This is a genomic window from Pseudanabaena mucicola FACHB-723, from assembly GCF_014696385.1.
GTDB lineage: Bacteria > Cyanobacteriota > Cyanobacteriia > Pseudanabaenales > Pseudanabaenaceae > Pseudanabaena.
Genome location: NZ_JACJQB010000010.1, coordinates 56,193 through 113,221, shown reverse-complemented (window position 1 = coordinate 113,221; position 57,029 = coordinate 56,193). Strand labels below are relative to the sequence as shown.

At 43.6% G+C, this 57,029-nt stretch carries 50 protein-coding genes and 1 pseudogene (1 of these 51 only partly in view); 28 read left to right on the top strand and 23 right to left on the bottom strand.

Features of this window, described 5'->3' with window-relative positions; translation table 11 throughout:
* The 4 genes and pseudogenes from H6F41_RS07720 to H6F41_RS07705 form a co-directional block, all read left to right on the top strand.
* Window positions 1-445, top strand: a pseudogene (locus H6F41_RS07720) (NAD(P)H-quinone oxidoreductase subunit F); the annotation flags it as partial.
* A gap of 34 nt (window positions 446-479) precedes the next feature.
* Window positions 480-2,015, top strand: a complete 1,536-nt coding sequence (locus H6F41_RS07715; protein WP_190402891.1) for an NADH-quinone oxidoreductase subunit M — start codon at window positions 480-482, stop codon at window positions 2,013-2,015.
* A gap of 36 nt (window positions 2,016-2,051) precedes the next feature.
* The gene (locus tag H6F41_RS07710) at window positions 2,052-3,368 is read left to right on the top strand and encodes a CO2 hydration protein (protein ID WP_190402890.1); all 1,317 of its coding nucleotides are present in this window, start codon (window positions 2,052-2,054) and stop codon (window positions 3,366-3,368) included.
* Between the two features lie 380 nt (window positions 3,369-3,748).
* Window positions 3,749-4,207, top strand: coding sequence for a fasciclin domain-containing protein (locus H6F41_RS07705; RefSeq protein ID WP_190402889.1), 459 nt, complete (start codon window positions 3,749-3,751; stop codon window positions 4,205-4,207).
* A gap of 4 nt (window positions 4,208-4,211) precedes the next feature.
* On the opposite strand, the gene H6F41_RS07700 is transcribed toward H6F41_RS07705, so the two are convergent.
* A complete protein-coding gene (locus tag H6F41_RS07700) occupies window positions 4,212-6,455 on the bottom strand; it encodes a molybdopterin cofactor-binding domain-containing protein (RefSeq protein ID WP_190402888.1) in 2,244 nt (747 codons plus the stop codon).
* Window positions 6,442-7,881 (bottom strand): FAD binding domain-containing protein, encoded by a 1,440-nt coding sequence (locus H6F41_RS07695; protein ID WP_190402887.1) that lies wholly within the window; start codon window positions 7,879-7,881, stop codon window positions 6,442-6,444. The genes H6F41_RS07700 and H6F41_RS07695 overlap by 14 nt, the downstream gene beginning before the upstream one ends.
* Window positions 7,882-8,105: 224 nt before the next feature.
* Between H6F41_RS07695 and H6F41_RS07690 the strand changes: the two genes are divergently transcribed.
* Window positions 8,106-8,738: a CD3072 family TudS-related putative desulfidase gene (locus tag H6F41_RS07690; protein WP_190402886.1), complete on the top strand. Its 633-nt coding sequence runs from the start codon at window positions 8,106-8,108 to the stop codon at window positions 8,736-8,738.
* Window positions 8,739-8,760: 22 nt separating this feature from the next.
* On the opposite strand, the gene H6F41_RS07685 is transcribed toward H6F41_RS07690, so the two are convergent.
* The 3 genes from H6F41_RS07685 to H6F41_RS07675 all read right to left on the bottom strand — a co-directional run bounded on the left by H6F41_RS07685 (window position 8,761) and on the right by H6F41_RS07675 (window position 15,214).
* Window positions 8,761-9,732, bottom strand: coding sequence for an XdhC family protein (locus H6F41_RS07685; RefSeq protein ID WP_190402885.1), 972 nt, complete (start codon window positions 9,730-9,732; stop codon window positions 8,761-8,763).
* Window positions 9,733-9,816: 84 nt separating this feature from the next.
* Entirely contained in the window at window positions 9,817-11,349 is a 1,533-nt protein-coding gene (locus tag H6F41_RS07680) for an NAD(P)H-hydrate dehydratase (RefSeq protein WP_242022960.1), read from the bottom strand.
* Window positions 11,350-11,617: 268 nt separating this feature from the next.
* Window positions 11,618-15,214, bottom strand: a complete 3,597-nt coding sequence (locus H6F41_RS07675; RefSeq protein ID WP_190402884.1) for an N-6 DNA methylase — start codon at window positions 15,212-15,214, stop codon at window positions 11,618-11,620.
* A 98-nt stretch (window positions 15,215-15,312) separates the two neighbouring features.
* Here H6F41_RS07675 and H6F41_RS07670 point away from each other — a divergent pair, with 98 nt between their 5' ends.
* A complete protein-coding gene (locus H6F41_RS07670; protein ID WP_190402883.1) occupies window positions 15,313-15,582 on the top strand; it encodes a DUF3387 domain-containing protein in 270 nt (89 codons plus the stop codon).
* A 125-nt stretch (window positions 15,583-15,707) separates the two neighbouring features.
* On the opposite strand, the gene glyA is transcribed toward H6F41_RS07670, so the two are convergent.
* Window positions 15,708-17,006 carry a serine hydroxymethyltransferase gene (glyA, locus tag H6F41_RS07665; RefSeq protein ID WP_190402882.1) on the bottom strand — a complete coding sequence of 433 codons (1,299 nt, stop codon included), beginning with the start codon at window positions 17,004-17,006 and terminating at the stop codon, window positions 15,708-15,710.
* A gap of 238 nt (window positions 17,007-17,244) precedes the next feature.
* On the opposite strand from glyA, the gene H6F41_RS07660 reads away from it, so the two are divergent.
* Window positions 17,245-19,269, top strand: a complete 2,025-nt coding sequence (locus tag H6F41_RS07660) for a PAS domain-containing hybrid sensor histidine kinase/response regulator (RefSeq protein ID WP_190402881.1) — start codon at window positions 17,245-17,247, stop codon at window positions 19,267-19,269.
* Window positions 19,270-19,580: 311 nt separating this feature from the next.
* Here H6F41_RS07660 and H6F41_RS07655 read toward each other — a convergent pair whose 3' ends face one another.
* Window positions 19,581-19,844 carry a hypothetical protein gene (locus H6F41_RS07655; RefSeq protein WP_190402880.1) on the bottom strand — a complete coding sequence of 88 codons (264 nt, stop codon included), beginning with the start codon at window positions 19,842-19,844 and terminating at the stop codon, window positions 19,581-19,583.
* Window positions 19,845-20,060: 216 nt separating this feature from the next.
* Between H6F41_RS07655 and H6F41_RS07650 the strand changes: the two genes are divergently transcribed.
* The 6 genes from H6F41_RS07650 to H6F41_RS07625 all read left to right on the top strand — a co-directional run bounded on the left by H6F41_RS07650 (window position 20,061) and on the right by H6F41_RS07625 (window position 25,807).
* Window positions 20,061-20,822, top strand: coding sequence for a DsbA family protein (locus H6F41_RS07650; protein WP_190402879.1), 762 nt, complete (start codon window positions 20,061-20,063; stop codon window positions 20,820-20,822).
* A gap of 2 nt (window positions 20,823-20,824) precedes the next feature.
* On the top strand, window positions 20,825-22,237 hold the full coding sequence (locus tag H6F41_RS07645) for a phospholipid carrier-dependent glycosyltransferase (protein ID WP_190402878.1): 1,413 nt from the start codon (window positions 20,825-20,827) through the stop codon (window positions 22,235-22,237).
* Window positions 22,238-22,353: 116 nt separating this feature from the next.
* Window positions 22,354-23,325 (top strand): DnaJ C-terminal domain-containing protein, encoded by a 972-nt coding sequence (locus tag H6F41_RS07640; RefSeq protein WP_190402877.1) that lies wholly within the window; start codon window positions 22,354-22,356, stop codon window positions 23,323-23,325.
* 31 nt (window positions 23,326-23,356) lie between these two features.
* Window positions 23,357-23,839, top strand: coding sequence for a CRR6 family NdhI maturation factor (locus H6F41_RS07635; protein ID WP_190402876.1), 483 nt, complete (start codon window positions 23,357-23,359; stop codon window positions 23,837-23,839).
* A 168-nt stretch (window positions 23,840-24,007) separates the two neighbouring features.
* Entirely contained in the window at window positions 24,008-24,343 is a 336-nt protein-coding gene (locus tag H6F41_RS07630; RefSeq protein ID WP_190402875.1) for a hypothetical protein, read from the top strand.
* Between the two features lie 288 nt (window positions 24,344-24,631).
* The gene (locus H6F41_RS07625; protein WP_190402874.1) at window positions 24,632-25,807 is read left to right on the top strand and encodes a HEAT repeat domain-containing protein; all 1,176 of its coding nucleotides are present in this window, start codon (window positions 24,632-24,634) and stop codon (window positions 25,805-25,807) included.
* 47 nt (window positions 25,808-25,854) lie between these two features.
* On the opposite strand, the gene H6F41_RS07620 is transcribed toward H6F41_RS07625, so the two are convergent.
* The gene (locus tag H6F41_RS07620; protein ID WP_190402873.1) at window positions 25,855-27,069 is read right to left on the bottom strand and encodes a lipid-A-disaccharide synthase-related protein; all 1,215 of its coding nucleotides are present in this window, start codon (window positions 27,067-27,069) and stop codon (window positions 25,855-25,857) included.
* Between the two features lie 122 nt (window positions 27,070-27,191).
* Between H6F41_RS07620 and H6F41_RS07615 the strand changes: the two genes are divergently transcribed.
* Window positions 27,192-27,803, top strand: a complete 612-nt coding sequence (locus H6F41_RS07615) for a Uma2 family endonuclease (protein WP_190402898.1) — start codon at window positions 27,192-27,194, stop codon at window positions 27,801-27,803.
* A 44-nt stretch (window positions 27,804-27,847) separates the two neighbouring features.
* Here the strand turns inward: H6F41_RS07615 and H6F41_RS07610 are convergent, their stop codons facing one another.
* The 7 genes from H6F41_RS07610 to H6F41_RS07580 form a co-directional block, all read right to left on the bottom strand.
* Entirely contained in the window at window positions 27,848-28,975 is a 1,128-nt protein-coding gene (locus H6F41_RS07610) for a glycosyltransferase family 4 protein (RefSeq protein ID WP_190402872.1), read from the bottom strand.
* 7 nt (window positions 28,976-28,982) lie between these two features.
* Complete coding sequence (locus tag H6F41_RS07605) at window positions 28,983-29,723, bottom strand: energy-coupling factor ABC transporter ATP-binding protein (RefSeq protein WP_190402871.1); 741 nt, start codon at window positions 29,721-29,723, stop codon at window positions 28,983-28,985.
* Window positions 29,724-29,782: 59 nt separating this feature from the next.
* Entirely contained in the window at window positions 29,783-30,589 is an 807-nt protein-coding gene (gene cbiQ, locus H6F41_RS07600) for a cobalt ECF transporter T component CbiQ (protein ID WP_190402870.1), read from the bottom strand.
* 14 nt (window positions 30,590-30,603) lie between these two features.
* The gene (locus tag H6F41_RS07595) at window positions 30,604-30,924 is read right to left on the bottom strand and encodes a PDGLE domain-containing protein (protein ID WP_190402869.1); all 321 of its coding nucleotides are present in this window, start codon (window positions 30,922-30,924) and stop codon (window positions 30,604-30,606) included.
* Between the two features lie 149 nt (window positions 30,925-31,073).
* A complete protein-coding gene (locus H6F41_RS07590) occupies window positions 31,074-31,799 on the bottom strand; it encodes an energy-coupling factor ABC transporter permease (protein ID WP_190402868.1) in 726 nt (241 codons plus the stop codon).
* Window positions 31,800-31,851: 52 nt separating this feature from the next.
* Window positions 31,852-34,284 carry a potassium channel family protein gene (locus tag H6F41_RS07585; protein WP_190402867.1) on the bottom strand — a complete coding sequence of 811 codons (2,433 nt, stop codon included), beginning with the start codon at window positions 34,282-34,284 and terminating at the stop codon, window positions 31,852-31,854.
* Window positions 34,285-34,564: 280 nt separating this feature from the next.
* Window positions 34,565-38,239, bottom strand: coding sequence for a PAS domain S-box protein (locus tag H6F41_RS07580; protein WP_190402866.1), 3,675 nt, complete (start codon window positions 38,237-38,239; stop codon window positions 34,565-34,567).
* Between the two features lie 378 nt (window positions 38,240-38,617).
* Here H6F41_RS07580 and H6F41_RS07575 point away from each other — a divergent pair, with 378 nt between their 5' ends.
* From H6F41_RS07575 to H6F41_RS07560, 4 genes are all read left to right on the top strand, one after another.
* On the top strand, window positions 38,618-39,688 hold the full coding sequence (locus tag H6F41_RS07575; RefSeq protein WP_322095892.1) for a hypothetical protein: 1,071 nt from the start codon (window positions 38,618-38,620) through the stop codon (window positions 39,686-39,688).
* 73 nt (window positions 39,689-39,761) lie between these two features.
* Entirely contained in the window at window positions 39,762-41,987 is a 2,226-nt protein-coding gene (gene recQ, locus H6F41_RS07570) for a DNA helicase RecQ (protein WP_190402896.1), read from the top strand.
* A gap of 207 nt (window positions 41,988-42,194) precedes the next feature.
* Entirely contained in the window at window positions 42,195-43,112 is a 918-nt protein-coding gene (locus H6F41_RS07565; protein ID WP_190402865.1) for an NAD(+) kinase, read from the top strand.
* Window positions 43,113-43,175: 63 nt separating this feature from the next.
* Window positions 43,176-43,937, top strand: coding sequence for a pentapeptide repeat-containing protein (locus H6F41_RS07560; RefSeq protein ID WP_190402864.1), 762 nt, complete (start codon window positions 43,176-43,178; stop codon window positions 43,935-43,937).
* Between the two features lie 38 nt (window positions 43,938-43,975).
* Here H6F41_RS07560 and pdhA read toward each other — a convergent pair whose 3' ends face one another.
* From pdhA to H6F41_RS19335, 3 genes are all read right to left on the bottom strand, one after another.
* Entirely contained in the window at window positions 43,976-45,004 is a 1,029-nt protein-coding gene (gene pdhA / locus H6F41_RS07555; protein ID WP_190402863.1) for a pyruvate dehydrogenase (acetyl-transferring) E1 component subunit alpha, read from the bottom strand.
* A gap of 158 nt (window positions 45,005-45,162) precedes the next feature.
* Window positions 45,163-45,369 (bottom strand): DUF2283 domain-containing protein, encoded by a 207-nt coding sequence (locus tag H6F41_RS07550; RefSeq protein ID WP_190402862.1) that lies wholly within the window; start codon window positions 45,367-45,369, stop codon window positions 45,163-45,165.
* A gap of 2 nt (window positions 45,370-45,371) precedes the next feature.
* Entirely contained in the window at window positions 45,372-45,629 is a 258-nt protein-coding gene (locus H6F41_RS19335) for a DUF4258 domain-containing protein (RefSeq protein WP_190402861.1), read from the bottom strand.
* A gap of 581 nt (window positions 45,630-46,210) precedes the next feature.
* Between H6F41_RS19335 and H6F41_RS07540 the strand changes: the two genes are divergently transcribed.
* The 4 genes from H6F41_RS07540 to H6F41_RS07525 all read left to right on the top strand — a co-directional run bounded on the left by H6F41_RS07540 (window position 46,211) and on the right by H6F41_RS07525 (window position 48,223).
* Window positions 46,211-46,981 (top strand): hypothetical protein, encoded by a 771-nt coding sequence (locus H6F41_RS07540; RefSeq protein WP_190402860.1) that lies wholly within the window; start codon window positions 46,211-46,213, stop codon window positions 46,979-46,981.
* A 138-nt stretch (window positions 46,982-47,119) separates the two neighbouring features.
* Window positions 47,120-47,527 (top strand): hypothetical protein, encoded by a 408-nt coding sequence (locus H6F41_RS07535; RefSeq protein ID WP_190402859.1) that lies wholly within the window; start codon window positions 47,120-47,122, stop codon window positions 47,525-47,527.
* Window positions 47,528-47,594: 67 nt separating this feature from the next.
* A complete protein-coding gene (locus tag H6F41_RS07530) occupies window positions 47,595-47,831 on the top strand; it encodes a type II toxin-antitoxin system Phd/YefM family antitoxin (protein WP_190402858.1) in 237 nt (78 codons plus the stop codon).
* Between the two features lie 5 nt (window positions 47,832-47,836).
* Window positions 47,837-48,223, top strand: a complete 387-nt coding sequence (locus tag H6F41_RS07525; RefSeq protein WP_190402857.1) for a type II toxin-antitoxin system VapC family toxin — start codon at window positions 47,837-47,839, stop codon at window positions 48,221-48,223.
* A 14-nt stretch (window positions 48,224-48,237) separates the two neighbouring features.
* Here the strand turns inward: H6F41_RS07525 and H6F41_RS07520 are convergent, their stop codons facing one another.
* Entirely contained in the window at window positions 48,238-49,686 is a 1,449-nt protein-coding gene (locus tag H6F41_RS07520; protein WP_242022958.1) for a GTP-binding protein, read from the bottom strand.
* Between the two features lie 287 nt (window positions 49,687-49,973).
* Between H6F41_RS07520 and H6F41_RS07515 the strand changes: the two genes are divergently transcribed.
* Complete coding sequence (locus tag H6F41_RS07515) at window positions 49,974-50,786, top strand: Tic22 family protein (protein ID WP_190402856.1); 813 nt, start codon at window positions 49,974-49,976, stop codon at window positions 50,784-50,786.
* Between the two features lie 77 nt (window positions 50,787-50,863).
* On the opposite strand, the gene H6F41_RS07510 is transcribed toward H6F41_RS07515, so the two are convergent.
* From H6F41_RS07510 to H6F41_RS07495, 4 genes are all read right to left on the bottom strand, one after another.
* Window positions 50,864-52,360: a DUF3086 domain-containing protein gene (locus tag H6F41_RS07510; RefSeq protein ID WP_242022957.1), complete on the bottom strand. Its 1,497-nt coding sequence runs from the start codon at window positions 52,358-52,360 to the stop codon at window positions 50,864-50,866.
* 66 nt (window positions 52,361-52,426) lie between these two features.
* Window positions 52,427-52,765: a type II toxin-antitoxin system PemK/MazF family toxin gene (locus H6F41_RS07505; RefSeq protein ID WP_190402855.1), complete on the bottom strand. Its 339-nt coding sequence runs from the start codon at window positions 52,763-52,765 to the stop codon at window positions 52,427-52,429.
* Window positions 52,762-53,028, bottom strand: a complete 267-nt coding sequence (locus H6F41_RS07500) for a hypothetical protein (protein WP_190402854.1) — start codon at window positions 53,026-53,028, stop codon at window positions 52,762-52,764. The genes H6F41_RS07505 and H6F41_RS07500 overlap by 4 nt, the downstream gene beginning before the upstream one ends.
* Window positions 53,029-53,075: 47 nt before the next feature.
* Window positions 53,076-53,579 (bottom strand): helix-turn-helix transcriptional regulator, encoded by a 504-nt coding sequence (locus H6F41_RS07495; protein ID WP_190402853.1) that lies wholly within the window; start codon window positions 53,577-53,579, stop codon window positions 53,076-53,078.
* Between the two features lie 145 nt (window positions 53,580-53,724).
* On the opposite strand from H6F41_RS07495, the gene H6F41_RS07490 reads away from it, so the two are divergent.
* The 5 genes from H6F41_RS07490 to H6F41_RS19250 all read left to right on the top strand — a co-directional run.
* Window positions 53,725-53,892: a hypothetical protein gene (locus H6F41_RS07490; protein ID WP_190402852.1), complete on the top strand. Its 168-nt coding sequence runs from the start codon at window positions 53,725-53,727 to the stop codon at window positions 53,890-53,892.
* 103 nt (window positions 53,893-53,995) lie between these two features.
* Window positions 53,996-54,418 (top strand): hypothetical protein, encoded by a 423-nt coding sequence (locus tag H6F41_RS07485; protein ID WP_190402851.1) that lies wholly within the window; start codon window positions 53,996-53,998, stop codon window positions 54,416-54,418.
* On the top strand, window positions 54,415-54,864 hold the full coding sequence (locus H6F41_RS07480; RefSeq protein WP_190402850.1) for a hypothetical protein: 450 nt from the start codon (window positions 54,415-54,417) through the stop codon (window positions 54,862-54,864). The genes H6F41_RS07485 and H6F41_RS07480 overlap by 4 nt, the downstream gene beginning before the upstream one ends.
* 198 nt (window positions 54,865-55,062) lie before the next feature.
* Window positions 55,063-55,659, top strand: a complete 597-nt coding sequence (locus tag H6F41_RS07475; RefSeq protein WP_190402849.1) for a Uma2 family endonuclease — start codon at window positions 55,063-55,065, stop codon at window positions 55,657-55,659.
* An 87-nt stretch (window positions 55,660-55,746) separates the two neighbouring features.
* A protein-coding gene (locus tag H6F41_RS19250; RefSeq protein ID WP_190402848.1) for a GH36-type glycosyl hydrolase domain-containing protein crosses the window boundary here: on the top strand, window positions 55,747-57,029 show its 5' portion. The gene runs 1,135 nt beyond the window's last position; 1,283 of the gene's 2,418 nt are visible here — the first part of the coding sequence; the start codon lies at window positions 55,747-55,749; the stop codon falls past the right edge of the window.

Genomic DNA, 57,029 nt, shown 5'->3' with positions numbered 1-57,029 from the left:
TGGAGTGGTTTTACATGTGCCGCAAATGCTTACGAGTTGGGGAATCATCCCAGATTGGTCTGTGGCTTTGAGTACCGATGCACTCCTCGTATCTGGGGCTAGTTTGTTGGGACTAAGTACAGGAGCATACCTCTATCTCAATCCCCAAATTGCTCAGCCAATTCAATTGCCTTGGGCTGGTTTACAAAGTTTCTTTGCCAATGACTTCTACACACCTAAGCTTTACAAAGTAACAATTGTGGGCTTAGTTGATGGTATTTCTCGTGGCATGTATTGGTTTGATCGCTTTTTTGTCGATGGTGTTGGTAATTTCTTTGGACTAGCGACGCTATTTAGTGGTCAAAACCTTCGCTACAGCACCTTCGGACAGCTCCAACTCTATACCCTAACGATCATGGTTGGCATTGGAGTTCTCCTTTTGCTGCTCTTTAATCGCGCTATTTGATCTCTTTTTAAATTTCGTTAATCTTGAAAAAACTATGCTCAGTGCTTTAATTTGGTTGCCAGTCTTTGGCGCTTTTGCGATCGCATTTTTGCCGCAAACCCAAGTCAAAAAAGGATCGGCAATAATTGCCTCGATAATCTTGATTCTCGATTTTCTACTACTACGCCAATTCGACATCAATCTTGCTGGTTTTCAATTATCTGAAAACTTACCTTGGCTCGACAATATCGGTCTTAACTACAGCCTCGGCGTGGATGGTCTATCTTTACCGCTCTTGGTGCTGAATGGTTTATTGACTTGGTTGATTGTTTGTTTTTGTGATCGACAAATCAAAGACCGCAACCAATTGTTCCATATCCTCATGCTGCTGATCCATGCAGGCGTGAGCGGTGCAATTCTCTCCACCAATACGCTTCTGTTTGTTCTATTTTACGAAATCGAACTAATTCCCCTTTATCTAGTTATCGCTGTATGGGGTGGCGCACAGCGTGGATATGCCGCCACTAAATTTCTAATCTTCACAGCAATATCAGGAATTTTAGTATTAGTTGGCTTCCTTGGTCTTGGTTGGCTTGCTTCCAGTTCTACGCCTTCCACGCCAATTTTTGACTATGCCACATTACAAAATCTCTCCCTACCGATCGAAATTCAGGTTACTCTGCTTGTCATTCTATTATTAGGCTTTACAATCAAAGCTCCCTTTGTTCCTTTCCACACATGGCTACCCGATGCCTATGTGGAGTCCACTACGCCCACAGTGATGATGCTTGGTGGTGTGGTCGCCAAGTTAGGTACTTATGGTTTATTTCGCTTCTGTTTAGGTTTGTTCCCTGATGCTTGGTCATTGCTATCACCTTGGATTGCTGTTTGGGCAGGTTTAGGAATTCTCTATGGGGCGATGGTGGCGATTGCTCAAAAAGATATCAAGCGCATGGTTGCCTATAGTTCCATTGGTCACATGAGCTACATCTTGCTTGCTGCTGCTGCTGCCACACCCCTAAGTATGGTTGGTGGCATCATTCAAATGGTGAGTCATGGTTTGGTACTTGCCCTCTTGTTCTATCTCGTTGGTGTCATCGAAGAAAAGGTCGGCACGCGAGATCTTGATGTTCTCAATGGATTACTGAATCCTATCCGAGGATTACCAACCACCAGTGCTCTATTGATTTTAGGCGGCATGGCTAGCGCAGGGATTCCCGGACTGGTGGGATTTATTTCCGAATTTCTAATTTTCCAAGGCAGTTTTAGCAAGTTCCCCATCCCGACGATCTTTTCGATCATTGGTACTGGACTGACGGCTGTTTACTTCGTAATTTTGCTCAACCGTACCTGTTTTGGCAAGTTAGATAATCACACTGCCTACTATCCCAAAGTATCAGGACTTGAACAGCTACCCGCCTTGATTTTGACAGTCTTGATTATCGTTTTAGGTGTACAACCATCATGGCTAGTGCGTTGGAGCGAAACTAGTGCGACAGCAATCATCGCCCGTGTCCCTGATAGCACTGTGATCACAAGGGGAATCAGTCCTCAAGTTCCCGTTGCAGCAATTGTGCAAGATGTTGATTGAGTGAATATTAATTTAGTAAAGACAGAGGAATAAATCATGACTGCCACCCTAATTGAATCGGCAACCAAATTACCGCCCTCCAATCATCCCTATGCTGATGTGATCCATCGTCTTGAGGCGGGCGGCTCGATGCTCCCTGATACACCCGAAAACTTGATGCAGATTATCGGTCTATATAAAGCCTATGCCGTGCCGATGGACTTCTATTGGCGCGATCTACTCTATATCGCGGAACATGTATTTTTAGAGCCACTTCCTGCTTTTAAATATTTTCTACCTCAAGAATACTTAGATTTACCTAATCATTATGCGGGTGATGATGCCGATTTACGGATTTGGCGTGGTCAAGCGACTGCCCATCCTGAATTATTGGCATTTATGGAAAAAGGCGAACTCAAAACTAAACTGCCTAAAATATTCCATCACCTCTATCACGATCGCATTAATATGGAGTTCGCTGAGGAATGTATGCGAGCGATGTTTTGGCATCGGAATATGGGTGGAGAGCTAGAGCCTTACATGGACTCTGAGGAATATAAGCAGAATGCTGATCGAGCGATTCGGGCATTTTTCAAAAATAATCCTGTGATGTTGGGGCTATACAAGCTCTTTCCTGAATTATTTCTAGAGCAATGTCGGCGCTCGACGATGACCTCGGTATTGGGGCTGTTTTGGGAAGTCATGGCTCCTGTCTTCTTTGAAATGTCGGATATTTACGATGAAGGCGGATTTAAGGGTGTTCCCGATGCGATGGACTTTTTAGTAAATGGCATTTTTGCGATCGCAGGTCGTCCTATTTACCACCGTGTCAAGATCGGTGATGAATGGATCGATATTGTACCGAAATCGAAGGGCTTTACTTGGCTATACGAAGCGGCTTTTCCCTATGTGGAAGCTGTGTTTTACCGCACTTCGCCTTTCCGTGGCACGAAGTCCTACAATGCCCAAGCCCATGAAATTCCCACCGATCAAAATGATTTCCATTACGGCATTTTGTATGCGGATAAATTCCCTGTTGGTTCGGCGGGGATTCCACCGACATTGCTGCATCAGGATATGTATCACTTTTTGCCACAGTATCTAGTGGACTATTACAAGCAACATTGTCGTGGTGAGGACGATATGTTGATTCAGTTGGCGGTCAGTTTTCAGCGATCGATGTACAACGTTACTTCTGCCGTAATTCAGGCAGGACGGGCGGCGTTGCTGTATCCCCTTGATGATCCTAACCCCAAGCATTTACTAGCCAATCGCCACTATTTTGAAGGTCAATTAAACCGCTTCTGTAATCCTAAATATGGCATGGATAAGGCTGCTAAGTTAGCGATGGTTCAAGATCAAAATTATCGGTAATTGCCCTCACCTCCCAGCCCCCTCTACCTAAGGGAGAGGGGGAGAAGGAGCAATTTCTTTTTCTTTGCTCTCCCTAAGGGAGAGAGAAAAACAATTTCTTGTTCCCCTCTCCCTTAGGGAGCTACGGTGTACACACAAGTCATAAAATCTAGCCAAGTCAACAATTAGCCGCCCCCTAGCCCCCAATTCTGGGGGAACAAGAAAATAAAATTCTTTCAAAGTCCCCCAGAATTGGGGGATTTAGGGGGCTTAGATCAATTAAAACTTAGACAGTTAGACTTGTGTGTACACGGTAGCCCTTAGGGAGAGGGGCTAGTGGTGAAGGCGAATGCTTAACACCTGAAAATATTGTAAATTCACTGTGATTTAGGAAGTTAACTATGACCACCATTGTCGATATTGCTGTTAGTAACTCGGACTTCTCTACTCTAGTCACTGCCGTTAGCGCTGCTAATCTAGTAGAAGCCTTACAAAGTGAGGGGCCATTTACTGTCTTTGCCCCCAATGATGCTGCCTTTGCCAAATTACCCGCAGGCACAATTACCACCCTCGTGCAGAATATTCCCCAATTAGCGCGGATTCTCACTTTTCATGTGGTCGCTGGTAAATATAAAAGAGAAGATCTGATCGGGGTTAAATCCTTAACTTCCCTTGAAGGTACGCAGATTGATATTGATGTCTCCGAATCGGGCTTTGAAGCTAATAACGCCACAGTGATTGCGGCGGATATTGAAGCTGACAATGGCGTGATTCATGTAATTGATACGGTCATGCTGATGCGTCCCCATTGGTTCTATCCAATTATGGAGTCGGGCAGAGTCGGAGTGGCAAGTTTATAGCCTATCAGTACAGGGCTAGCAATACCCGTTCAGGGGTGAGGGGAGCATGGAAAGTCTCCCCACTGTCGAGATTAAACGATTGCATTGCCTGACGTAATGCAAAAAATACGCCAATACCATACATCAGTGGCGGCTCACCCACAGCTTTAGAACCATAGGGCGCAAATTGATTGTCGGGATTTTCTAGAAATGCGATCGCAATTTGCTTGGGCATAAACTGGATATCGGGAACTTTGTATTTAGCGAGGTTATTGGCAAGTAAATGCCCCTTGGCACTGAATTGCAGATCTTCAATCGTCATCCAGCCCAAGCCCTGTGCTAAAGCCCCTTCCACCTGACCACGATCGACTAGATCGTTCAGTGATCGTCCTAAATCATGGACAATCTTGACGGCATCGATCCCATAGGTTCCGCGTAGACAATCGAGGGTAACTTCCACGATCGCCGTGCCGCAGACATGGTAAGCAAAGGGATGTCCTTTTTCTTGATCGCGATCGAAATAGACCTCTGGGGTGGTGTAAAAGCCATGGGCGGAGAGATTGACCTGTTCTAGATGGGCAGATTTGGCTAAAACTGTCCAAGTCAGTTCAGTTTCTCTGCCCTCATAAAAAATTTTTTCGTCTGCGATCGCAATTTGTGTGGGTTCAGTAACACCGAGCTGTTGCGCCGCCAATACTTTCAGCCGTTCTAGAATTTGGTTAGTCGCCAACAGGGTTGCATTCCCATTGAGATCGGTGGTGACGCTGGCGGCACTAGCGGACATATTTGCGATGCGGGTGGTATTGGTGCTTTCAATTTTGATCCGTTCAGGTTTGATTCCCAAGGCAGTCGCGGCAATCTCGGTCAGCTTGGTACTAAGCCCCTGTCCCATTTCCACACCCCCTGTACTGATGCTGACACTGCCATCGGTGTAAATATGGACTAAGGCGCTTGCCTGATTGAGAAAGGTCGCTGTAAAAGAAATCCCAAAGCAGATCGGCATCACTGCATAGCCTTTTTTGGTGGCAAAGTGACTAGCGTTGTAATTAGTAATGCGATCGCGAATGCTTGCAAGATCGTAATTTTTAATTGCCTTTTGCCAAGAGGTTTGTAACCCATCGGACTGGAACTGCTGACCATAGGGCAAGAGTTGCTGCGGTTGGAGTAGGTTTTTCGCTTGGACTTCCTCGCGAGGCATATCGAGGGCATCGGCTAATTTTGCGATCGCACTCTCAATGACAAACATGGCTTGGGGCGCTCCAAATCCGCGCATGGCTGTATTGGGCGGCAGATTGGTACGACAGGCGGCAGCAAAAATGCGGACATTGGGAATGTAGTAGGCATTGGTGCTATGGAAGAGAGATCTTTCTAAAATCGCGAGGGAAAGATCGGCATAGGCTCCTGAATTTTGGTAATGCTGCACCGCATAGGCGAGAATTTTGCCATCCTTGGTCGCCCCAATTTTAAAATCGGAGCTATAGGGATGCCGCTTGCCTGTCATCCGCATATCATCGGAGCGCGATAGCACTAACTCCACTGCATGATTGGTATGCCAAGCGGCGAGGGCAGCTAAACTTGCCCAATGGGTTGCCTGTTCTTCTTTGCCGCCAAAGCCGCCGCCCAATCGTTTGACATCAACTTGCACAGCATGATTGGGAATGCCCAACATTTTGGCGATGGTCTCTTGGGTAAGGTGCGGATTTTGGGTGGAAGCATGGACATGCAGCGTATGTTCATTGATACTCACTCGCGCTCGTTGTGTTTCTAAATAGAGATGTTCTTGTCCGCCGACTTCGCAACTTCCCTCCACAATTACGTCACAGTCTGCCCAAACAATATCGACATCGCCCAAGGCAAAGGTGCGCTGTGTGCCAATGATATTCCCTTGAGAAAAAGCTTCTCGTGGATTGACAACGGGTGTAAATTTTTCTAATTGAATCGAAATTAATTTTGTGGCCTTTTGAGCAATTGCCTTGGTTTTTGCCACCACCACGGCGATCGGTTGACCGACATAACTAACTGTATGGCTCGCCAAAATTGGACATTCGGCAATCGTTCCCCATTGGTTGTGTTGGGGAATATCATCGGCGGTGAGAATCTCAACTACGCCATCGGTGGCAAGGGCAAGCTTGGTATGAAGATTGAGAATCTTGCCCTTGGCGATTGGCGAACCAAACACAGCAGCATAGAGCATGTCGCTGGGACTTGGCACATCATCGACAAATTCCGCCTCACTCCTAACGTGAGCATGAGCATCAATGCGTTGCATATAATTCTCTCCCATTAATCAAGTCTGGAAATAGCTCGGCAAAGTGAGCAATGAGAAGTTGACGGGCTAAGAGTCTTTTGTATGGCTCTGAACCATAGATATCACTGCGCGGCGAGATCTCCGCTTGCAGGATTGGGAAGCTTTGCTCAAGGGTATCTCGGCAAATGTGTTTACCAATCAAAAAATTACTAGTTTGCTGGAGCAATAGGGGAATGGGAGCAACGCCGCCCATCGATATCCTAAGCTCACGGATCTGATCAGCTTCATCGCGAATGGCGATCGCACTGTTCACCGCCGCACAATCGACATGCATCCGTTTAGAGACCTTCTCAAAATGTATCTTGCGATCGCAAATATCTCTGGGCAAGATGATTTCTTGCAAAATCTCCCCTTGCATTCTGTCTGTCTGTTTATAGTCGAGAAAGAATTCCCGTATTGGTAATGTGCGCCTTTGTGAGCCTCTTTGCCACACCAGTAGGGCATCTAATACCAAGAGTAAAATCGTAAAATCTGCGATCGGCGATGCGCCGACGATATTACCACCGATGGTGGCAAGGTTGCGGATTTGCGGAGAGGCAATCTGCTCAATATATGCAGGCATTTGCGGAATAAGTTGGAGTATGGCAGGATGACTGGCGAAGTCGGCAAAGGTGGTTAAAGCGCCGATGTGAATCCGTCCCTTGTCTGTGGTAATTCCTTTGTGGGCAATGGAAGCACTCAGGAATTGTACAGGGACTTCAGGCAGAAGATCTCCCGACTGGACATAGAGATCGGTTCCACCTGCGATCGCAAATTCTGAAAGCTCTGCAATAGCTGATACTTCAGTTACAGGCTGTCTCAACTGCCGCAAACGCTCTGTAATATCCGCAAAATAGGGCGGCAAAATCTGCTGATTGATTGCCTCGGCAATGGTCAAGGGTAAATGGGATTGCGATCGCATTAATGAGGCACTAGCCCGTTTGATTGCCCCATACCCTGTACATCGACAGAGATTACCACTCAAGGCTTTACTGACACCTTCTACATTTACCTGATCGCCTGTGAGTAGATAGGCAGTCAATGACATCACCATTCCCGATGTACAAAAGCCACACTGAGTCGCCCCAAAGTCCACTAAAGCCTGCTGTACTGGCGATAAATTAGCTTGATTGATGCCCTCGATAGTGACGACATGCTTCCCCTGCAATGCACCAAGGGGCAGTAAACAGGCAGTTACCGCTTGATAGCGGACATGCTCGGCATTCCATTCACCTAGCAAGCATTCACCTAGCAAGACTGTACAAGCGCCACAGTCCCCTGCATGGCAACCTTCCTTTGTGCCGATCAGCCGTTCTGTTTGGCGCAGGTAATCCAATAGCGTTAATCCCGCAGGTTGGTCAGTGCAAATTTGCCGATGATTGAGTAAAAAGCAGATTTGACCTGTCATAGCGAGTCTTAGCTAGCTTTTTCCTTGAGCCTAGCCTCCTCCTGAATACTATTGTCATACTAGAGCGATCTCCCAATTGCGATCGCGTCTAGAAACTTCACATATATCCCTATTTCTTGGTTTCCCAGCAGAGAGTGGTTTCTGTTGCATTCCATTTCGCTCTTAACTCCAAGCATTGTGATCGCGATAAAATAAGCCTATGGCTTTGTTTGGAGGTCAAAAAAATGTCTGACAGACTTGGGAAAATCAAAAATACCGTCGAGGATGCACGTTCGGGAAGATTAATTTTTGTGTCTCACTGTATTCTCAATCAGAATGCTTGTGTACGGGGAATTGCCAGTCAACCCGCCGCTATTCGTGAACTGGTGGACTTGATTTTAGACAATGATGTGTCCATCTATCAAATGCCCTGTCCTGAAGTGACTTTCTGCGGCTCAATGCGCTGGGGACAGGTCAAGAAGCAATATTCTAGTCCGATGTTTCGTCGCCACTGTCGCCAACTTGCCGAACAGATGTGCGATCAAGCCCAAACCTATCAAGATAACGATCATGAAGTCCTTGGGTTTGTGATGCGAGATGGTAGCCCCACCTGCGGTTTGCTCACTGCGGCGGTGGAAGCTGATGATAACCAAATCTGGGGTGGCATGGTTTGGGAAGCTAGCCCATTGCAAAGGTTTGCCGCGACCAAGGGTGTCTTCACAGAAGAGCTTCATGCCGAATTGCAAAGACGTAACATGACAAATATTCCTCTACTCAGTTTGCCAGAAGTTGAGGAAGCTGGTTCTATTCAAGAATGTATGGCAGAGATTGAGAAGGCAATCACCAAAACTGCTGTTAAGCCCTTAGCTAAGGTTTGAATCAGGGCTTTTGCCCGTAAATTCACCTCGTAAATTTGACCCGTTCTTGCAAAACTTGAGCGGCGATACTAATGGCAATCTCCGCAGGGGTATGGCTATGGATGGGTAAACCGACAGGAGCATAGAGCTTTGATAATGCGGACGGGCTAATCCCTGCCTGTTGCAATTGTGCGAATATTGTCGCAATCTTGGCACGACTACCCATCACGCCAATAAATGGAAATGGGAATGACAATACTCCTAACAAAGCGCGAATATCTGAAGCGAAATCTGTAGTCATGACCACGACAGCCGTCATCTCTGGCAAGTCAATCGCTGCCCCCACATCTTGATAATCCTGCATGATTTGTATCGATCGCACATAGTTGTTGTGATTGAGGGTTGTCACTTGGGCGCGAGTATCAAAGACAAATACTTCATAATCCAATTGCGCCATTACTTGCGATAGCGCCAGTGAGCAGTGACCACCGCCAATAATGGCAATGCGATCGCAATTGCGTAATTGTTCGCGATATTGCCAATGGTCATCCCCTTGGTAAAGTTTGATTTTTGGCTGACTTAGATCCATCGGTTCTTCGATGATCGCCATTCCTAACGAGGTGATATATAGATAGGCAGAGACATCGGCAGCGCGTAAATGTAATACCTTGGCGAGCGTTTTGCGATCGCGATCAGGACGACAGAGATAATAGAGATTTGTCTGACTGCCTGCACAAATCATGCCTGACTTTTCGCCTTCTCCAGCTAGACGGTGATGGAGTGTCTGCAACCTTGGTACAAACTCACCTTGGGCAAGCATCTGGCGACCATACTCAATGATGTTGTGTTCCATCACGCCCCCGCCAATCGTGCCGAATATTTCTCCCGTTGCCACAATTCCTAATTTTGCCCCCGTCACCCCCGGTGAGCCTTGAGAATGGGCGGCGACCATGGCTAAAAAAACAGGGTGATTATGTTCTAAATGATCAAGTAGGGTCTTCCAAAACTCAAGCATTAACGCCTTGTTGGTCTCTGTACATTACGATAATTAATTCCTTTTAACATACCGCAAAGTGGCGAAGTCACTCGCAATCACCTATCACAAAGGTGATTTGCTCATCAGAAATGGCAATAGCCCTTGAGCAAGGGTGAGCGGATCAACCCCCATCTCTGTACGTTGCTGCGCTAACCAGATCGCTGTCTGCGCCTGCCAAACTGTTCCGACAATTGCTGTATCACTAGCGGTCATGCCTTGTGCTAACAGTCCGCCGATCATCCCTGCCAACACATCACCGCTACCACCTCGCGCCAAGGCGGGGGTACTTTCAGGATTGATATAGATCTTCGGCATGGCACGATGGGGAACTGCGATCGCAGTTTTTGCCCCCTTTAATAAAATTGTGGCGTTGGTTTGACTCACGGCTGTTTGCAAGGCTTCTAGTCTCTCCACCGCTCGCAAATAGGGAAACAGTCGGCAGAATTCGCCCCAATGCGGTGTCAGCACCGTTGCCCCAGTGCGAGACTGGAGATGTTCTACGCCCATGGCGGCGACTGCATTTAAACCGTCGGCATCAAGGACAAGATGGCGATCACCATGGACAAGCTGCTCGACAACGGGGGCAGCATCCAGTGATAGCCCACAGCCACAAACAATAGCTTGATATTTCTCTAAATCTAGATCGGGTAAATTTGCGATCGCACCTGAGGCAGTTTCAGGGCAACCAATCACTAGCGCATCAGGCATTTGCACCAACAAGAGCGACTTGAGGGAATACGGTACGGCGATTGATACCATGCCCACGCCTGTCGCCTTTGCTCCCATTGCTGCTAACAAAGCCGCTCCTGCATATTGTGCCGAACCAACCACCAAAAGTAAATGCCCAACTTCGTACTTATGGGCAGTCACAGGTCGTTTGAGCGGTAAATGCGATCGCAAGATTTGCTGTGGATTAATTCTCCATAGGGAATGATCATCCCCTAATACCTGTAGGGCAGTCTGGGCAGGGATGTCAAAGCCAATTAGTTCTAGTTTGCCAACATAGGAAGCGGCGGACTCGGTGAGCAATCCCCGCTTCCATAAACCTAAACAGAAAGTATGGGTTGCCCCTATCGCTGTTCCCATGGCTACACCGCGATCGGTATGCAATCCCGATGGTACATCGATGCTCAGTACAGGGATTGACCAATGATTAATCGTATCAATTGCGATCGCAATCTCCCCAGTAATATCCCGTTCTAATCCAAACCCAAAAATACCATCAATGATCAAATCACAATCTGCTAGATCATCCAGTTCTACAAAGGGAATTCCTAAACTTTTGGCATAACATCCATGCACTCGGGTAAGGGGCTTGGATTTGGGTAGCACCTGATGGATTTTCACCTGTCGTCCTTGGTGATGCAGTTCCCTTGCTACCACCAAAGCATCGCCGCCATTATGTCCTGAACCAACTAATACCCCGATGCGGGGATAGTCCTGCGCTGGATAAAGTTCACTTAATCTCGCTGTAATCCGCAGAGCCACTTTTTCCATTAAGGCGGCTACTGGCATTCCTGCTTGAAAGATCAACTTTTCGATAGCTTGCATTTGCGATGTATTGGCGATCGCAAGGGAACAGATAGATTCAAACATAGGTTTGCTCCTTGGAGCGTGTAGATTCATCACGTAACATCAGATCCTCAGTAAAACTCACATGGGGACATTTGTATATTTGAGATATAGCGATCGCAATTTTTCGGCAAGGTTGATTTTACTTGATATGATAATTCAACACTTGTCGTCAAATTTCAGTCGCTTGTCTAAAAATCGCGAGTAATAATTTAATCAGAGGGAATAGAAAGGTGCTAATTAAGTTAGTTGATAATCCGCGATCGCCTAACTAATCGACCCACATCACAAATCACTCAACGCCTAAAATCATTGCTTCAACTTCTTGTTTTGCTCTCTCTAAGTCTGCTGCGGCTTCTTGTCGGAGTTGTTTAGCCCGATCGCGTATTGCATCGATATGTTCGACAATTTCAAGTTGTTTATCAAGTGGTGGAATAGGAATCTTAATCTTACCTAAAACATTCACATTCACGCCAGATTGATTATTCCAGTTTGTGCATATTTTGAAGAAAACTTTTTTGCGCTGATAAAGATTCAATATATGTGTTAAATAACGTGGATTAATTTTGTCTTGACTTACTCCAATTCTTGTAATGTGATTTGAACAGAAATATAAATCTTCTAAATCAAAAAATATAGATTTACCTACAAGTTCTTGACTATTCGTATTGTTAAATAAAACTTCACCACTTTGTAATACATCACTTTTTTTATCCAATAGTTTAGTTCTATGAATATAAACATTTCTTTCAAAAATAAATTCTCTTCCGTCACTCAGATTAGTTGGTCTGATTTGAATAATATCTTGTACATCATCTGATTGATCTTGTTTTCCAGCAGCAAATCCAGTTTTCATATAAGTAGTAATATTTGACATATACTCACATTCAAAAATTGAACCTTCAATCAATCTATAAATATTGCCCAAATAATAAAGAGAATCGAATCGGTTGCCCAAAACATCTCTTGATTGAATGTAAAAAATTCGGCTTTGAATAGTATTCGCTTCTGATTGTAATAGTTCAACGCCTAATTCGCCTAGAAGATAATTGTCTATGCTGTCAAGCGATCGCTTCGCTTCTAACTCTTTTTGCTCTCTGGAATCATAAGCGTTATTCATTTGCTCAATAATAATCTTTTGCTCATTAATATCAAACAATGGAATACGAATGTTTGATATATCCTCTAAATGTAAGTCTGGTTGTCCAATCCCCTTAATAAAACGATCCATTTGGATTTTTCCAAATTTTGAATTTAGAAAATGCATAATAAAATACGGATCAAATTTTTCCTTATTAATTTTTAGTAAGGCTAAACTAACAAATATACTAAATTCTGGGGAATCTGCTGGGATTACAGCAGCAAATCCATAGGTATTACCTACCTTTGTTAATAAGATATCTCCTGATTCAGGCTTACATCTCTTTGTTAACTTTAGATGCTCTTCTCTTGAAATAAACTTAGTATCTTCAAAAAAAACTTTATTCATTCTGACATCTTTGACACTTAAGAATATCATTCCATCATTAGAATCTATATAATTGGGAGTGAAATGAGTCCCATCTGATATCTTTGAGCAAACTTTAGACAATTTAATAACTTTTCTGGTTACTCCAATTCTCTTGATTTTCTCCATTATGCTAGGAATATAGAAAGAAGGGCTAAGTCTTCCTTCTAGTTCGCTACGATTAACTAGAAAAACTTTGTTTTTATCGACATCAGAGCTTAAAAAAAAACTATCTTTACCCGACTCGATTGCATCAATAAACCGCGCAAGCTCTACACTAATAAAATCTAACTCATTATTATTAGTCGGCTTCCCAGTCGCATCATAGCCAATATCCTCAGCGATCGCCATAAAGATCGGATAATCATTAAGAGCTTTCTGCTTCTCCTCTGCATACTGTTCGCTCAGAGACTCCTTTAATGCATCAATGCAATCATTGTACTCAGCCGTAACTTCCTTTTTCCATTCCTTATAAGCTTCCGAATCCGTCAACGCTTTACCCTCAAGATTTTGGGGATTTTCAAAACCTCGTAAATCCTTGAGATGACGCTTTTTATCATTCTCGATTTGTTCCAGTTGCTTCAAATAATCATTACTCTGCTTAATCCAATCTTGCAGACCAACTTTCGTATTTTGTATTTTTGTAGTTTCAGCTTGACTATGTTTTTTCAAAAACAAAACCGAACTTTTGACACCCGCACCCGTAGCCGAGAAAGCCGTCTGCGGCATCGAAACCACTGCCACAATTCGATATTTCTCCTCAATGCCATCACGCACATACTGCAAACTAGAATTTGTCAAAATTCCGTCAGGTACAACCATCGCCAGATAGCCGCCATCCACCAAAAATCTATGGCACTGCTCAATAAACAAAATTTCCGTATTTTGATTTTCTCTAACAGTAGCCTTACTTTTAGGATTTAACCAATCTTCCGTTTTCATCGCAAAGCCGTATTGGTGCATATACGCTTGCTCTGTTTGCTTAATCACCGAACCAAACGGCGGATTAGTAATGATGAAATCAAAGCGATCGTATGCAAAGCCACTATTACCGCTACGTTCAATCAAATCCGCACTATCCCGCAACCCATCGGAAGCAATCACATTTGTATGCCCATCATCATGAATAATCATATTCATCTTCGCAACACGGGCAATCTTTTCATTAATCTCAATTCCAAACAGTTTTCTAGATGCGAACCGATGCCAATGATCTTTGTGCCGTTTAGCATCATCTAGATCGGTTTCGTAATCAGGATAATACTCATCCGCCTGTCTCCTCACCTTATCCAGCGCGTGCAGCAAAAAACCACCACTACCGCAAGAAGTATCTAAAACTAGGGAATCATGATTAATCGGTAAAACATCAACAATAAATTTAACAATCGGTCTGGGCGTAAAAAATTGCCCAAAATCACCCCGAAAGAAAGAACCCATAAAGGTTTCAAAAGCACGACCTTTACTGTCTAAATCAGTTTTACCCAGATTAATACTTTCCAGATAACCAACCACAGTCCGCAATTTCTCTGGACTTAAACGAATATCTTCTTTAAAAACTTCAGGAGCTTCTTTCCTGCCTTCTTCATACAGAGCCTTAATGCGATCGCTTAACTCCTCATTTTCTTTTTCAGTTCTTTTCTTAGGATTTGGCTCTTCTTCCTCACTAATACTAAATAGCTGAAAGTCATAGGGTTGTCCCTTTTTACGAGACTTTTTCTCATCCCAAATCTTGCAAAAAATTAGCTTATCCAGTTCATCAAAAGCACTTGAAGGATCAAGCTCACCACCACCCCAAAGGGATTGATGCGCTTGCTTAAACCGACGAGTTAACTCATCTTCACCAACAATCTCTAATTCAAATAATTTCTGTCCGTTAGACTTACCACCACCCTTTGCATACTTATACCTTGCCAGCTTATCAACACCATATTGAGGAATATCAGTAATTGCAATCCGTTCCTTTGGCTTCTCAATTGGAACTTGAAAATACTGATCTTTAATCCCCGAAGTTACCCAAACATATTTCGCACCTTCAGCCACAGCATAGCTAAAAGCCTGTTCGACTGCTTGCGTAAACTCTAATTCTGAAACTTCTTGCTTCTTGCACTCAACAACGATATGAGACGATAGACAAGCATCATCATTGTAAACAATAATATCCGCTTCTTTTACAGACGATCCCATCGTCACAGGCACAAATAACCGCAACCGTTTTGGGTCATAGCCATAGGTCAAAATCAGCTTTAGAAAAGTCTCTGCCTGTACCTGCTCTTCAGGATTTGCAAAATTTCTTTTCTTTTTCTGATGAACGTAAGTGATGTACTTATTCTCATCATCAAATTTGATTAAATTTTGGGCTAATCCTTGGGATATCAGAGACATTCGTACTTTTTTGAGTTAACAGCTATTTGGTATAGCATAAGCTATCAAAGCACAAATGTTAATTGATTTAATTAACTGTCAAGTTTTTGGAGCGCTTTATGGGCACGGTCAAAAAATTACGCTCAGTCTATAAACTCTGCTGCTCTAGCCAACAAATCTCAGAACTAGAACACGACTATATTGGCTTAGCTAACGATGTCCTTGATGATGTCGCACAACAATTTGCAGATCTATTCAAAGAATTGCAAATTGTTGTGCGCGATTCTTTTATGGAGTTAGGCATCAACTTTGAAGAGAAAGCTTTTTACGACATTTTAAAATCCGTAGCTCAAAAATATGAGTTCCCATATCCCGAAGATAAATTGTAATTAACTTTATGCTGAAATCCATCAATTTATTCTTAATGCCTGACAGGGTGGCATATTCACCCATTTTTATTGTGTTCGATCCCCTAAGCAAAAAAGCCTCGCAATGCGAGGCTTTTTTGCTTATATTAAACAGTTAGAGCAGGTTCTTTTTCGCTAACTTCGGGATATTCCAATTCAGGATAGAGCGAGAAACGATCGCAAAGAGCTTGCACTCTAGCAATACAATCAGCCTGAACAGCATCACTGTCAGGACTCAACAGTCGATCGGCGATGATGTTGGCAATTTCTGTGAAATCAGATTCTTTCAATCCGCGAGAAGTCATCGCAGGTGTACCAAGGCGCAAACCACTAGTCACAAAAGGCGACTCAGGATCAAAGGGAACAGTATTTTTGTTAGCCGTGATATTGACACCACTTACCAATAGATCGGCAACTTTGCCAGTCATACCAATAGAGCGGAGATCAACTAATACCAAGTGATTGTCAGTGCCATTAGAAACCAGCTTAAAGCCGCGTGCTTGCAACTGCTTAGCCAGAGCCTGAGCATTGGCAATTACCTGTGCCGAATAAGCCTTGAATTCAGGACGCAATGCTTCACCGAACGCAACTGCCTTAGCCGCAATCACATGCTCAAGGGGGCCACCTTGAGAACCCGGGAATACTGACTTGTCAAACTTTTTACCAAGAGCGGCATCACGGGTCATAATCAAACCACCACGGGGACCACGGAGCGTTTTGTGGGTAGTCGTAGTAACGACATCACAGTAAGGGATCGGGTTAGGGTGATGACCAGAAGCTACTAGACCCGCGATGTGAGCAATGTCTGCCATCAGGTACGCGCCCACCTCATCGGCGATCTCACGGAATTTTACGAAATCAATGATTCGGGGATAAGCTGAGTAACCACAGATGATCAATTTCGGCTTGTGCTGTAAAGCCAAATCACGAATCAAATCAAAATCTAACTGCTCAGTTTCCTTATTCAATCCATAGTGGACTTTGTTAAACCACATCCCCGATACATTTACTGGTGAGCCATGGGTCAAGTGACCGCCGTGGGACAAGTCCATACCCAAGAACGTATCACCAGGTTTGAGCAAGGTGAGAAATACGGCAAAATTAGCCTGTGCGCCAGAGTGGGGTTGTACATTGGCATGAGCTGCACCAAACAATTCTTTGATGCGCTCAATGGCGATCGACTCGATTTCATCGACAAACTCACAACCGCCGTAATAGCGTTTAGAGGGTAGACCTTCGGCATATTTATTGGTCAATACTGATCCCTGCGCTGCCATGACAGCGAGGGATGTAAAATTTTCACTAGCAATTAATTCAATGTTATTGCGTTGTCTTCCGATTTCTTTACCGATAAAACCTGCCACAAGAGGATCAGAGGCGGCGAGGATGGGGAACAAGTTGGTCATTTTTCTGAGCTGCTGTGCTGAATGTCTGAGTTTAATTTTGTTGAAGACGGTTGGGAGTTAGCGCGAACAAACATATCCGTCAAATTATGCTAACACGCAGTGATAAGTACCTAGATCATAAAATTTCAGCTATCAAAAGCACATACAAAAGCACATAATAGATTTAGGCTTTTCCATAGCATTACAGGCTAGAGAATGCTAAGTAGTTCAGTATAGGTATTGCAAAGCAATCGACTCCATGAGCAACACTGAAGTTTCCGAGAAAATATCTAAAAAAGATTGGCAACTCATACAACAGGAAATCAAAGAGTTGCGGATGGAGATCAGTCGCCTGCAAATGGAAAATAGCGATCTGGAAAATTCGTTACTTACTGCGGTTGAGCATGGCGACTTGATTGAGTCGGAGTTACTAGATGTTAACAGGCGACTAAAGAGTGAAATCTTAGAACGCAAGATGGCTCAGGCAACATTACAATCAATTTTGGAGATTGTTTACCGCGATAAAAATGATCTTGAAATTATGCTGGCAACAGCGACAGAGCATGGTGATGCAATCGAATATGAGCAGTACAACCGTGCTGTTGAAACGATGCGCCAAAGTGAGGAGCAATTTCGAGTAATTGCCGAGTCAACCAGTATGGCAATGTTTGTGAGCCGCCTCTGTGATTACCAGATCTCCTATGCTAATACTAGCGCTGGCAAAATGCTTCACAGAGAAGCCTCGGAGCTTTTACAGCAGCCGATTGGTGACTTATATTACCAAGCCTCAGAGTGGGAAAGTCTCCAACAACAGTTTTTGCAAAATCAAAGGGTGCGGGACTATGAGATCCGCCTCTGCAAAGCCAATCAAGAACCTGTATGGGTACTTGCTTCTCTGCATTTACTATGGTTGCAGGGTGAGCAAGTATTGCTCAGTACCTTTTATGATATTACTTTGCTCAAAAATACTGAACTGGCTCTGCGTCAGTCAGAGAAAAAACTACGGGAGCAAGCAAGTTTATTAGAGCAAAGGGTTGCGGAAAGAACTCGTGATTTGCAACAGGCAAAAGAAGCTGCTGAGGCGGCAGGACGATCGAAAGCGGCATTTTTGGCAAACATGAGTCATGAGTTACGAACTCCTCTAAATGCAATTCTTGGCTTTGCCCAACTGATGATCTATGACCCAGATCTGAATGATCAGCACCATAGTGATTTACAGACTATTTGCAATAGTGGCAATCATTTATTGATGATGATCAATGACATTTTGGAAATGTCAAAGCTGGAGGCTGGGGTAGTGATGTTAAAACAACAGGAATGTTGTTTGCATGAAATCGTGGGTGCTGCCAAGGATATGTTATTGCTCAAAGCTCAAGCGCAGAATTTATCTTTGCATGTCAGTATTCAGCCCGATCTTCCCACTGCTATCTACACAGATGAGGGTAAGTTACGCCAGATTTTGATCAATTTGATTGGGAATGCCATTAAATTTACGCAAGAGGGTCATATTCATGTGCGTGTATATACAGATAAATATGAGGAAATGGCTGGAATAGCTACAGATATAGAGGAACAGAATTATCTTTGTTTTGAAGTGGAAGATAGTGGTGTTGGTATATCTGAGGCAGAAGTTAATACTCTATTTCAACCCTTTGTACAGACTGATTCGGGTAGGCGATCGCAAGAAGGTACTGGACTTGGTTTATCGATCTGCTATAGCTATGTGAAGTTAATGGGCGGGCAAATGTCGGTGAGCAGTCAATTAGGGGTGGGGTCGATCTTTAAGTTTTACATCCCGCTCACAGTTGCATCTGAATCTAGTTACATTTCGCCGATCGCAGTTCCTAATCGGGTAGTTAAGATTGAGGTCAAGCAACCCTATCGCATTTTAATTGCTGAAGATATGCGTCTAAATCGACAGCTATTGAATAGAATCTTGTCACCGTCAGGGCTGGAAGTGAGAGAAGTAAGTAACGGGCAAGATGCGATCGCAGTTTGGGAGTCGTGGTCACCGCATTTGATTTGGATGGATGTGAGAATGCCGATTCTCGATGGCTATGAAGCTACTGCTAGCATTAGAAAAATTGAAGAGAAGCAAAATATTTCGCCATCTCAAAGGGTGAAAATTATTGCGCTAACGGCTAATTCAATTAATTTGAAGGAAGAAAGTTTACTTTGCCAAGGATTTGATGGATTTATGACTAAGCCCTTTACGGAAGAAAAGATTTTTATGAAGATGTCTGAGCATCTAGATATCAAATGTATTTACAGCAGTGAGATGTAAGGGTTTGTTTTTCAATTCACAAAAGTGTTGTCACACTTTTGTGAATTAGGATTAGTTAACATAGGAGCGAAATGGAGAGTTGCGCTCTGCTAGCAGTTCTTGCATTTTGGTAGTGTGATACACAGGATTGTTCTGATAATCCCCATACAGAACAATGTTGGTAAAAAATCCATTGAGTCCCTGTAAATCTTCCAAACGCTCTACATATTGGCAAGATTTGACCGATAGATATCAAATGTATTTACAGCAGTGAGATGTAAGGGTTTGTTTTTCAATTCACAAAAGTGTTGTCACACTTTTGTGAATTAGGATTAGTTAACATAGGAGCGAAATGGAGAGTTGCGCTCTGCTAGCAGTTCTTGCATTTTGGTAGTGTGATACACAGGATTGTTCTGATAATCCCCATACAGAACAATGTTGGTAAAAAATCCATTGAGTCCCTGTAAATCTTCCAAACGCTCTACATATTGGCAAGATTTGACCGAAGGATTATTTTTGCGCCAGTTTAAATATTCGGAATAGTTTCCCGTGACAATAAAAGTCTTAGCGCTAGTGGTGTCGATAGTAGCAGTCATTTTACTTAAAAAATTACGATGTCTAAAAAGATGAATCTGAACTTTAGTTGAATTTTGAATTAATTATTTTTTGTTTATTCTTAAACTAACTTATTATAACTTAATGTGGCTTGCCATCACCTATTCAGGTGCGAATCGCTGGTTGCATCTATGCCACTTGTGATTAGCGATCGTGTAGACTGAGACGGATAAAACTACTCCTTTCCTATTGCTGTGATGCGACTCCAACCTTATCTACTATCAGTATTAGTTGCGCTTTTACTAGTTGTCACTAGCTGCGTTTCTTCAGGACAGACTGCTAGCGCTCAGCTATCTGATGCTCAGTTTGAGACTAAAGTTTTAGAGATTATTCGCAAAAATCCACAGGTGATTTTAGACTCGGTGCAGTCCTATCAAAGATCGCAAGCACAAAAGGAAGAAAATTTACGCGATCAAGTTCTGTCTCAAATTCGCCAAGAGCCACGTTTACTAATTCGTAATTCGCCTGTAACGGGTTCGGCTAGCCAGAAGATTGTCATGGCAGAGTTTTCAGACTTTGAATGTCCTTTCTGCGCCAGAGCAACCACTGTCATTAAAGACTTCATGGCGAAGAATAAGAATGATGTGACCTTGGTATTCAAGCACTTTCCGCTTAGTGAAATCCATGCACAGGCAGAGCCAGCAGCATTAGCATCATGGGGTGCGGCGCAGCAAGGTAAGTTCTGGGAATATCACGATGCTTTGTTTGAGCAACAGAGCAGGTTGGGTGAAGATCTGTATTTAGAATTGGCGAGTAAGTTAAATCTGGACATCGAGCGGTTTAATCGCGATCGCAAAAGTGATGCTGCCAAGGAAGCAGTTAAAAAGGATCTCGAACTTGGTAAGTCTTTAGGAATTCGTGGCACACCTTCCTATGTGGTTAATGGTGTGTTTTTCTCTGGTATTCCTGACCCTAATGACTTAGAAGCATTAGTTGCCCAACTTAAATCAGGTAAATAGGATTGCGTTCTGCTCTGCGGTTTTTCGATCGCATAATTTGGCTATCGGAACATCCTATTTTTGGGGTAATGGCGATCGCATTGGTTTCCTTTGCGACTCGCTTTTGGAACTTGGACGGCACAGCAGATGTGGTGTTCGATGAAGTCTATTATCCCAAATTTGCTCAAAATTATTTGCGGGGCGAGATGTTGTTTGATGCTCATCCGCCCCTAGCGAAGTACATTATTGCCCTCAGCATCCAAATTTTTGGTTATGCTCCCTTTGCCTATCGCCTCATGTCAGCGCTCGCAGGCGCATTCCTGCCCCTAATTACCTACGAATTTATCTGGCAACTTAGCGATCGCAGAAGTTGGGCATGGCTAACAGGAGCATTTATTGCCCTTGATGGCTTGCTCTTGGTGGAGTCAAGATTTGGCTTGATCAATATTTTTATTTTGCTATTCGGGATGCTCAGCCAGTTATGTATGGTGCTTGCCCTAAGGCGCTCGCGGCAACGCTGGTTTTGGACAATCATCACGGGGCTAATGTTTGGTGCATCCTTTAGTGTCAAGTGGACTGGCTTAGCCTATGTTGTTGGTTTAATTGCGATCGCAGTTTACGCATGGGTACGTTACCGCCAAAAATTAAATGTGCTGCAAATTGTGATTGGCTTAATTATTGTGCCGATTGCTTTTTATATACTGCAATGGATTCCGCATTTATTAATTAATACTGACCGTGATCTTTGGGAAGTGCATCGCCAAATTCTAGGCTTTCATCAAAATTTAGGAGTTGGGAAAACCGAACCAATTCATCCCTATTGTTCACCTTGGTGGAGTTGGGTACTGTTAATCCGACCGATCGCCTATTTTTTTGAAACTCGTCCTAATAGCATGGTCGAGTTTGTCCACGCCATGGGCAACCCTTTCTTATATTGGCTAAGTGCGATCGCCTTACTCATCTGTTTAGGATTATTACTAGGAAAATTAATTGTTTCAAGAGTACGATTATCCCCCCAGTTATTAGCCAAACTTGGGGGCAACCTCATAACTCATCCCAATTTCAGCATAAACTTACTACGCTCGATGCAACCGCTTGCCTTGCTGTTGGCAGAAATTTATAGCCAATGGCGATCGCTACTTTGGTTCATCTTGTATGTGATCACCAGTTTTGCTGCCCATTGGTTGCCTTGGGGCTTGAGTCGGCGCTGTATATTTTTGTATCACTATATGCCCGCTTCCGTGTTTGCCTTTGCCGCCCTAGCCCTCGTCGTGTCTCAGCTATGGCAATCTTCTGTGCCAAATATGCGAACGCTTGGTTCGGGCTTGTTTGCACTGGTCGCGATCGCATTTATTTTTTGGTTGCCTATTTATATCGGTTTACCGATCTCATCAGCTTATTTGCCCGTGCTAATGTGGTTGCGTAGCTGGATCTAATCAGAGCAAGTAGGGCTTTCCGTCGCATCTGTGACCATGCCTAGCAAACCTGTCAGCGTTTGCCAAAGCAACGATAAGGTAAGCTAAGTTATCTCCTTGTTTGCAGTTCGGGAAATATGCAAAACTTTCGCAATTACTATGAAATCCTCGGTGTACCTAAGACCGCCACGGCTGACGAAATTAAGCGCTCCTATCGTCGGTTAGCGCGGAAATATCACCCCGACCTCAACCCCAACGACAAGGCAGCCGAAGAACGCTTCAAAGATATCGGTGAAGCCTACGAAGTCCTTTCTGACACAACAAAACGTCAGCAATACGATCGCTTTGGGCAATATTGGAAACAAGGTGGATTTCAAGGTTCTGGCGGTGGTGGACGTTCTAGCGCACCCCGTGAGCAATATACCCCTGACTTTGAGCGTGGCTACACAGGCGATGTAGACTTTAGCCAATATAACGACTTCCAAGAATTTGTCGATCAACTTTTAGGCAAATTCCGCACCAATGAACGCGCCCAAGATACAGGGGCTTCATCCTATCGCACCAGCACCCAAGCCCCACCACGTCCCAGTCCTCGTCGTGATTCAGAAGCTTTATTAGAGTTACCTCTCGAACGCGCCTATGTGGGCGGTCGTGAACGGATTCGCCTTGAAGATGGACGTTCCCTAGAAGTAAATATGCCCGCAGGGGTGCTTTCAGGTCAAAGAATCCGCCTTAAAGGACAAGGGGCATCGGGCGGCGATCTCTATCTCAAAATCACCATCAAACCACATTCCTTCTTTACCCTTGAAGGTTCAGACATTCGTTGTCAGTTACCGATTTCACCGAGCGAATCGGTGCTAGGGGTACAGGTAGAAGTTCCCACCCTTAGCGGTCTCGTCAAACTGACCATACCTCCTGCGGTCAAGTCTGGACAGCAATTGCGGCTCTCTGGTAAAGGGTTTCCCAAGGATGCGCGTACCTTTGGCGATCAATATGTCGAAATTCAGATTGTCGTTCCCAAAAATCCTAGCAAGCAGGAACGCGAACTTTATGAAAAATTGTTAGCCATTCAGTCCTTTGATCCTCGCGAAAATCTACCCAAAAAATAATTAGCTGTAAATTAGTCATAAATTAGCCCTAATGTCCACCACCATTTATATCAACCAAGCTTGCATCGAGTCCCTAGATATCACCCCTGCCAAAATTGCGATCGCAAAGTTATTAGACAATTGGGATGAAACTCCCGAAGCCGATCGCCAATTTCAAATCGAACTTGTTTGGGACAAGGAAGATGGTGATCCTCGCGAATTGTCAGAAATTTCTGAGGTTCGCCTTTGGTTTGTGCGCCTAGATGCCACCTATCCTTGGTTTAGCTATCTGCTCGACTGGAGACTAGAACTTAGCCGCTATGCCGCCATGCTAGTTCCCCACGAGTTTAAGCGCGAAGGTGATGGCTATGTGTTGCAATACAACCCTGAAGCTTTGGAGCTTTTTGTAATGCAGAAGGTATTCGTAATTTCAATGTGGCTCAAGTCACGCGGCATTAGTAGCACTGCCAAGTTACAGCAAATGACTCAAAGCTTAGGTTATGAGATTGATTCAGCATTTTTCAACCTTCTGTAGTAGACATAAAAACCAAGAAATAGCGGTGCGCGGCGAAGCCACGCATCGCTATTTCTTGACTGGGAAGGGAGTAGCTAAATCATTAGGTTAAATTTTAACTGTTGCTTCTGAATAAGAGCGAAATATATGATGCAATCTAAATGAACTCTAATTTGTGAGCAAATTGTTATGGCTAATATTCGTACAGTAACTGGCGATCCTAATGAATTTTGGAGTGAACTTAGTTGGGCAGACCTCACCAGTGATGAGCAATCCCTCTGGTCACAATTAGGTTGGAATGAAGAAAATTGGGATGACGAACTAGATTTTCCTGAATGGGATGACCTTTCTAGCGAGGATCAGCAACTCTGGGGCGTACTTGGCTGGACACAAGCTAGCTGGGAAGGCGAAGATGATATTCCTGCATCGGCAGAAAAAATGTGGGATGAACTGACTGATTCCGAAAAAGCTGCCGCCACTAGCTTGGGGTACACTCAAGACAAGTGGGACACTGAAGAAATTTAACTGATAATCTATAGCCAGCTACGTTAGGACAAAAATAAAAAACCAAATAGAGTTGCGGTGCTTCACGCCGCAACTCTATTTGGTTTTTATGTCTTAACTTACTTGTTTATAGCTATATTCATTTGAAAAAACAAAAACGAGTCAGGATTTTTTATCCTGACTCGTTTTTGATCTGTGATGCTGTATATTTTGGCGGAGTTACCTGAATTAGCAAAATGAAAATGCTATTTTGATAATTGGCAGTAACGGCAACCCCATCATGTCTCAATGTTCATTAGGATCGAAACTATGACAGAACCGAACATCCCATCACCTCCTAGTGATTTTAAGATTAATCCGCCAAGGCTAGAGGATTATCGGGTTCCTGTATCTCCTGGTTATGCCAACCCTAATGACCACTATGCTATGTCTGCCCCTGATCTGGGTGGAAACTCTGCGATCTTGGCTGAGTTTGATGCGGCTGCTCGTTCTGATCATTTTACGATCGCATTAAAAAAGGTTCTCCGATGTCGAGAAAATATTGTACCCGCCCTACTCGAACGCCTTGAAGGTGATGAAGTTGCCCTCGCCAAGAAAGCGGCAATTGCCCTCGGTTATTTGCGATCGCCAATGGCAATTCCTGCACTCATTAAGGCAACGCAAAATCCACAGAGGCAAATTTACTGGCAAGCCGCCTCGGCTCTCAGTTGGATTGGCAGTGTTGAGGCAATTAAGGCCCTGATCCAGTTATTGCGCTATCCATCAATTCAAGTCCAAGCAGCGAGTGCAAAAGCCCTTGGGCGGGCGAGTTTACCTGCGGTATCTCCCCTTGTTGAAGCGCTTAAACATAGTGATGATATGGTGAAAGTCCATGCAGCGCATTCCCTTGGGCTAATTTGTTCTCCCCTCGCGGTAACTACGCTGATCGAGGCTCTTAGCCATGGCAATAAAACTGTCCGTTTTGAGGCAGCATGGGCTTTAGGGCAAATTAAGTCCCCTTTAGCTGCACAGCCCCTCGCCAATTTGCTAACAGATAATGACATTAGTGTGCAGTCTCAAGCGGTACAAGCCATCAAAAATATTGGGGTTCCTGCCATTGCCCCTGTTGCCAAAATGCTCGAAAACTCCTCCAGTCATACCCGCAGCGTGGCAGCCCGTACTCTCGGACAGATTGGCATGGAAGAAGTCGTACCACTCTTGGCACATGTTCTCCGAGATGATGCCTATGCCTATGTCCGATGTGATGCGGCGATCGCCTTGGGTGAAATCGGTACTCATGATGCGGTATTTTATCTATCGCAATTTATTCGAGATGGTGAGCGTTCAGTGCGGAGTGCGGTTTCGAGAGCATTAGCTCAGGTGAATACACCCGAAGCCAGATCCGTTCTCAATACCATTAATAAAACCGTAGAAATTCCCAATTATGCAGTGAATAACTTGAGGCATTTTGACGACAATTCGGACTTTACAATTATTCAATCGTAGCTGGGTATCTAAAATCTATGGCGCACACGCAGCGTGCGCCATAGATTTTAGGCTTTTACTGAGAGAGCTAATTTTTGTAATTCCATTACGATCGTATCGGCTAGCCTTTCCGAACCACCCTTTGTGCCGACGCGCTCAAGTCCATTTTGTTGACACCTTTGCAGATAATTGCGATCGCATAAAGTTTGTTTCACACATCTTGCCGCCTCTGCCAAAATTTCAGGGGTTGCAGGTTTTGTGCCAATGGTTTGCACCGACAAACCGAGTAAGCGTTGTTGGGCTTCCGCAAAGCGATAGGAAAACTGGGGGCCATTTCCTAAAATTTGGACGACGGGTTTGCCCAAACCGACGGCCTGCTCCACGGCTGTTCCCGCCATCCCGATCGCTAAATCACATTGTTGCAAGATGTCAGGAAAAGCATCACTAAAACAAAGCACAGTGAGATTAGTCTCTGATTGATAGAGTTTACCATCGGCATATTGCCAACCCGCCCGCATTGCTAATTCAGTTAATTGGGGCATCAGGCTTGGCACAAGAGCCGCTCTAAACTGCACAGGGGTGGGGGCAAACTCTTGGGCAATCTCCTTACATAGACGTAATTGTAGTAATAGATTTTCGGCAGCTTCTGGTAAACGACTACCTGCTAGCAGTGCGATCGTCGTGACATTAGGCTCTAAACATAAATCTTTTCCCGTTGGTTCTAGTACATCCATAATCGGATAGCCGACAAACTGGGTATGGGCGTAGCCTCTTTGCTTGATCAGTTCAGCGCTATAGGCATCACGGGTGAGAATTTGTTTGCACTTTTGCGATCGCATCATCAGCGCTTGTTCCCATCGTGGCACATAGCGATTTTCGTAAAAGCCTGATGATGAGACTAAAAACATGGCATAGGGCAACCCCGTCAAATAGGCAAAGATCGCAGGTAAAACATCCCCCGTCGCAAATACAAAATCACAGGTTTTGCCACAGGCTCGCGCCGCCTTGATTTGCTGCCAAGTTAAGGCAATCAATCCCGACTGGAAGTCTTCAATCTGTTTCCACAGACTCATATAGGCAAACCCACCAGATGGCAAGGCTTTGGTCGGAGTGGCGATTTCTACCCCTGCCCGACGATAGGCATTGCCGTCACCCACCAATGGCATTGCGATCGCGTCGATATCAGAATATTTCTGTCGTAAAGCTTTGAGAACTTCACAAGCATTGAGGTCTTCTCCGTGACCGTTGCTGATAAATAGAACCCGTTTTTGCTTTGAAGTCACGATATTTAGAGCCAATCTGTAAGGTGAGAATTATCTAGGTTTCAGGCAGTAGCATTTGGGAGCGAGGTGATGCCATAAAATATAGTAAGGCAATCAGAGCTGAAAAGTTTAGAGGTATGGCGATGATGCAAGCATTACAAGACCGCATGAGTTTTGAGGAGTTTATCGCGTGGTATCCCGAAGATGGCAAGCGCTATGAGCTATATAGAGGAGTTGTTAGAGAAATGATGCCCATCGGTGCTCACGAAGTAACTAGCAGCCTTTTGTCTGGATACTTAAATGTAGAGGTTTTTAGTAAATATCCCGATTATCTTGTCAGCAGAATGTGCTTACTAAAACCAGAGATGGCAGAGACAGGTTTTATGCCTGATGTACTGGTTTTAGATCGACGTGAACTTGTAAATGAACCTTTATGGCAAAAGTCCTCAGTGATTCAGAATGGAAAAACTATTCCCTTAGCCATTGAAGTTGTCAGTAATAACTGGAGCGATGACTATGCGATCAAGTTGGCAGTATATGAGGCTATGGGAATATCAGAATATTGGATTGTGGATTACCGAGCTTTAGGTGCGGTGCGTTATATTGGCAAGCCTAAACAGCCGACGGTGACAGTTTGTAAATTGATTGAAGGGGAATATCAATTATTTTTGTTTACGGCTGGTGAGCGGATTGAATCAGATATATTCCCTGAGTTGAATCTCAATACGGATAGTATTTTTCAGGCTGGGGAATAATATCGTAGGGGCAATTCATGAATTGCCCCTACGATATTATTCCCCTACGATATTATTGTTGCCTCGTATAGCTTTGCGGTTTTATCGAGCATGGTCTCGATCGAAAAGAGTTGACAATAGCGGTCATAACCATTTTTGGCAAAGCGATCGCATAAATCTTGATCATTAATTAATTCCTGAAGCTTGGCGGCTAAATTTTCGGGATCGCGAGGCATGACAATCAAGCCAGTTTGTTGATCTTTGACTTGCTCGGCAATGCCCCCCACGCAAGTACCGACGACAGGCTTACCCTGAGACATGGCTTCTGCACAGGCGAGGCTACAGGCTTCTTGAAGGGAAGGAAGTACAAATATATTGAATAGACTCATCAAATTAGGTAAGTCGTCAATATAGCCTGCAAAAATTACGCGATCGCAAATTCCTAAATCCTGAGCCTCTTGCTTAAGTGCAGCTTCCAATTCACCAGTACCCGCAATCACCAATCTTAAATCTTGCTCCCCTCTCCCTTGGGGAGAGGGGCTGGGGGTGAGGGCAGCAAAAGCCTTGAGTAAATAAGTTAAGCCCTTCGCTTCATTCAAACGGGCGGCTGTACCGAGAATGATTTGCGTGGATGGATTAAGATTAAATTTTTGAGCAAATTCTGCTGATTTAAGAGGATTGAGAATTGGTTCTTTCACTCCGTTATAAATCAAATTAAGCTTGTGCTCATTTAATCCAAATTCTTTGAGCAGATTATATTCGGCTTCACAAACGGCAATTACTTGATTCGCAAACCAGTTACTAAACCAGCATGACAATTGATAGCTAAGTCTGGCACTGTCGCCATGGTAGCCATGTACGGTAAAAATAGTTGGTACTTTGCCTAGGGCTAACCGCACAGCTGCCATTAACTCATGTGCGCCATGAACATGCACTAGGTCAATAGGTTGTTCAGCTTGAATTTTTTTAATTCCTGTAATTATTTCTGGTAAGCCTTTAAAGAAATTAATTTCCCATTTTGTATATTCGATTTGCGTAATCGGTAAAGCACGAAATTGCGGTGCGCCTTTGCCATCTGGGGCAATGAGGGAGATTTTATAGCGATCGCGCAATCCTTCAATGAGGCTCAGAGCTTGCTTTTCTGTGCCGCCTTGATTGAGGTAGGGCAGAACAAATAAAATGTGCTTTTTCATGTATTTTTTAAGAAAAACTCAGGCTTAAGGGCAGTTCTAGGGAATGGGCTAGCAAAAATTCGCGATCGCGTAATACCTGTTGGGTGTTGCCATCGTACACAATTTTGCCTTCACTCAGAACGATAGTGCGATCGCAAAGCTCTAGAACCAAGTCAAGATCATGGGTGGCGATCAGTTGGGTTTCGGGCAAGGTTTGTAAAAGCTGGATGAGTTGGCGGCGCGATCGCGGATCGAGCTGAGCCGATGGCTCGTCAAATACTAAAATCTGCGGCTGCATTGCCAACACTCCTGCGATCGCCACGCGCTTTTTTTCCCCACCAGAAAGGTTTTGCGATTGACGTTGGCGATATTTGTCCAAATCCAGACCCACGGACACCATCGCCTCGGCAATCCGCACTTCTAAATCTTTGCCGCGCCATCCCTGATTCATGGGACCAAAGGCAACATCTTCCCAAACCGTGGGCATAAATAATTGATCATCAGGATTTTGGAATACTAGACCGACAAAGTTGCGAATATCGGTTAGATTTTGCGATCGCAGTGGCATTTCACCAACGACGATTTCCCCTTCTTGTGGCATAAGAATGCCATTGAGATGCAGTAATAATGTTGATTTGCCAGAACCATTTGCGCCAATCAGGGCGACTCTTTCGGTTGCGGCAATTTCCAAATCAATGCCATGCAATGCTCGAATCCCGTCGGGATATACATGACTCAAATTCTTTATGGAAATAGGATTATGATGCACAGAACTTGATGATTAGGAAATTTAGCTAATACTACCCATGACGCGGGCAGCATTAGCTTTTAGATATAGTTAGATATAAATAGAATTAAAAGTATAAGGCAACCTAAAGCGACGCGATCGCGCCATCCCATCGCCGCTGACTCATGGATGGTAGGGACACCTTGATAACCACGGGCAAGCATCGCTTGATAAATGCGATCGCCGCGATCATAGGTACGGATAAATAACATCCCCAACATATTCCCTAAAACCTGTCGTTGCCATGGGAGATCATCGCGATTGCGATCGCAAAGATGACGAGGTGCAAAATTACGGGCTGTGGCAGCACGACGCATCGCGTTAAATTCATTGGTTAACACACCCATATAGCGATACATCGAAGCGAGAATGCTCACTAGCAGGGGTGGCATTCTCAAGATGACTAGGGATTGTAATAGTAAGGGAATAGAAATACTGATGGTGAGAATATTGAGTAATAGAAGAGATAGAAAAGCTCTGATGCTGACACTACCCAAAACAATCAAACCTTGAGTGGTAATCTTGAATCCTTCCCATTGCCAAACAACTTCACCGCCATCACGAAATAAAGTCCCTAGCAGAATCACGCTCATAAATGCAGATTCAATCGCCATACGTTTACCAAGAATCTGGAGATCAACATGACTCCAATAGAGAATTGGTAAGGTGATCACGCCATAGATTGCCCATGTCCACCATCGCCCCATCGGTGTAAGTGCGATCGCAAATACCAATAGAAACACGCACAGCAATCTGGTATGTACGGTGAGACTAGTCCAAATATTTAGACGAGCATCTTTTGCTAAATTGCGATCGCAGGTTTCAATCAACGGAATATGTAGCAGCATAAATTTGAGAAAATTTATTCTTCGGGCTTAGTTTTTTTGACGACCATTTTCCCCATTCCCCATGCTAAGCCAAAGACAACCAACGTTCCTGTCAATCCTGCTACAGCCGTTGATACCTTCTCATTACTCACTGCATTGACTGAATATTCTGTAAATACCTTAGCGGGAGGTAACTTTTGCGTCAGGGGTTCTTCGATCGCTTTATCGTCAAATTCTAAATCTTGAGCCACGCGATCTAAACCATCGGGGTTTTGACTGGCAAAGGGTGACAGGAGGGTGGCAATACCCAGAGAGATTGCTAAACCTGTGAGGATGAAAATTCGATTTTTTTTCATAGCGCTTGGTAATTGTAAAATCTAAATCGCTCTCATCCCCTTCTCCCGTTCTGGGAGAAGGGGAGTAATATTTTTTCTTGTTTCCCTCTCCCTTCTTGAAAAAGGGGCTAGGAGTGAGGGGCTTACCAATTTTTGCGTAAGTCCTATTATTACGAATCGGTTGGTGCGATCGCAAAAGGGGGGGCATCAAAAATCATGTCAGGACGGGTGCGCCAGATAAAACTAACCACCGCAAGGGTAATTAGAGCTTCACCAATGCCGATCATCAAATGCCACGACAACATTGCCGTTAAGCCCAAAGCCAAAGGAACCGTGTCTGATACTGCCAATAGCGCTGCGCAAACTGCTGCTGCCACAACTACGCTTGTCCATGCGGCGACCGCAGTCCCAATGCTCATACCTTGCCAAGTATTCCGCCCGAAGAGAAAACGTAAAAACCTATAGAGATAATAGCCACCAAAAGTTCCCATTAAGCCCATGATTGTAATATTTGCCCCCAAAGCCGTGAGTCCGCCATCTTGAAACATGACCGTCTGTACGATAAATACAACTGCCATCACCAGCGAACCTGCCCATGGCCCCAACAAAATCCCCGCCAATGTGCCACCCATTAGATGTCCAGAAGTTCCCCCTAAGATTGGAAAGTTAATCATCTGAGCTGCGAAAATGAAGGCGGCGCAAACACCCATTAAGGGAACAGTTCTTTCTTTATATTGGGATTGCACACGGTTAAGGGATAGGGCAATCAGCAAAATTGCGATCGCACCTGTAATTAGGCTCACGGGCGCACTCAAATAGCCATCGGGAATATGCATCGCCACGTGAATTGGGAATTGATTGGTCAATATTGTCAGCTTATTTGGGAATGGAAGCATGGATACCTCACAGGTTATTGGGGCGGCAGCTAGTTAAAACCTGTAGCTAATCCTATAGTGGATAGATCTTAATCGGCAAGAGTCGCATCAGTTCTTGTCCAAGGCGATAGGCTTGGGTGTCATACATTGGTAATTCAATCGCCGCAGGGAGACTTTGCATAAACCGCCGTGCCAGTTCTAAGTCGCAACCTGAGATGTTTTTGAGCTTGTTACCCGCATCGAGTAACACACTAGAGTTCAGCGGCGGCTTGGCGCGTAGTTGCCAGCGTCTCGGTGCATGGAGGTTGCCTAATTCAATCCGCCGCAGTCCCGAAATCGAAGCCAAAATGGTCAAACGATCGCCCACTTTCATTACTTCATCATCGGAGGGCATATAAAACTCACTATGTCCATCGGCTTTAGGATATTCCGTTTTCAGATACACAGGCACAACTGTATAGCCATAGGCAATCTGCGACAGATTTTTACCAACGAGGGTATCATTTGCCGAAATCACATACTCCGCAACGAGTACAGTCTTATTATTGAGCCTAAATAAACTCAACATATTTTCACCGAATGCTGCACCCGCAAAAGCTTCTGCCGAGAGCGCATACACGCATAGTGATTGTGAATTGGGTAATAGCTCCGCGAGATTTTCACTGAAATAGAGATCGTAGGTGCGAATTGCCAGATTAATCTCACGGTTAACTTTCTTGGCGGCATCACGGGCGAGCAGTGATGCTTCCAAATTGAGCATTTGATCATCAGTTACCGAAAGAACACTTTTGGCTCTAGCAAGATTTGCCTTGGCTAGCTCTTCGGTAATATTGCCCGTCAGCCAAGGTACTTTGTCGGCAAGATCACAATCGTGAGGGGTTTCACTGACAATTATGAATGGAAGTTTTAATTTGAATAGGAGATCGGCGATTCTCTGTCCAAGTCTGCCAAAGCCAATCAAAACAATATGGTCACGGGTGGGCAATGGTTGTGATCGCTTAAAAAATTCAAACTTAGAACTGAGGATACTATCGGCGATAATGCCGAGGACTCCCAATACAAAGACAAAACTCAGTAATGTCAGGGAAAGACAAAATACAGTGACCCAAGCTGGCACTTGGTCTTCTTGTAAGCCTCCAAATACATCGCCATATCCCCCCAATAGCAAAACCATGCTGGTGGAGATCGCCTTTTGCCATGAAATATTTGGCACATTCAAATACAAAACTACGGAACTGATACTGGTCAAAAATGTGGCGGCAAGCATTCCCCACAACACGAGCATCCGCGATCGCACTGCCTGCAACCATGTCCACAGCCTTTGCCATTGAGATTTCCAGAAAACTAAGCCTGTGAGCTTATGTATGGCGTGATTGATTTTGGGGAAAGTTGAGAATTTACCGACTTGCGATGCTGGCTCTAGTCCATATTGGCGACTAGTTGTAGTCACATCGGACTCAACATATTCAATAAAGGTGATTTTGTCCCCAACTTGCAACAGTGTATCGGGTTGCCATTGAAAAAAGAGGCGATCGCTATCGCCACGATCAATACTTAATAGTCTTGAATTTTTGCGATGCAACAGATATGCGGGGGTGCGTAAAAATCGATAGCTATCTGCTTGCACTTCGGTTTCGACGACCCGTAATTTGCGATCGCCTAATTGAAATAGTCCTAAAGTCCCTGCGCCCAAACCTGCGACGGCAAAGGATGCTACGGGCAGATCGACAGGATCGAGGGCAACGAAGTTACCCAATTGATCCTTGAGTAATTGATTGAGATTTTTGCGCGAGGATCGCACCACAATATGCACATTTGGGTTAAGGCGACGGGCTGCGATCGCAGTTTCAATATTCACATTTTCATTGCTTGTGACTAGCAAAATTGCCCTACAGTTATCGATCCCTGCCCTCAGCAAAGTCTCTGTACGCCGACAGTCTCCTAAAATTAGTTCTTGGTCGAGCAAGTCCGTAAAATTATCAAATTCCATAATTTCAGGCTGGACTTTATCGATCGCACAAATTTTAACGGCATATTCTCGATAGGCAAATTTCTTGAGATTAAATACCGAGTTTTGTCCTAAACTCCCTAAGCCACAGACAATAAATCGGTCACAAATTATTTCAGGCTTTTGTGGTGAATTAGTTTCGACAGGTTGGGGGGCATCTTCAATAAATTGTGGTTGTGCCGAACTTGATAACTCATCATCTTCACTGTCCGAGTCAATGTAATGATTATCGGAATAAGTATGGGTGAGATCAATTGTCTCAATCCATTGTGGCAATGGTTGCCCGAACCAAAAAGCATAAATGCGAGCGATCCGAAAACCGTTGATATCATAGGCATGGCAGCATTGAGTCAGCCCCTCTAAGAGGATTTTGCGATCGCCAAAATAGGTGGATTCCAACAGGATGTGTAGTTCATCATGCTTTTTCCTAACGGTGACATTTACTTTGATCCCTAGATCTAGTAAACAAGTTTTGATAAGCGGTGCAAGCGATCGCATTCTTTATTGGCAACTCTTTATAAAGCCTTGAAATTATTCAAAAATCCCATCATAGACCATCAATATTAATAAAAGATTATCGGGGTCTTGATCAGAGCCATTAAGTCCATAAATCACCTATTCTCTAATTTTAGCTACTTAGCAGCAATTAAGAGATGGCATAGTCATTTCTTAGTTGCTGCTAAGCAATTATGCAACTAGCAAGATCTACAAAAAGTTTACCTAGCCAACTTTGTACTGCTATAGCAGCGAGCGACTCACTCTTCTGGGTTTTCAATAATTAGGAATTAGTAATTAACCTTGCGAGGTCTTGGATATCAATGGGCTTGCTAATGTAATCATCCATACCCGCATCTAAGCAAGCTTGACGATCTTCGGGCATAGCATTGGCAGTCATGGCAATAATTCGGACATTACTTTTGAGCTTTTTGCGAATCATTCTGGTTGCCGTCAATCCATCCATGCTGGGCATTTGCACATCCATCAAGATCAAATCATAGGGGTAGTTCTGCATAGCTTGTAATGCTTCTAATCCATTATTAGCAACAGAGATTTGATAACCAAGACGTTTGAGGATAAGTTTCGCAATCATTTGATTAACGGAATTATCTTCGACTAATAAAATTCGCAGAGGGAATTTTATTGCCATCTGGGCATTAATCAAGCTTTTAGAAGATTGAGCATATAAAGGCAATTGCGATCGCAAAGTATCATTACTGAGGGTTGTCGTAATCGTAAAGTAGAAAATAGAACCTTGCTGGGTAGTTTGAGCAGACGATGATAATTTCCAACCTAGGGGAGGGTGTCCGCCGATATTGCCAAGACTTTCCACCCAAATTGTCCCGCCCATCAAGTTGACTAACCGCTTACTGATTGCCAAACCCAGCCCAGTGCCGCCATATTGGCGACTAATCGAATTATCGGCTTGAGTAAAGGGTTGAAACAGTAAATCAATGCGATCGCCATGAATACCAATGCCCGTATCGGTGATGGCAAACATGAGCTGATATTGATGAGACTCTTGACCAACACTGGGTAAAAGATTGCCAGTGATAGCCATAGAAACGCGCCCATTATGGGTGAATTTGACAGCATTACCAATGAGATTTAGTAGGATCTGCCTTAATCTGGTGGGATCAGTAATTATATTGCTAGGGACTGTCGGTGCAATCTCATAGGTCAGTCCTACATTTCTAGCGCTCGCTTGATTTTCTAGTAACTTACAAACCCCTGAGATCAACTCTTCTAGAATAAAATCTTGAGATTCTATTTCTAGCATTCCTGATTCGATCTTAGAAAAATCAAGGATGTCATTGATAATCGTCAAGAGGCATTCTCCACTATCTCTAATGGTTTTGACAAAATCTGCCTGTTCTTTATCAAGTTCGGTCATTTCTAAAAGCTGCGTCATCCCAATTACGCCATTCATTGGGGTACGAATTTCATGACTCATGCTCGCGAGAAAAGCACTTTTAGCCTTAGTTGCCTCTTCTGCGGCGACTTTGGCAGCAAATAGAGCGGCTTCTGCCTGTTTACGGACACTGATATCGACGACACGCACGATTTGTAATTTTTCAGAGCCAAAGGTAATTGGTTTACCAGACAGATCTCCCCAGAATTCTTTTCCCTTACGGGTAACATATTCCACTTCCAAATTGCAAAATCCTTTTTGATTAATTTCTTGGAGAATCTTCTCAAGTTGTTCGGGAGTAAATGCTTGCTTTTGCAAAATTTGACCATTAGTACCGATCAAATCGGCTTTACTATCAACTTCAAAAAGTTGGACAGCCTGTTGATTGCAATCTAGGATTAGGAGGCTTTCATTATCGACTAAAAACAGCGCATCACTAGATTCATTAAAAATTAGTTCGCGGAGATCGCGACTATGCAGCAGTTCTTGTTCGAGACGTTTGCGATCGCAAATATCTCGGCAAATACAGAATTTAACTATCTGCCCACCCCAATCTACTGAGTTTGCACTAATTTCCACCTCATAGATGCTCCCATCCTTGCGACGGTGGCGGGTTTCAAATAGATTGATCGATGGGGCTTGAGCGATAAACTGACGATCTAACGCTTCTTTTTGCTGCCAATTTACATCAAAATCAATCACATTAAGATGGATAATTTCTGTCAAGGAATAGCCCAGCATCTCCGCAAAACTAGCATTAGCATCAATGATATTCCATTCTTGATCTAATATAACAATGCCATCAATAGAAGTGTCAAAGAGAGTTTTACGGCGAAAACTTTCTTCGGCAAGGGCTATTTCTGCACGTTTGCGATCGCTAATATCTTTGCCATAAATGACTAAACCTTTGCGGCTGCCATCTTCATTAAAAAGAGGGACTTTCGTGACATCACAAATACGTTCCGAACCATCCCGTTGCGGAATTCGCTCTTCTCCATTAACCACTACACTTTTTTGCCACACTAGCTCGTCACTCTCGGCGCAGTACAGCAGAGCATCATGGTAAAACAGGTTATTTTGGGCTAAATCCGCGTCGGTCTTACCTCGATAATCATCGGACATCTCGAATAGGGCTAGTCCCTGTTGATTGGCAATTAAGTAACGACCTTCCCCGTCCTTCATATAAATTGGATCTTGGATTGCCTCTAGCATTGTGTTGAGCCAGTAGGCTTGATCTTGGATTTCTGTCGATTGTTGCTCTAGATGTTGGTGGATTCTGACCGACATCTGATTAAAGGCGATCGCAAGAGAATTTATTTCTGTAATTGCCCCAGACTGCTGTGTTAATGCGCCAACCGTTTGCCAATCCTCCTCAGAAATCGCTTTACTTGCCCGACTTAATCGCAAAATTGGTTTACTAATCCAATGGGTCGTCAGCACACTAATGCCTGCGGAGATCAGCAAAGTGATGACACACAATAAAATCGTTAAGGTTTGATTAGATTGGAGTTCGCCAATAAAATCTGACTCAGGAATCACCACGACAATTAGCCATTCCAGCCCATTGCGATCACGAATTGGTGCAGCTTGGACAAGCTGTCGATCACCATTGATTTCCATCTCAAATTGTTGCGGTTGCTGAATATTAGCCGCAGTAATATTGCGATCGCGTAAATATTTAGCTGCACCACTTATTTGGGGACTCTCACTATCAAAAGCTTTTAATAATCTTTGATTTGGCGATTCTGGCGAAGTTTGATAGGGTTTCTGGAGCGTGGAGGAGGTCGCCACCAAGGTTTGATCCGCATCCATCACAAAAACTGCCCCAGTTTTCATGTCAATGCCGCGCACAAACCGACTGATTTCCTCAAGGGTTTTGATGCTAAAGGTCACGCCTAGTAGCTGTTGCGTTCCCAGATCGTAAATTGGCTCAGCAAGGGCGACTAATAGCTCACCTGTGTAAATATGCGGATAAACCTTTGTCCAAGCGGCTTTTTTTGCTTTGACTGCCACTTGAAACCAAGGACGCTGACGGGAGTCGAATTTAACGGTGGTAGTCGTTACCTCTGCGGGTGAGCCGTCAGGGTTAGTCGTAAAGGTTTGATACAAGCCGCCACCATTGGGGGCTGCCCGAATACTAAATGTACCATCTTTGAGCTGTTCAACAGCACGATGTCCCCCTGTTGCTGTGCCAAACCCAATAATGGTAATCGGCGATAGCGAATATAGCTGTATCTGCTCCCAAGCCTGTCGCTCTTGGCTAGAGAAGTCATCAAAACTCCAAACTTTGCGGCGTAAAGCGCTGATATTGTTTTTATTGACTTGATCAAGGGATTGCAGATAGTTGGTGGTTTTCTCCGTGACACGGTTACTGATCTCTGTTTGCAGGCGACTTGCTAAGCGATTGACCGAATCCTGACCACTGCGATAGGACAAATAGCCCACCACGGCAACTGCCCCAAAAATTTGCACCACAAACGCCAGCAACATCAACCATTGCAGAGGGATGCTACGCGATCGCAAGAATTTATGGCTGAAAATCATAGATTGGGGGCTGTCCAATATGTTTAGCAATTCCGCAGTTTAATAGGTTTTGCTAATGTTCTTAGCCCACAAAACATATTAAACTGCAAAAAGATCGAGAAAGTAGTGAATTGTAGGCGAAACTATACCTATTTCTATGACTTAGTTAAGCAGAGGAGCTAGATCTACGGTATTTATTCGCGCTAACATCTTATACCAATTAATAGGATTACTCCCTTCCCATTCTAAAAATAGACATTAAAAACCAAGAATTAGACGTTGCAGTGCTTCGCGCCGTAACGTCTAATCTTTCACTGGGAAGGGAGTAATATAGTTTGGGCAGCTTTGATGTTGCCAATAGTCTCCAAATTAAAAAAATCAAAAAATCAAGGGTTGTCTGTGTCCGTAAGTGAATCTGTACTCGAATCTATTTCCGTCGAATCTAGCGCCATCCCCAATGAAGCCTTAGCCAATCTTGATCTCACCGATTTTTCCCTGTCTTTACCTGATCCCAACGATGAAGGTTTAGCCGAGGGGCAATTTTTAGCGGAAGTCGATCAAGCTTGGCAAGTTTGCGATCGCTTTGATTTGCAAACCGATATTTGGCGAGGGAGAATTTTGCGGACAGTTCGCGATCGCGAAAAGGCTAATGGTGAAGGACGCGGCACAGGATTTTTAAAATGGCTACAGGAGCGCGAAATCAGTAAGTCTCAAGCCTATTCATGGATTCAACTTGCCAATAGTGCCGACACCTTAATGGCGGATGGACAACTAGATGCCGATGATATCCGTCAATTTAGCAAACGTGCCTTTCTAGAAACCGCTCAAGCTTCAACGGAAGTTCAGCAATTAATTGTTGATGCAGCCCGAAATGGTGAAAAGATTACCCGTCGTGAAGTTCGGCAACTCTCTGATGAATGGACAGCTATGAGTTCTGATCATCTTCCCGATGATTTAAAAGAGAAGGTTGCTGCCCACACAATTCCCACTCGCTATGTTGCCCCCCTAGTACGTGAAATCGATAAACTACCTGAAGCCTATCAAACGCCGATCAAGCAGGCGATCGCCGATGGTTCTGACCTAGACAATATTAAGCTCGTAACGGCTGATGCTCAAAGATTGACGAAATATCTCACCAATACGAGTCAAGTCCAAGCGATTACCAATCGCTCGGTAAATATCGACCTTGCCCTCGAAGAAGCACTGCGACTAGGTTGCTTAAAACTCGCCTCCGATCTGGTCAGCCAAGCCTCACAACTCGAACAAGCGATCGCCAAACTATATAGCACATGGAAGCGGGTTGCCACGGCGGCGGATCAGCTCTATGTGGAAGCAGGGGCTAGCACCCCTAATTTGCTCGACTTGCTGAATTCACTTGATTCCCTTGCCAGTCAAAATATTGCGGTGCAGATTGGCAATGATCGCTCTGGTCGGACAATTCGCTTACAAGTTACGGAAGAAGATCAATAGATTTACCTCCCACCCTCTCCCCTAGCCCCTCTCCCGCAGGAGAGGGGAACAAGAAAAAACAGTTATGTCAAATATGTCAAACAGTGATTCTTTACAAGCGCTGAAACAATATTTTGGTTATACATCCTTTCGGGCAGGGCAGCGCGAAATTATTGAGGCGACCTTGGCGGGGCGTGATGCCCTAGCAATCATGCCCACGGGTGGAGGGAAATCGATTTGCTTTCAATTGCCAGCTTTACTCAAAACAGGAATAACTATTGTCGTCTCACCTTTAATTGCGCTGATGCAGGATCAGGTGATGGCACTCAAAGAGAATGGAATTGGGGCGACCTTCCTCAATAGTACGCTGGGCTATGAGGAAACCAGACAGCGATCGCAAGCAATTTTAAATGGTGCAATTAAACTAGTCTATGTTGCCCCAGAACGCTTATTTGCTGAGCAGTTTCTCGAATTTTTAAATATTGTCAAAAATAAAATTGGCATTGCAGGATTTGCGATCGATGAAGCCCATTGTGTCTCGGAATGGGGGCATGATTTCCGTCCAGAATATCGCCAACTCAGTCGTATCCGTCAGCTCTATCCCGATGTGCCAATGATTGGTTTAACGGCAACCGCCACCGAACGAGTGCGTGAAGATATCGCTCAGCAGTTGCAACTGAAAAACCCCTATATTCATGTCGCTAGTTTCAATCGCAACAATCTCTATTACGAAGTCATTCCCAAACAAGGTGTCGAGGAATCCTATCGCAATCTCTTACAGCAAATTAAGCGATCGCAAGGTTCAGGGATAGTCTATTGCCTCAGCCGCAAAAGGGTCATGGAAATTAGTGAGCGACTCCGTGAAGATGGCATCGCGGCGATTCCCTACCATGCGGGCTTGAGCAATAAAGATCGCGAAGAAAATCAAACCCGTTGGATTCGTGATGATGTGCAGGTGATGGTCGCTACGGTAGCCTTTGGCATGGGTATTAACAAGCCTGATGTACGATTTGTGATCCATTACGACTTGCCCAAAAATATTGAAGGCTACTATCAAGAATCTGGGCGAGCAGGACGTGATGGCGAGGATTCCCATTGCACTCTGTTTTTAGGCTATGGAGACTTAGAAACGATCAAGTATTTAATTGCCCAAAAAGTCGATCCCCATACCAATGAACCACTAGAAGCAGAACAAAGGATTGCCCAGCAGCAACTTCGCCAAGTCGTCGACTATGCTGAAGGAATTGCCTGTCGCCGCACAATTTTATTGCGCTATTTTGGTGAACATTTTCACGGTGATTGTGCGAATTGCGATAATTGTCTGACCCCAAAACCAATGGAAGATTGGACAGTGGAAGCTCAAAAATTTCTTTCCTGCGTGGCAAGGACAAAGGAGAAGTTTGGCGCAGGACATATCATCGACATTTTGCGAGGATCTCGCAAAGAAAAGGTCTTACAACATAATCACGATCAACTATCCACCCACGGCATTGGCAAAGACCGTAGTCTTGATGAATGGCGACAACTGGCGCGATCGTTAGTACATCAAGGACTTTTGACCCAAACAACCGATGGCTATGGCATTCTTAAACTCAATGATCGCAGTTGGGAAGTGATGCGAAATCAGCGCCATGTGTTGTTACCGATTGAACGAGGTGTAGAGGCTTCAACTGTTGCCGATCGCAACGATGTTACAGATAGACCCGTGGATGTGGATATTCTGTTTGAGCGCTTACGATTACTGCGTAAAAATCTGGCGGATGAACAGGAAGTGCCGCCCTATGTGATTTTCAGTAATGCCACTCTCAATCAAATGGCAGAGCAGCAACCGACCACTCGCAAAGACTTTGCGAAACTATCGGGTGTGGGTGAAAAGAAACTAGAACAATATGCTGATGATTTTATGGCGATTATTATCGACCATCAGCAGCAATATCCTCCTGCTGAGCAAAATGAGTCTAACTTTGCCAGAGTCAAACGGGAAGCGGTCACGCCAAAATCAAAAATATCGAAGGCAAGTACCCAACGGGCAACCCTAGAAATGTATGAAAACGGTATGGATATTGATGAAATTGCTCGCGATCGCAATCTCAAACCTGCAACAGTATGGACTCATCTCGTGCAGTTAGTTGAGTCGGGTTATGCCATAAATTGCGATCGCCTTGTTGCCCCAGAGCGCCAAACCGTAATTTATGAAGCCCTAGAAACCGTCGGTGGCGATTCCCTCCGTAATCTCTTTGATCATCTCCGCGAAGAATACACCTACGATGAAATTAAAATCATCCGCGCCATCTGGCAAAACGAAAAAGAGCCTTTGTAAAAGGAGAATTAGTGTTGCGGCGCTTCGCGCCGCAACACTAATCTTTCACTAGCAAAGGATTAGTTGGCATAGTCATGAAGATTTATGAATAAATGCTGAATACACTTTAATATTTCCACAACTTATCGGAAGCTAAAAGCTAATCGCTAAAAGCTATAATGGCGAAACTGACAAAAATTTTTGAAATAACCTAGGTAGTCATTGAGCGTGCCAAAAGTCGGGATTATATATAACGACGCAAAACCTATTGCCGAGCGTTTAGCCTTGGATATGCAGTTATGGCTCAAAAAGCGTGATATCCAGACGGTGATGGCAACGGGCAATGGTGGTATTTTGGGCTATGGCAAGCCAGATGCACCCGTCTGCCATACATTAATTGAGAGCTTAGTGCCATTAGGATTTGATCAGGATGTCATGTTTGCCATTGCCTTGGGGGGAGATGGCACGGTACTGTCAGCCTGTCGGCAAATTGCCCCACTACGGCTACCATTGCTAAATGTGAATACAGGTCACATGGGATTCTTAACCGAAACCTATTTAACCGACTGGGAAGAAGCAATCACCCAAATTCTTGATGGTAAATATGTAGTCGAGCAACGCTCCATGATGACAGTGCGTGTCTACGATAGCCAAGGGTTGCTATGGGAAGCATTGTCGTTAAATGAAATGGTGCTGCATCGTGAACCTCTCACCAGTATGTGTCACTTTGAGGTGCAGATTGGGTCACATTTTCCTGTAGATATTGCGGCAGATGGTGTAATTATTTCTACGCCCACAGGTTCGACTGCCTATGCCCTGTCCGCAGGGGGGCCAGTAATTGAGCCGGGGATTCCTGTATTTCAACTGATTCCGATCTGCGCTCACTCGATGGCATCGCGAGCCTTGGTATTTGCAAATACTGAGAAAGCAATTGTTACTCCCGCAAATCGACATCGTTTGGTGTTGGTTGTTGATGGTAATGCGGGGTGCTATGTCTATCCCGACTATCGCGTTGAGGTGGAGCGATCGCAATATCCTGCAAGATTTATCCGCTTACAAAAAGGCGAATTCTTTAAGGTCTTACGCGAAAAACTGGGTTGGGGACTGCCCCATGTCTCTAAGCCAAACTTGGACGAATTAACCTAAAATTTCTAGAGATAGAGAACTGCTTTGTGCATTTCTAACTCTGTTCGTTTATGACAGGGCAATATGGGTCAAAGTCTCAATTTTGCAAATCAAAATTTACGCGATCGCGATTTTAAGGGCAAGAATCTCATTGGTGCGAACTTTAGCGGCGCAGATATTCGTGGCTGTAATTTTTGCCGATCGCAATTAAAGTCGGCTAACTTTGCGAATGTGCGTGCAGGTCGCAGCCCACGCCAAAATGCGATCGCAAGTCTCAATGGTTTTGCGATGGCACTCATGTTTGCAGGAACTGCCATGATTGCTAGCATTTTGATGGTTACCTTTGGCGCTTTACTGCTCTTTGGGCTATCGGCAAATAATAGCGAAACCGTTTATGGGGTGGCATTTTTTGCCATTGTGATTTTTGCCGTGAGCTTTGCGATCGCCTTTACAGGTAGATTTGCGATCGCAGGTATGCGCGGCACTTTTTTGGCTGTACTCATTTCGCTGATGATTGCCTTTGTCTCTGGATTCTTTGGCTCTACTTTCGCAAAAATATTAGTTTCTGGAGCTTTCAATGCGATTGCTGATTCTTTACGATTTAATACCTTGCTGGCATTACTAGGATTTTTTGCGATCGAGTCATTGCAAATTTTTGGAAGCCTTTATTTATTACGCTTCACCATCAATCCATCACGCAACAATATTATTGGCACAAGGTTTCAGTATGCCAACCTCACCAAAGCCTCGTTTCACAGGGCAACATTAGTTAATTGCGATTTTTCCCATGCAGTCATGGACGAAGTTGATTGGGACTTGGCTCAAATATCGCGATGTAAAATTTAGCGAAAAAAGGGAAGCACTAAAGTGCTTCCCTTTTTTAGTTATTCGTCTTCTGCAAACTGATAGCGGAATAGATCCTTAGGATCTGGCTCTGGAGATGTTTCCGCAAAGCGTACACATTCCTCGACAATCTCACGAATTTTCTTGTCAATCGCCTTCAATTGAGCTTCTTCCACTAATCCATGCTCAAGAATTCGACTAGCAAAGATTTTGATCGGATCGCGTCCAAACCACTTGTCTTTATCTTCTTTGCTGCGTAGCTCGTCAGGGTCAGCCAAAGAGTGACCTCTAAAACGATAAGTCATACATTCCAAAACCGTTGGACCTTCACCAGCACGGGCGCGACGAATTGCTTCCTGTGCATATTCACGTACAGCTAATACATCCATACCATCGACTTCAAACCCCGGCATTCCAAAGGCTTCAGCTTTTTTGTGAATCCTGACATCGGAAGTGGCACGATGGTGTTTCATCCCAATTGCCCAATCATTATTTTCAATCACAAAAATAATTGGCAACTTCCACAAAGCCGCCATGTTCAGGGTTTCGTAAAACTGACCATTGTTACTAGCACCATCACCAAAGAAACAAGCCGTCACTTGGTCAGCATTAGGATCGCCCATCACTTCGCGGCGATACTTAGACTGAAATGCTGCACCCGATGCAACAGGAATCCCCTCAGAAACAAACGCATAGCCGCCCAAAAAGTTATTCTTGGCTGAGAAAATATGCATTGAGCCGCCGCGTCCCTTGCTACATCCTGTCTCTTTGCCAAACAATTCTGCCATCACTTCATTGGCGGTGACACCTGCACTCAGCGCATGGACGTGATCGCGGTAAGTGCTACATACATAGTCATCGCGACGCATGGCTTTGATTACGCCACTAGCGACGGCTTCTTGACCATTGTATAAGTGGACAAATCCAAACATTCTTCCGCGATAGTACATCTCCGCGCACTTGTCCTCGAAAGTGCGCCCTAGTACCATATCTTCATAGATGGTAAGTGCTTCGTCTGTGGTGATATTCAGTGCAGAGGTCGCAACATTCGCAACAGTGTCTTGAGGCATCGATTCAATACTTATATTACTAATCGTTAAATTTTGCTTATGTTAGTCTAGCAGCCAATGCCCCTTGAGGTACAGACTTATGCTGTCATAGTGCGATCGCTCTAAGGACAAATGAAAGCTCATCTTGTTGGTAGCGATCATCTGTAAGACAATGTTTGTTAGCCAACCGATAAGTTTCCGATCAATTCACGCTTAGGTGTCAGTCCTGTTATTTTCTGAGATGCGTTTAAAACTTCAACACCAATCACATTTCCTTGTTCGTCATAGTCCAAAATCACACCGCCAACTTCATCACTTTCGGCAATTTTGGATTCTGTCCAACGAATGTATAGTGCATCGATTGTGGGATCATAGGCTGATTTCATAATTACTCCCAATACTTTGTAACTTTACTAGTCAAATAAACTGAGATAATCGTAATTGGCTCTACAGAATCGTTAACAAATACCCTGAGCAGATAGGTTTTATAGTTTGATCCTATAAATTTTGATTGGTAAATCTTACTTCTATCGTCCTGTCGTATTACTTGCTCAGGTGTGTTTACCACTTGCTCTAGTAATTCAATGGGTATCTCGCGATCGCTTATTTGTTTGATTGCATGGTTCGATAACCGATAGCCAATCATTTACTTGCCTATGTAGAGTTTTTTCTTTGATAGTTATCTTGTTAGATGTCTTGCTCGATAATTCAAGTATATTGCAAAAAAATTGATTGCCGTTAGGTGAAGCTGCACCTTAATGTATCAAACTTTCCTCAACCTTCTCAGGTCAATTTTAGCTTTGCTCACTTTCCATTTTTGGATCTAGCTATTTTCTTTGGGAGGATCATACAAAATAGGTGATTATGCTAAATCTAAATTTTAAATAATTTACATTTAAATCTGTAAATTACTATAATTACGTTGTGGCACTGGTCAGCTAATGTGGGATGGTTTCTGAAATGTCCATTTCATGCCGAGAAAAAAGACGCAAATACACCGATCACGATTTAGTTGACCAGCGCCTTACTTTGTTGGTAGTACCAAGCTTAAAAAAGCAAGAATATTAAGGTCATTTCTTGAAATCTATAGTTGTGGCAATGAACCAGTAAAATTTCACAATTCATTAACTATTGATCATAGATAATATTGTCTTGTTTCTTTAGAATATTGAGAATGCAGCGTAATTTGGTGCGATGTAGTCAAACACAAATAGTAAAGGTTATTTTATGCCTTCATTTTACCCTGGGCAGAAAGCCAAAAGAGTCGCTCAAGAAGCCAAGATTCGATATGAAAGCGCTTTTGAAAATTTAAAGAAAGATGAGACAACTACAAACAGATTGGCTGAGAGATACGGAGATATTCAGCTCTATGTCATGACCAGCACGGTTAAGCGCTTCATCAACTTCCTTGAAAACTCTGGTCGGAGGACTTCAGAAAGTGACAAACAGATCTTAGAAGGAATAGATTTTTCAGTTCAGCAGATCAATGAATACAAAGCCGCAACAGTAAATGCTGAGAAGTACCTTATGGGAGCAGTTAAATCCGCAACTGCTGCAACTGCTGGATACACTGGCGCTATTGGTGTAGCTACATCAATAGGGGCGGCAAGCACTGGGACAGCTATTTCATCTCTCAGTGGCGCAGCTGCGTGGAATGCTACCTTAGCTTGGTTTGGTGGTGGAGCAATTGCAGCAGGTGGGGGTGGGATGGCGGTGGGAGCGATTGTGCTTGGTAGTATCACAGTTGTTCCAGCTCTGGCGATTGGAGGCTTTTTTGCTGCTCGTGAAGGAGAAAAAGCCATGACAAGAGCGCGACAATATGAAGCACAAGTTAATGTGGCGATTGCTGAAATGGAAGTTGCTGGAGAGTTTGCTCAACAGGTAAGGTCAAGGATTACTGAACTAAGAGGAGTGTTTGAAGAAATTAATTCTCGAATCATCATAGGACTGGATTATCTAGAGGCTCATGTATCTGATTCCCAGCCAGATAGATGCTGAAAAGTTTCAACAGATCGGTCTTCTCATGAAGGGACTTATAGAAATCCTAAAAACTCCTGTCCTGAACCCTAAAGGTCAGCTTAATTTGGGAATTGTCAAGATTTTGGATAAGTATCGAAATTTGTCGGGCAATAAATAATGAAAGACAAAAAAGTTTATACCGAAGTATTGATTGGCAATAAAGACACAATGCAATGCTTTCAAGAGATTATGACAGCTTACACCGAATACAAAATAGTTTCAGAACAAGAGAAAACAAAACGGCGTAGTATTGAAGCCTGCGAAAAGACAACAATTGCTCAAATTGAATCCCAGTGTGATGTTATGCTCGATTATCTTGAGCGAACATTTGACGAACGTGCTAGCAATTTTCGTTTTCTATTCCAAAAAGTTGATCAAGCAATAAAAAATGCTGATAGTGAACAGTTAACTTTGGCTCTCAATTCAATCACTGAGATAGCCAAGTCCAGTCCTTTTAAAGATTTAGCGGACTTAACACAAGTCAAAAAATCTCTTGATGATCCAGATCATGTATGGAATTTTTAAGTTTAGATTTATAGAAAAATGAACTACATACTTTATCTTTAATAAGCGATCTCTCCCCTACAAATCTATGACCATCACTGTCACCATACCCGAAGCCAATCAGCAATTTTCCCAACTAATGCGGCGAGTTCTGCTTGGCGAAGAAATTATCATCTGTGAAAACGGCATAGCAGTCGCCACAATTACACCCAGCCAGCGAAAACGACAACCTCGCGTAGCAGGTCAAGACAAAGGCAAAATTTCTATTGCTCCCGACTTTAATGCACCATTGCCCGACGATATTCTTGTTGACTTTCTTGGTTAAAGATCATGAAAGTATTACTTGATACTCATACGTTTCTTTGGTGGATTGCCGATGATCCACAAATATCCGTAACCGCCAAAAATATTATTACCAATCCAGATAATGATATTTACCTTAGCGTTGTCAGTGCTTGGGAAATTATTATTAAAGTTGGTATTGGGAAACTATCACTATGTGAACCACCAGAAATTTATATCCTCACTCGTATTGCTTCTAATCAGTTCGAGATTTTACCTGTTCAAATATCTCATATCTTAGAAATAAATAGCTTACCCAACTTGCATAAAGATCCATTTGACCGACTATTAGTTGCTCAAAGCCTTGTTGAAAATTTTTCTTTAATAACGGTAGATAGCGCGATCGCGCAGTATCCAGTTCAAACAATCTGGTAACTTGGTGACCACCTCTAAACTTTTCTCAGCCTCCGCAAATCTATTTTAGCGCGGAGTTCATCTTTTATTCTTGCCAAAATTGAATCCTCATCGATAGTATCTAAAATTCTTTTTACCACTGCTTTCGGCCCATCTGCCCCCCATGATGCACCATTGGCAAGATATTCCTTTGTTACTAATCCCAAGGCATAAGTAGAAAATCCCGCTACCCCTGCTTGTGCGATCGCAATTGATACATAACCACCTAGCGTTAAGCCCCCAGTAACAGGTGCAGTTACCCCCAGCAAACCTTTAAGCGAACTCAACCCAAAATTAGCGAGAAACTCACTAGCACTGATTCCCCCCATTGCGATCGCAATTTTCTGCATTAAGGAAATCGCTCCGCGATTGCTCATGTTGATACCATAAAACTTAGAAAGCGCCACAATCATCGAAACATCAATTACAGCGGCACTAATCACATCAATCACCGTAAAAGGATTAACTGCGATCGCAACAGCTTGGGTCACCACACAATTCCAAATGATGCGATTAGCTTGGCGATCGCGCACAAACATTTTGCGCTGCACGACTCGCTCCTGCACCATATCCGCAAACATCATGGTATTTAAAGCAATCAGAGACTTGCCCTCCCGATCCAGCACCTCCAAAATTTTTAACTTCAAATCTTCGACTTGTGGTTTGCCATTGACTAACTCTGCCTCAAATGATCCATCGGGCTGACGAATCGCCTTTGCCACTAAAGGCGAAGCCGCCGTCATCACAATCTCGTCCTCAGTCAACAACTCCCGCACCCGATGGTCACGAATCTTGGCATAGATGGCGATGCGATCTTCAGGGGGATATTGATCAATTTTGTTAAAAACCAACAAAATTGGCTTACTCGCACTCCGTAACTCCGAAAGCGCATCATATTCAACCTTGGTCATATCACCCGCTACAATGAATAGGATCAAATCGGCTTGTTGGGCAATGCGCTTCGCCAGTTCCGCTCGACCTTCCCCATCCACTTCATCAATTCCGGGCGTGTCAATCAATTCAATCCTTGCTGCCCCTTTGCCCTGAAACGAAGCTTTTAGAATAGTTCGATTGCCATTGGTTTGCATCACCTCCCGTGAGATCTGCCACTCGGCAGCTTGACGATTAACAGTCACACCATGCAGGGGGCCAGTCTCAAACACTTGCCCTCCCATTAGGGCATTAAGTACCGATGACTTACCCCGTCCCACCATACCGAAAACAGCTATTTGTAATACTTGACGTTCTAATTTATCCAGCATTTGCTGAAGTTCTTCCAATGGTTCCTCTAGTCCCCGTCGTTCTCTTTCTGATAAGTCAAGATTTGCCACAATATCTCTCAGGGTTCGCTGCGCTTGGCGATAATTTAGCTCTTCAAATATTTCATCAAAACTGAAGAAATTCTCGTCTGGTGGCATCACGTCATTGGGCATGTCACTGGGCATAATCGATCCGTTGTGTCTGGGATAGAAATCGCGAATAGCAAGATATATTAGGAACTATACTTATCATATGCGAGTCTTAGAAAGTAAGATTCTACCCCTGCAAATTTAAAAACAGGCATGATGAAGACTGTCTAAAAAGGTTGTATTTTGTATTGAGATATTGCTAAAGTTGCGGGCAAGTAATTTTTAGCCAACTATTACCCTTTCATGTCTTGTTCATGCGCCCGTTTATAGTAGACGCAGATTCTAAGTAGTATCCATAATTAACGTTCTGGCTAGGAGAAATAATGTTTATATCTAAATCGTTGGTTAATCTAGCAACCACCGTTGGTGTGTCAGGGGCAATCATGCTTAGCCCTATGCTCACCATGAAAGCTGAAGCTCTTACCGAAGCGCAAGCCCTAGAGAGACTGGGCAGCATTCCTGTTTTTACGATTACTGATGATAAGGGATCACCTCTTTTAGGGGCTTTACCTGCACAGCAAAAGAAACCAGGAGATCCTGATCAACTTCTATTTTTCTTCCTCAGTCCCGACGATGCACAAGGGATGCTGACTCGTGTGCAACAATCTAATCCTGCTGTTGGCAAGAAAGCCCAAATCGTTGTCCGATCAATGAATGAAGCCTATCAGGTGATTCGGGGAAACAAAGATAAAACAGTAGCTTTCCAATTTATTCCTTCTAAGGCAAGTATTGATTCCGCAAGAACTATTTTGACTGCTCAAGGAGTAGCCGCAGATCAAGTGCCAAATGTGCCAGTATTTTTTGCCATCAACAATCAGGCTAATAACCAAGGTTTGTTGACGATGAATATTGATCAAAACGGCAAAAAGGAGCAGGTTGTTCCATTCTTCCTTGACAAGAATGATTTGCAAAACCTGCTCGATCGCGCTAATAAAGAGCAACCCAATGTCGCTAAAGATACCAAGATTCAAGTTGTATCTATATTTCAAGTCCTAGATTTGATGGTGTCAGAAGATAGCAAGAAAAACCCTGAAGTTGACAGATTTCAGTTTGTTCCATCTCGCAACTCTTTCGAGTACATCATCAAAAATAGCCAACAACCTGCCGCGCCGCAGGTTGCCCCAGCCAAGAAGTAATATCTTAATTAAAAATGACGTAGCCATTTTTAATTAAAGAAGGGAAGCTCAACGGGCTTCCCTTTTATTTTGGTAAATTACCAATCCCAATCAGAATCTTGATTGTTGTTTCTACCACGATTGCCATAGTCGCGATCGGGATAGCTACGCTCTGGATAATCGCGAGAGCCAGCCCCATAATCACGGCTGCTATTACGATCTCTCGCTGTGTAGTCGCGGCTAGTATCACGATAATTGTCGCGGGAAACTTCACGGCTATTGATGTTTTCGCGGCTAGTATCTCGACCAAGGTCACGATTCATATAGCTAGATGGCTGTGTCGGTCTGGCTTCGGGTGCGCCACCAAAGGCTATCAAGAGAGGGAATCGCAATAAATCAACGGCAATCAATTCTTCTGATTCATCGATGACCACAAGGGGCAGTAAGTTTTCTTTGACTAGGCGATCGCCTTTAGTGGCTAGAGGCTCAGGATCTTCAAACAGAGCAATTCCTTTGTCTGAACCAAAATGCTCTCTGGTTAAGCCCAGACAGTCTTGAAATCCACGTCGCCATTCGCCAAGGCGTTCGGGAGATGTCGCTAGTACCAATACCCTTAGCTTGTCGCCATAGACCGCCTTCAACACTGAGATTGCTGCCGAAGTCACTAGGATATTTTGTAATCGCGTTCCCATAGTTCTAATTGCACCACGTCCTGACTGCTCAAAAAACCATTTGGATACCCGATCGGCATGAACCTGTTCAAAGGTGCGGCGAAGTTTCCATGCGGGGCCATAATAATCGGGCAAGGTACGATAACGATCTAAGAGCTGATCAACCCGTTGTTTATATTCAGCAAAGGTTTGTTCTGAGAGTAGTAGTGGTTCAGGCTCGGTGACGGTTTTCTTTTCTGTGGAGACGACAGGCTCGACTGCTGGTTGAGTTGTGGGGGCAATTAGGTTCAGTTTTTCGGCACTAGCAACCAAGTCTTGAAGACTACCAACGAGATAATCCTTAAAGCCTTGTACGCGCACGGCAACATCTTGAGATGCGCCTGCGTAGGTGGTGGTCATTTCTTTGTCGAGTCGATCTTTTCTTTTTTCGAGAACTGCGATCGCAGCTTGTAGTTCTTGCTTTTGATATTCCAGTCGCGCTACATCGGCTTGAGCTAAACGAATAATTCCTGCCTGTAGATCATCGAGTTGCTCTTGTAAAACTTTTGATTTTGTCGTTTTGAGGTGATCAATTTCGGCTTTGAGTTCTGATTCTTCTTGCTTTAGTTGATTGATAGTTGCTAATTGTGATGACTCTAGATTGCTCTCTATGTTTGCTGATACCTCTGCTAAAGCAATCGCCGCAACTTCGGGAGGGTGATAATCTGCGATCGCATTATTGTTACTGGACTCCGTAGACTGATCAATTATCTGATCAATATTTTCAGGATTGATACTTTCTTCCTGCACCGAGTCAGTTTCTAGGGGATTGATCACTTCTAGAGATTCTTCTTGCTCAGACAAATTGTAATTTTCCTGAAAATTTTCTTCTACAGGCAGTTGATCGTACTCCATAAAGCTCCCATCATAGTTAGGCTGATCCATTTTATACCAATTTCCCCAAGCACTAAATTTGCTATTGCCATTCCCCAATAATTTGCTATGACTCTGTTAGGTTAATTCCAATGCAGTTTTTAGACAGTCATTGACTTTTTGGAGTGACGACTTCGGTAGCTGTCCCAATTTTCTAAGTATTTTATCTTTAGTAAGTGTAAGTAGATTGACGCAATTAATTACAGAATCTTGTCTTAGTCCCGATGCCATCTTGATTAATAATTGCGTTGGTTCTAAGGAGCGTTGGGTTTGGCTTGTGATTTGGACTACGATTGTATTTCTAAGGCGTTGATTGTCGCGATCGTTCTGAATTACAAGAACGGGGCGAACTTTAGTTTCACTACTCGATGTATAGGGATAATCAACTAGCACAATATCTCCTCGTTGAATATTCATGATTGTCTGCGCGGATCAAGATCGTTATATATATCCATCGCTGGATCGTCCCAGCCTTCTTTTCCGAAAGTTTCCATGACAGGAAGATACATATCTTGAAAGAATTGATTATTCTGCTCTTCGATTAAAATTGCTTTTATTTTTGCATATACTTCTTCGCGAATAAGTACATAGGTTGTTTCTGTGTCTGGGTCAATCGCACGGGGAGGAGTTTCTCTTTGTTTGATGACATCTTGTCTTTGTTCAAAAGTTAGTTCAATCATGTTGGGAATCTCTGTTTCTCTGGTAGTCAGTATTTTAGGAGCTTTCTTTATTCGATAGACAAAGATGGATTAGTCTGTGTAATTTCTATATCTTCGGACATACTACTTTCTGATGAAGTTGGAGCAATAATTCTCAAATTAATATCAATAGCTATTTGATTTTTCTCAAGAACTACATTCGCTCTTTTAACTAAAATTTTTACAGAGAAGTGATCATCTGAATTTACTTCAACAGGTATTTGTTTTCTATAACCAGCCCCTTCAAGCCATTCAGTTATGCTTCTCCAATTATCAACTTTGCCGTTAGACTTCCCAACTAAATTTTTGACGTACTGATACAAGGTACTACATAGATCTACTTCTACGCCTTTTGCACTTTTACTAAGCTTTTCGGCAATTTCCGAGGGACTATGCCCCGCTAACAATCCTCTCAAATGCAATTTTTCAACAGGAGTTAAACGCCTCCCTTTAGCCGAAGCTAAATCGGTATACAGAGTCTCTAAGTCCCACTCCGTAAAAACCTGCGGAAACTGTTCATCAGTAAATGTCATAAATATTACCTGAATAAATTCCTAACTAAATCCTAACATAACTATTAGCTAAAGCTAGGTATTAGCTAACTAAAACTAGCCTAAAGTAAATATATTCTTTCAAATATGGGAAAAAGTGATGAGTAAAAAAGATGACGGACGTAGAATGGCTGAAATTTCTGCCAAGCTTATCGCTCCAACTGTCACTGCTGGCGTTGCGGCTGGGGCATCTGGTTTAGTTGCTGCGGTTGCAAGCGCTCCCATATTACCTGTTGTTGCTGGTATTGGTGTAGCTGTTGGCTTATGGTCAATGCTCACATCGGATGATAAATAGTGGAAATTGCTTTATAAGGACAAACTTTGATTGTTGTCCTTATAAAGCAATTTCCTACAATGTTCGTATAGCTTTGTATAACTAATATAGTAAGGGGGATAAGATGAAGTATCTTATTTCGGGATTAACTGTTGCTTATTTTAGCTTCTTCTCAGGATTGCCATTGAAAGCTGAGCCTAATAACTTACCACTTTGCTACATGATTACATCATCAGGTAGGGTTATAAATTTGAATAGCTTGTGTATCCAAGGAGCTATCAATAGTTACTATAAAGAATTAGAAGACAATGCTGGCTTGACATTTACAAATAGTCAATTTGCAGCACTTAAAAATGGCATGAAGTATTCCGAAGTTGTTTTTATTCTTGGAAGGCAAGGTCAAGAATTAAGTGTTATTGAGACTACTGATGATATTCGAGCCACGTACTCTTGGCAACACCGTAGTGGTGCAGAAATTAGAGCGGTTTTTGAGGGCGGTTCAAAAGTAGACGATCGAAAATTAGTCGGAAAAAGGTTGTTTCAATGAATAGAGAAGAGTTGGTTAACTTTGTTCAAGTTTTGATTGAAGAAAATCGTGTTGAAATTGGTCAACGCCCCAGAACTACACCGATTAGGTGGAAAGGAATTGACATGACAATACAGGAAGCAAAGCTTATCATTCAAGAACTCGAATCTCAGAAATCAGAATTGCAATTGTCGATGAACAAGGTACAAACAGGAGGAGAAATTACAAAACTTGCTTCTGGGGGGGCGGGGCTAGCGGCAATGGTTACAGGTGCAGCATTGATGTTGTTTCCCCCTACAGCGATCGCTGGTGCAATCACTCTTGCATCAGGAGTCGGTGCGGCAAAAATTGGGGAAATGGTTGGTGACGGAGTAAGCGATATTGGAACTAATAGCAATACTCAAGCAATTCAGCAAATTGATGAATACATTGATTCTATTAAAAATGCAATCATTTCAAGTATCTAACCATAACAATTAATTTACTCAAAACCTCTAACCGCAGGGAGAGTTTATCGGTTACAGCCAAGAGGGTTGAGCATTTGCGTGATCGCGATTTTGATGGGGAATTGAGAAATAGTGGCGCAAATGCTCAACCCCTACATTGTTTGGTGATGTGAATTTGATCGATTAAAATGTAAAAAACCTCTTACTCCCTGAAAAAACATGATCGCAGCTAGAGAAAAATTTCCTCAGCTTACTCCTCAAGAATACTTTGCTTGGGAGGAAAAGCAGCTACACAAACACGAGTATATCGAAGGTCAAGTCTATGCCATGAGTGGCGGTAGCAGAAACCATAGCTTAATTGCAGTTAGGTTTACTACTTTATTCTCTAATCACCTAGATGGCAGTAGTTGCGATGTAAGTAACTCAGACTTGCGCGTAAAAATCGTCAAAACCCAAAACTACACCTATCCCGATGTCAGCGTCACCTGTGACGATCGCGACAAAGCCACTACTCAATACATTACCTATCCATCCCTAATTGTTGAAGTTTTATCACCTAGTACCGAAGCCTACGATCGCGGCGGTAAATTTCGACTATATGCCAATAATCCTGTATTGCAGGACTATCTATTAGTTAGTTCCACCAGCATTGAAATAGACCTGTATCACAAAAAAGAGAATGGAGAATGGATAATTGTTAACTATAAAGAAGGTGACATGATCGAGCTAAAGAGCATTAATCTCACCTTTGAGATCGCAAAAATTTATCGTGGACTGGTCCTGACAAATGACACTGAAATTAGCCAAGAGAGTTGAGCATTTGTGCGATCGCAATTTTGATGAGAAGTTGAAAAATAATGGTTCAATGAATAATAACCATCAACTATAGGAACATTTTTCATTGTGGCGATCGCAAACCAATATGGCTATTACACCGAAGATTATCGGGAATTTGTGATTACAGATCCGCGCACTCCGCGGCCTTGGTTTAACTACATGTGGAATAGCCAATATGCAGGGCTAATTTCTCATACAGGCGGCGGATTTAGCTTTTTAGAATCGCCACGGGACAACCGCATTAGCCGAATGCGCTATAACTGCCTACCTTGGGATCGTCCGGGGCGTTATGTGATGGTCAAAGATGCTGCAACAGGGAAATATTGGTCACTGAGTTGGGCTCCGACGATTGACTTGAATTATGACTTTTATGAATGTCGCCATGGTCAGGGTTACACCACAATTACAACTGAGATTAATGGAATTCGTGGGGAAATTACTTATTTCGTGCCAACAGATACCAATGCTGAAGTTTGGCGCGTGAAGTTAACGGAACTTTCAGGACAATCGCGAGATTTAGAAGTTTATTCTTTCTTGGAATTGTTGATGGGGAATGCGTTGAATGATCAGATCAATCAACCTAATGACAAACATTTTACTGACATTCATTTTGATCAGGAGCTACAAGCATTAGTTGCGACTCGCCGCTATTGGGTTTTGAATAAGGGAGTTTCCGTTAAGCAGCCAAATATTGATTGGAAGTATCAAATTTATTTCTCCCAGAGTCTTCCTATTTCAGGCTTTGATAGTAGTCTCGATACTTTTATCGGCAGATGGCGATCGGAAGCGAATCCTGTGGCGGTGGAAACTGGGGTGATGCAAAATACAGAGATTACGGCAGGTGATCCTGTGGTGGCTTTGCAATCGAAAATTAATCTGGCGGCAAATAGTTCTGTAGATTTTGCGGTTGTTTTAGAGATTGCGCCAAAGGGGGAAAGTCCTGTCCTCACCCCTAGTCCCTCTCCACCCTTGGGAGAGGAGGACAAGATTATTGAAATAGTTGACAACTATTTCAATAATTTAAAACAAAAATGGGGTCAGCATTTGTCCTGTGTGCAGGTGCAAACGCCCGATAAAGCATTTAACGCGATGATTAATGTCTGGAACCAGTATCAGGCGGCGGTAACTTTTGATATGGCGCGAAATTCGGGCTATTATCACGGCGGATTGCTATTTGGGACGGGAATGCGCGATCGCTTCCAAGATATTCTTGGCGTAGTAATGGTCGATCCTGCGCGAGTAAGAGAAAGATTGCTTAAAGCTTTGAACTTCCAATTTAAGGATGGTTCTACTTTACATAATTATTTTGTACTAACCAATACAGGAGAACGTACTAACCATTCCGACAC

What these genes read in the sequence shown, in the direction of transcription:
- H6F41_RS07715 (WP_190402891.1), top strand. Translation starts at nt 480, where the DNA reads ATGCTCAGTGCTTTAATTTGGTTGCCAGTCTTTGGCGCTTTTGCGATC.
- H6F41_RS07710 (WP_190402890.1), top strand. Translation starts at nt 2,052, where the DNA reads ATGACTGCCACCCTAATTGAATCGGCAACCAAATTACCGCCCTCCAAT.
- H6F41_RS07705 (WP_190402889.1), top strand. Translation starts at nt 3,749, where the DNA reads ATGACCACCATTGTCGATATTGCTGTTAGTAACTCGGACTTCTCTACT.
- H6F41_RS07700 (WP_190402888.1), bottom strand. Translation starts at nt 6,455, where the DNA reads ATGCAACGCATTGATGCTCATGCTCACGTTAGGAGTGAGGCGGAATTT.
- H6F41_RS07695 (WP_190402887.1), bottom strand. Translation starts at nt 7,881, where the DNA reads ATGACAGGTCAAATCTGCTTTTTACTCAATCATCGGCAAATTTGCACT.
- H6F41_RS07690 (WP_190402886.1), top strand. Translation starts at nt 8,106, where the DNA reads ATGTCTGACAGACTTGGGAAAATCAAAAATACCGTCGAGGATGCACGT.
- H6F41_RS07685 (WP_190402885.1), bottom strand. Translation starts at nt 9,732, where the DNA reads ATGCTTGAGTTTTGGAAGACCCTACTTGATCATTTAGAACATAATCAC.
- H6F41_RS07680 (WP_242022960.1), bottom strand. Translation starts at nt 11,349, where the DNA reads ATGTTTGAATCTATCTGTTCCCTTGCGATCGCCAATACATCGCAAATG.
- H6F41_RS07675 (WP_190402884.1), bottom strand. Translation starts at nt 15,214, where the DNA reads ATGTCTCTGATATCCCAAGGATTAGCCCAAAATTTAATCAAATTTGAT.
- H6F41_RS07670 (WP_190402883.1), top strand. Translation starts at nt 15,313, where the DNA reads ATGGGCACGGTCAAAAAATTACGCTCAGTCTATAAACTCTGCTGCTCT.
- glyA (WP_190402882.1), bottom strand. Translation starts at nt 17,006, where the DNA reads ATGACCAACTTGTTCCCCATCCTCGCCGCCTCTGATCCTCTTGTGGCA.
- H6F41_RS07660 (WP_190402881.1), top strand. Translation starts at nt 17,245, where the DNA reads ATGAGCAACACTGAAGTTTCCGAGAAAATATCTAAAAAAGATTGGCAA.
- H6F41_RS07655 (WP_190402880.1), bottom strand. Translation starts at nt 19,844, where the DNA reads ATGACTGCTACTATCGACACCACTAGCGCTAAGACTTTTATTGTCACG.
- H6F41_RS07650 (WP_190402879.1), top strand. Translation starts at nt 20,061, where the DNA reads ATGCGACTCCAACCTTATCTACTATCAGTATTAGTTGCGCTTTTACTA.
- H6F41_RS07640 (WP_190402877.1), top strand. Translation starts at nt 22,354, where the DNA reads ATGCAAAACTTTCGCAATTACTATGAAATCCTCGGTGTACCTAAGACC.
- H6F41_RS07635 (WP_190402876.1), top strand. Translation starts at nt 23,357, where the DNA reads ATGTCCACCACCATTTATATCAACCAAGCTTGCATCGAGTCCCTAGAT.
- H6F41_RS07630 (WP_190402875.1), top strand. Translation starts at nt 24,008, where the DNA reads ATGGCTAATATTCGTACAGTAACTGGCGATCCTAATGAATTTTGGAGT.
- H6F41_RS07625 (WP_190402874.1), top strand. Translation starts at nt 24,632, where the DNA reads ATGACAGAACCGAACATCCCATCACCTCCTAGTGATTTTAAGATTAAT.
- H6F41_RS07615 (WP_190402898.1), top strand. Translation starts at nt 27,192, where the DNA reads ATGATGCAAGCATTACAAGACCGCATGAGTTTTGAGGAGTTTATCGCG.
- H6F41_RS07610 (WP_190402872.1), bottom strand. Translation starts at nt 28,975, where the DNA reads ATGAAAAAGCACATTTTATTTGTTCTGCCCTACCTCAATCAAGGCGGC.
- cbiQ (WP_190402870.1), bottom strand. Translation starts at nt 30,589, where the DNA reads ATGCTGCTACATATTCCGTTGATTGAAACCTGCGATCGCAATTTAGCA.
- H6F41_RS07595 (WP_190402869.1), bottom strand. Translation starts at nt 30,924, where the DNA reads ATGAAAAAAAATCGAATTTTCATCCTCACAGGTTTAGCAATCTCTCTG.
- H6F41_RS07590 (WP_190402868.1), bottom strand. Translation starts at nt 31,799, where the DNA reads ATGCTTCCATTCCCAAATAAGCTGACAATATTGACCAATCAATTCCCA.
- H6F41_RS07585 (WP_190402867.1), bottom strand. Translation starts at nt 34,284, where the DNA reads ATGCGATCGCTTGCACCGCTTATCAAAACTTGTTTACTAGATCTAGGG.
- H6F41_RS07580 (WP_190402866.1), bottom strand. Translation starts at nt 38,239, where the DNA reads ATGATTTTCAGCCATAAATTCTTGCGATCGCGTAGCATCCCTCTGCAA.
- recQ (WP_190402896.1), top strand. Translation starts at nt 39,762, where the DNA reads ATGTCAAACAGTGATTCTTTACAAGCGCTGAAACAATATTTTGGTTAT.
- H6F41_RS07560 (WP_190402864.1), top strand. Translation starts at nt 43,176, where the DNA reads ATGGGTCAAAGTCTCAATTTTGCAAATCAAAATTTACGCGATCGCGAT.
- pdhA (WP_190402863.1), bottom strand. Translation starts at nt 45,004, where the DNA reads ATGCCTCAAGACACTGTTGCGAATGTTGCGACCTCTGCACTGAATATC.
- H6F41_RS07550 (WP_190402862.1), bottom strand. Translation starts at nt 45,369, where the DNA reads ATGAAATCAGCCTATGATCCCACAATCGATGCACTATACATTCGTTGG.
- H6F41_RS19335 (WP_190402861.1), bottom strand. Translation starts at nt 45,629, where the DNA reads ATGATTGGCTATCGGTTATCGAACCATGCAATCAAACAAATAAGCGAT.
- H6F41_RS07540 (WP_190402860.1), top strand. Translation starts at nt 46,211, where the DNA reads ATGCCTTCATTTTACCCTGGGCAGAAAGCCAAAAGAGTCGCTCAAGAA.
- H6F41_RS07535 (WP_190402859.1), top strand. Translation starts at nt 47,120, where the DNA reads ATGAAAGACAAAAAAGTTTATACCGAAGTATTGATTGGCAATAAAGAC.
- H6F41_RS07530 (WP_190402858.1), top strand. Translation starts at nt 47,595, where the DNA reads ATGACCATCACTGTCACCATACCCGAAGCCAATCAGCAATTTTCCCAA.
- H6F41_RS07525 (WP_190402857.1), top strand. Translation starts at nt 47,837, where the DNA reads ATGAAAGTATTACTTGATACTCATACGTTTCTTTGGTGGATTGCCGAT.
- H6F41_RS07520 (WP_242022958.1), bottom strand. Translation starts at nt 49,686, where the DNA reads ATGCCCAGTGACATGCCCAATGACGTGATGCCACCAGACGAGAATTTC.
- H6F41_RS07515 (WP_190402856.1), top strand. Translation starts at nt 49,974, where the DNA reads ATGTTTATATCTAAATCGTTGGTTAATCTAGCAACCACCGTTGGTGTG.
- H6F41_RS07510 (WP_242022957.1), bottom strand. Translation starts at nt 52,360, where the DNA reads ATGGATCAGCCTAACTATGATGGGAGCTTTATGGAGTACGATCAACTG.
- H6F41_RS07505 (WP_190402855.1), bottom strand. Translation starts at nt 52,765, where the DNA reads ATGAATATTCAACGAGGAGATATTGTGCTAGTTGATTATCCCTATACA.
- H6F41_RS07500 (WP_190402854.1), bottom strand. Translation starts at nt 53,028, where the DNA reads ATGATTGAACTAACTTTTGAACAAAGACAAGATGTCATCAAACAAAGA.
- H6F41_RS07495 (WP_190402853.1), bottom strand. Translation starts at nt 53,579, where the DNA reads ATGACATTTACTGATGAACAGTTTCCGCAGGTTTTTACGGAGTGGGAC.
- H6F41_RS07490 (WP_190402852.1), top strand. Translation starts at nt 53,725, where the DNA reads ATGGCTGAAATTTCTGCCAAGCTTATCGCTCCAACTGTCACTGCTGGC.
- H6F41_RS07485 (WP_190402851.1), top strand. Translation starts at nt 53,996, where the DNA reads ATGAAGTATCTTATTTCGGGATTAACTGTTGCTTATTTTAGCTTCTTC.
- H6F41_RS07480 (WP_190402850.1), top strand. Translation starts at nt 54,415, where the DNA reads ATGAATAGAGAAGAGTTGGTTAACTTTGTTCAAGTTTTGATTGAAGAA.
- H6F41_RS07475 (WP_190402849.1), top strand. Translation starts at nt 55,063, where the DNA reads ATGATCGCAGCTAGAGAAAAATTTCCTCAGCTTACTCCTCAAGAATAC.